The sequence below is a fragment of the Mesorhizobium sp. M7A.F.Ca.US.005.03.1.1 genome (assembly GCF_003997975.1).
In the GTDB taxonomy this organism is placed as follows: Bacteria; Pseudomonadota; Alphaproteobacteria; order Rhizobiales; family Rhizobiaceae; genus Mesorhizobium; species Mesorhizobium ciceri.
Window position 1 is genome coordinate 1 of record NZ_RZRO01000052.1, and the last position, 46739, is coordinate 46739.

Consider the following 46739-nt stretch of genomic DNA (forward strand, 5'->3'; position numbering starts at 1 on the left):
TCATAGCCGCGCGCGAAGTCGCCCTCGGGGCGCTCGAGCTTGATGACCCGCGCGCCCGCGTCGGCCAGACGGGACGTCGCCAAAGGCGCGGCCACGGCTTGCTCCAGCGAGATGACGATCGTTCCCTCCAGCGCGCCTGGCATGGCTCTTCCTTATGGTGCATTTCCGATACCATCGCACCGGAAGGGGTCCTTTCGTCAAATAGCGTTTTGTAATGGCAGGTATAGCGAAACGGTACAGGCGGCAGCCCGCCCGCAGCACCCTAGCCGAAGAGGTTGGGCCGCTGGGTTTCGTTGGATAGTTCGGCGCTCCAGACCTGGTCCTTGACCAACTGGCGAAGGATCTCCCACGATAGCTGCCCGACGGCGCGGGGCGCTGTCTGCAACGGCCGTTCGGTCGAGTAGGCCAGGTACACTTTCCGTGTAATTGCCGGGTTTTGGAAACTCCACGCCCGAAACAGGCCAGCCTGCGCCTCAGCGTTGATCGCCATCCGCGGGAGGATCCCGTAACCGATCCCACGTGTCACCAATCTCTTGATCTGGGTGTAGGAGTCGATTTCGATGGCAGGGTTGATGGCGACCTGGACTGAGGCTGCCACGACCTCGATCAGTTCTCGCAGACCGTGGCCCGGGCCCGGCACAACGAGGGGCAAACCGGCGACGTCGCGAAGCTCCACGGAAGAGCCCTGTAAGTCGGCCTGGCCCGGCATCGACGTGCTGGCAAAGAGACAGATTTCCTCGGACAAGCCGTGATGTACAGCGAGCCCCCGAGGATCCGAAGTTGCATAAATCATCGCGAGGTCAACCTCCCCCCGCTTCAACCATTCCAGAATGTAGCCGCTCATCGCCTCAATGATACGGATGCGCACCTCGGGGAACCGCTCGCGGGCGGCCTCGATCAGCGGCGCCGCGAGAAGCTCGCTCACTGTACCAGGCAGGCCGAAGCGCACTTCACCGCGAGGAGCTATGGCGGCGCCCCTCACGCTGTCGTTAATTTCGGCAAACTCGGCTAGGATGCGCTTGGCATGCACCATCAGCCGCGTGCCCGCTTCGGTCGCACTCACGCCATGTGGCCCGCGATGCAGGAGAGGAAGGCCAAGCTCCTCTTCCATGTGTCTGACATGCTGGCTCAAAGCGGGCTGCGCCACATGGAGCTGTGTCGCGGCCTTCGAGAACGAGCCGCTCTCGACGACCTTGGAAAAATATCTTAGCTGTCGAAGGTCCAAAACGGCTCCCTAGGCTCCGCGGAGGCCTAGCGTATAACATTCCGTTATTGAGGCAACGACAAAAAGCGGCCGTCCTTCTATCCCTGCCCTAACAAGACCGCGTCGGCGCTGTCCATGGATCTCTTGATCCGTCCGGCCCGCCGACGGACTTCATCAATCAAGGCGGTGAGCACCACGTTCCGGGGACTGCCTCCCTGAGGCCGCACGACGGCAATCGTGCGGACCATGGCGCTGTCAGCGATCGCATAAGCGCTCAGCACGTGCCCGGCCACTTCGCGCGTCACGCTCGAGTGGGGCAGAATGGTTGCGTACTGGGTGGTCTTGTCCGCGACGACAGCTTTTACGGCGCCGAGCGAATCGAGCTCGAGTTCCGGCTGCAGCGCGATGCCCCGGTCGCGGTAGACCCGATCGATGATCCGCCGCAATTCATGGATTTCGCTCGGCAATATCAACTTTAACCGGCTGATGTCTCCCAACTGGCGCGGCGCGTCGACCTGGGCGCGGGCATAAGCGGTTACCAGCACGAGGCGCTCGGCAAACAGATTGAGGATGTCGAGCTGATCCGGCGCGCTGGGCCGATAGGTGAGTGCAGCGTCGAGCCGGCCGGAGCGCATGAGACTGGCAAGGTCGCCACTGTAGGCCTCGACGACATTCAGCGTGACACCCTGATACTGGGCTTCAACAAAATTGCGGATGTCCTCCAGAAACAGCGGCACCATCGTCGGGCATATGCCGAGCGAGATTTCGCCCTTGAGCTTGTCCGAGCGCTGGCGCACCTCGCGGACCGCATCATCGAGCCCATCGATGTGCAGGCGCGACTGGCCGAGGAGGAACCATCCTTCGGCCGTGGGCTCGGCACCGCGCCCACTTCGGTTGATCAACGAGATACCGACTTCCTTTTCGAGCAGCTTAATTTGTCGCGTCAGGGACGGTTGGGCGACCCCTATGGATTGGGACGCACGGGAGAAGCCGCCGTGCTCGCAAACCGCGATGAAATAGCGTAGACGCCTGAGGTCGATGCCTTCCATGCCCAGTTACCGGCCCGTCACGCGGTCGAGGAGCCGTGCGATCCACGGGGTCGTAACGGACTCAAACAATGGGTTCACGTCCGGCACCAGGACGATCCTGTGGCGAGGACGTTGATCGATGACGGACAGGCGTCCCTGATAGGCCAGCCACCACACGATGAATACGCCGACAAACCAGAACAGGACCTGCCAGATCAGCAGCGAAGGCACCCCCGGCGCCACCACCACGCCAGCAAAAATCGGCTCGCTGAAAAATGTGTTGCCCAGGATTGCACCGGGGCCGAGCGCGAAAAACGCCCACAGAAGTGTCAGGGCCCATTTGGCCGTTGTGGCCGCCTGACTCCCCTTGCGTGCCGGCTGGCTCTCCTCGAAAGCGTCATGGAGGCGATCCCTGCGGTCCCGCTCGGCGCCGCTGCGCGTAAACAGGGACACAAGGAGGCACGCGGTGAAATTGGTCGCAAGTCCCCATCCCGCCGAATGGACCGACAACGGCCAGCGACCCCATGGCAGGTCGACGAAGAGCCGCTCGAACAACACCAGTCCAAAGCTCTCGGTGAACACCACGCAAAGGCTTCCGACAATCAGACCGGCCAGAACACCGCTGCGGCTGATCCAGCGCACCCAGCATAGGCCGAGCACCGCAGGCAGCAGCTGCATGGATAGGCTGAGCGTGAGGGAGGAGAAGATTGTCGCGCTGAGGGGCGCATAGCTCGCGACGGCAGCGACAGCTCCGTAGACGAGCGCCAAGGTCACCCGCGCGGCAAACCGCATCGAACGCTGGTCCATGCCCGGGATGATGTAGCGTGATGTCAGCTCGATAGTGCAGACCGATGCACCGGATCCGGCAAAGAATGCGACCGCGATCTGGCCCGATGCGACCAGAAGGACTGTAAAGCCCACTGCCACCATCGGATCGAGCGTTGCCAGCCGTGTCGTGAAGGCTGTCAGCGAGCCACTGGCCGCAATCTCCGCAGCCAGAACCGGCCCGATCAGGATCAGGGCGCCAGCCGCGAGTCCCGCGATCATCCAGACCTGGCCAAATGCAAGGCCGCGGCGCGGCGCACTTGTCACGCCCAGAAAGCTGAAGCCGGGACTGATCGCGATGCCGCCCAGAGACAGGGCGAACGTCAGTCCCGCGAAGGTGGTCCAGAGCCCCCCGGCCGGCAGCTCTTTGCCAATGCCGGCGCTAAACTGGATTACGCCCGGGATCTTGTCCGGCAGCACGCCGCTGGCTGTTCCAATCCCGTTGGCGGCGAATGCCAATTTGTGGAGCGCAAAGCCGGTGAATCCGCCGAAAAAGATTATGAGAGCCAGGACCAGCAGGGACTGGGCGGCGACAAGATAGGCAATCCCGCGCCAGCCTCCGATCACGCTGCAGAGGAACAGGACGAATGCGATTGACCAGATTGCGAGACTGGACGGAACGTCGTTGGCGGTCGCGCCGCTCACCAAGGCACCCGCCTGAGACAGGCACATCGCCGCAAAGGGGACGCTGAAAAGGAACAGCACGAACAGCAAATAGATGCGAAGCGTCGTGCTGCCGAAGTAATCGCCCAGCAGGTCACCAAGCGTGCGCAGCGAGGTCAGCCGGGCGGCAAGCCAAACCCGCTTCTGCGTGATGGCAGCGCAAAGGGCGATACAGATGAGACCGACTGCGACCTGGTTGTATTGAAGGCCGAAGGTGGCGAGCAAAAGCAGATGATCGGGAAGGCTGAGGCTGGCCAAGGTAATGCCGGCGCCGGCGAAGATGATCACCCATGGCGGCAATGCCAGGCCTGCGTCGACGAAATCACCGGGTTGCTGGGCGTGACGGCCGCTGATGGTCGCAAGGTAAAGGCCCAGGACCGCGACGATGCCGAGCACGGAAACCAAGAGCGGGGTCATATATGGTCTCCCGGCGCGCGTTTTGAATCTCGGTCATCCGAGCGGAAGTCCCGGATAACGTCGAACGCTTCGAAGGCCTGCCGTGCCCCGTACCGGGTGATCATGTAGAAAACGACCACGACCCCCGTTGTGATAAAACCGATGCTCAGCGGCAAGAAGTTGTGCGCGGCAAATGGCGCGCTGACCAGCGACAGAACAACGAACAACACAAGCGCGAGTCCGTAGATGACCAGGCCGAGCCCTAGTTCTCGGGGCGAGAAACCCGTCCCGTAGACCACATTGACGATCACGTGAGCGACAAAGCCCGCCAGAATGGCCGCGAACCCGGCAAGGATATAGGGTGTTCCGCCGCGGCCAAATCCATACTCAAACAGGATCGCGGCGGGCAAGGCCACTGCCAACCAGCAGGCCATGACCAAGGCGTGTCGGTCCAGCGCTTCGTGTTTGCCGAGCGGGGTCATCGGTTGCTCTCGCTAGTTTCGTACGCGCTCAGTCGTCCTTGTCCTTCGGCGCATCCGAACCCTGGAAGTTGCGGAACGACATGCCGCCGGCGCTTCCGAGGTTCTCGATCGGCAGTCCCAGGTCCTTCATGAGACCGTCGACGAAGGCGACCTGGGTGCGATATTTCATAGCGGAATTGACAACGCGATCCGTCATGTTGCCGCCGCCCGAGCCGCCATCGCCGCCACCCATTTCGGACGGGCTGTTGAGGCCCGGCAGGCCGTCGACCTGGAGTATCTTGATCGATTCGATGTTTTCCATCGGCTTGACTGTCTCGCGGATGATGCTTGGCAGATTGCTGACGAGGTTTTCGTAGATGGCACTGCGTCTGCTGGCATCCGAACGGGTGTTTTCGGACTCGTTGAGCATACGCTGCCCGGCGGCGTCCTTGGCATAGCGGACCTCGGCCGCATTGGACTCGGCGATTTCCGCCAGCGCCCTGAGTTCCGTGGCTTCTTTCTCGGCCTTTGCCGAAGAAACGACGCGTTGGGCGTCACGCTCGACCCTGGACGAAGACTGAATGAGCTCGATCCGCTTGATGCGTTCGGCCACTTCTTCTTCGCGTGCGCTGTTGACCTGCTCTTCCTGTTCAACCTGTTTTTTCAGAGCTTCCGCGGCCTGGGTCTTTGCGTAGGCTTCCTCGATCGACTTGTTGATCACCGCGATCAAGCGCTCCTTGTCGACGATTTCGACTTCCTTCTGCTGCTCGATCTCAAACTTATCGACAAACTTCCGCGCAGCGATGCGCAACTCGTCGATCTGGCGGTTGGCGGCGATCGACGCGTCCTGGATCTCCTGAAACGCCTTGGTTTCGGCGAGTTTGATCTTCTGGTTTTTCTCGATCTCGAGCTGCACGATTTCCTCGTCGACCCTCAAGCGTTCGACATCGACATCGTAACGTTTCTTCAGGCGTGCCTTTTCCTGGTCGGCCTCAGCAAGTTCGTTGCTGATGCGAACCTCTTTCGACTTCGCCACGGCCAGCAATTCAATGGTTTTGTCGGTCTCGATTCGATGCGTCTCGGTCACCCGCTGGTTCTGCAGTTTGGCCTTGTCGATCTCGGCCGATGACGTCGTTTCGATGATCGACAGCTCCTGACGCGAACGGATTTCAGACTCCTTCACATGCTGCTCGTTATCGATCCGCTCTGCCTCGATTTCCCGGCGGTTCTGGATCCTCTGCATCTCGAGCTCGCGGCGCGACATGATCTCGGTCATCTCAGTCTCTTGCTGCTTCTTAATCTCCAATGACCGCACCTCCGACTGAGTGTTGATCCGTTCGGAATCGATGAGTCGGTCCTTGGCGATACGAATCCGCTCGCCTTCTTGTTCGCTGCGGATCCTGGCGTTCTGAATACTGATTGTGGAACTAGATCTCTCGGCCTCAATCTCGGCCAGTTGGGCTGCTTTGCGGATTTCGATCGCTTGCGTTTGTTCGATGCGGGCGTATTCGAGGTCACGCTCGATCTCCAGAGACCGCTGCTCGGTTTCGAAATCCTTGAGCTTTATGCTGATCCGCGACTCGTTTTCGATGCGGTTGCGAAGCTGGCGGCGCTCTTCGATCTGCTCGGTCAGCTGCGTCAGGCCTTCGGCATCGAACGCATTGGAGGGATCAAACACGGAGATGTCGGTCTGGTTGAGGCTCGTCAGAGAGGCGTTTTCAAGCTCGAGGCCATTCGACCCCAGGGTCGTCGCCGCCAGGGCGGCCACCTCACTCATGTAGCGGCCGCGGCTGGTGTGGATTTCGTCCATGGTCATCGTGGAGGCGATGGCCGACATTGCATCGACGAACCGGCCCTGAACGATCTCCTTCAGCGCGGCAGGATTCTGGGTGCGGTCACCGAGGGTGCGGGCGGCAGTCGACACCCCGGCTTCCGTCGGCACCACACGCACGAAGAACTCGGCGATGATGTCGATGCGCATCTTATTCCTGGTGATCAGGGATTGCTCGCCGAGCCTCCGGATCTCCACCGGGATGGCGTTCATGTTGACACGCGTGATGTCGTGGACAATCGGGATGATCAGCGCACCGCCGCCCATGACCACCCGCTCGCCGCCGAGGCCGGTGCGGACGAAGGACTGGTCTTTGGATGAGTGTCTGTAGAGCCAGTGCAGCAGGTAGACACCGATCGCGATGATGATCGTTATGAGAATAACGATTGCGATCACATCTGAGCCATTCATGGGAAGATCCTCCACTTAACCGCGAGCGCCAAGCACGTTGGCGCGAAGATTGACAGCCTTCAGAAACGCTCCTCGCCGGCGACGGCGAGGACGATCATTGAGACGGCGATGAGATTGATAAGGTCGGCAATGGTGTAGAGCACGATGATGGGCGCCACGTGCCCCGTTCCGATAACGACGTCCACGAAATGCAGGATCGGGTAAATTGCCCAGCCGATCGTCATGATCAGCCTGATCCAGAAATAGCCGAGGCGGATAGGACGCGTCGACTTGCTGATGGCGTCCGCCATGGCGCCGAAATACAACTCGCCAAGGATATAAAGCCAGAAGGCGATCGACAGCAGCACGCCAAGGGTCGGATTGAAGATCCGTGCGTCACCGAGATAGCGGGCCAGCACCATCAGGATTGCCGCGGCCAGGGTCCGCCAGAACACGCCCACGGGCACCTTTCCTGCGATGCTCGCAAGGAAGAACACCGATGCGACCTCCATCGGCTGGACCACGAACCACGCGACGTAGCGTGAGGCGGCGCTGAGCTGCTGGCCCGCCAGCCAGATGTTGGAGGCGGCATAGTATTCAAGGCCCGACGCCAGGAGCGCAACAGCCGACAGCGCCAGCGGAACCCGCCAGCGCTCGGACGTCCATGTCAGGCCCAGCATTGCCAGAGCAGCCGTGGCAAACATGGCAAGGGTTGCAACACTGAGCGCGGTGCTGACCACCGCGCTGGATTGAAAGAGTGTTCCGAACATGGGCTTTCCCTAGACCTGGGCTCTGATGTGAGGGGCGCGGCCGTAGAGTGCGACCATCGGCAGGATCAGAAGACCGAAAATGAATTGTTGCCATTCGTATTTGAGCCCGATGCCAATCAGGAAGGCGCTCAGGACTTGCAGGACGAGAACCCCGATGACGGTGTAGCCATAGCCGCCATAGCCGCCCATGAGCGACGTCCCGCCGATCACGACTGCGGCCAGGGTTGTGAAGAGATACTGGTCGCCAACCCCTATGAACCCCCCTCCGCTCCAGCCCAGCAACAGGCATCCTGTCAAGGCGGCTGAGAAGCCGCTGATGGTGTAGGCGAGTGTCCAGTATTTGAACTCGGAGACACCGATCAGCTTGGCCGAGCGGCGATTGCCGCCCAGGGCGTAGATGTAGCGGCCGAAGGCGGAATAACGCAGGCCAACGATGACTATGACGGCAATGACAACCCACAACAGGATCGTTGGCGGGACAGCCAGACCGAAGGTACGACCATTCATCGCGGCGAGATTTTGCAGCCATTTCGGAACGGTCCCAAAGACGTTGCCGCCAAAGGACGATCCAATGCTGGTCAGAATCTGGACAAGCCCAGCGATCGCAAATCCCATTCCGAGGGTGAGGATCAACGCCTGACCTTGCAGCCGGTAGGACAGAACGCCATTCAAGAAACCCAGGGCACCGCCGATGATCAGCACGAACACCAGCGCGAGCCAGGGCGGTACGCCAAGGCCGATCAGGAACAAAAGCCCTATGTTGGACGCGCCGATAACAAACGGGATAGAGAGGTCCAAGCCGCCGAGCAACGCCACCAGCGTTTGCCCGACGCAGGCAATGCCCAGGAACGCTGCAAACAGCAGAATTGCTTTGATGTTGGCGGCAGAGAGGAACCCGTTGATCGTAAAGGAGCTGATCACGATTAGCGCCAGCAACACAATCAATCCAATAAAGGCGCTGCGGCCATGGGCGAAGCGGTTACCGACCTTGAACGCAAAGACCAGGATCGCTTCCAGCAGCAGGAAGGCAATCAGGTTGCCAAGGGATCTGAAGGACGGGACCGTGGCCGTGATCAGCAGATACACGATCAACATTACCGCCATGGTGATGATCAGGACCCGGTTGCCGACCCAGACGCCACCGGCGTCAGCCGGGGCTGCAGACTCGGTTTCAAGAGACGAAGACCGAGACTCGAAGATGACGGCGACGTAGTTGATCAGCCAGAACAGCACGGCGGCCAGAACGATGGTGTAGAGGATGACGATCTGGGCGCTGAGCCCCTGCCAAAACCCCAGGCCGAAGCTGATCGCCGCCACCACGAATGTCACGGCGAGGTTAAGCCATACCAAGGCGCGCGAACGCGGGATGAAGAGGCCGCCACTGCGGCTGCCGTTGGCGAAAGTCTGACTCATGGCCCGATCCCCAACGATTGTCCTGTCGCCACGATTCCGGCCGCGTGGCTTTGCTCGCCGACGACCAGGAACAGGAGCAGGATCAGTGCCGAGACGAAAACATAGATGAAGGCGCCAAGTCGCACGGAAACCGCTTCAGCTACGATGACGCGGACAGTGAACGTCAGCACGGCCAAGATGACGGCGACGCCGAAGACGATCCTTTGCAATGGCGTGAGATCGGGCAGAGTCGGCCCGCTCCCCGCCTGTACGGGCAGCAGCAGGTAGCGAGTCATCACGTCCGGATCGGACTTGAAGGCCTGGCCTGCGACGGCCGCCACGCCATAGGTATCGCGGGTGCTGACATACAGCATGATTCCGACGACCAGGCAGCCCAGAACAACGAAGGCCGCAAAGGGTGAAATGAAGTGGAGGTAGCGCCCGATGATGGGGACCAGCAGGGTCAGCAGGAGCGACAGAACGAGGATCAGCCCGTAGAAGAGCTGCGTCACAAAGGCTTGCGTGGACCCGAAATTGAACGTGGCAAGAACATAGCCGATAAGAAAGAGGTTGACCGCGCCCAGCAACCCCCCTGCCACGCCACCGCGTCCACCGGACAGGCTGACCCCGCCCAGCACCAGGGCGGTCACCGCCGTCAGCGTCATGGTGGTGCCCTGCGTCGGATCTCCGGACGAGATCAGCGCGGTATAGCAGATCGCGCCCAAGCCAACGAAGAGGCCGGCGATGACGTGGGCACCGATCCGCACCACATTGATCCGGACGCCGCTCGTATAGGCCGCACGCTCATCGTAGCCCATCAAACGCAAATTCGCGTAGAACGAGGTCATGGTGAACAGCAGCCAGGCCGCTATAGCCAGCAATACTATCAGCAAGATCGGTGAAAAGATCGTGTTGCCGAGGCCCCAGGACGACATCCAGTCCGGTGCGGTGCCGCCAGGTCTTGGGAGGATGACGAGATTGATGCCGGTCAGGGCCAGAAAGCCACTGAGCGCCACAATGATCGGCTGGACGCGCACGAAAATGATGATGAGGGCAAAGAAGAGCTGATAGAGAACGCCAATCCCCAGGGCGACCAGAAAGACGCCAAAGGGACCCGTGACGATGCCAAGGCCGTTGAGCTTGACGATCGTGACGTTGATGAAGGCGAGCAACGGTCCGACCGCAAGGTCGACTGTCCCACGTCCTGCCACAGCCAGAGCCATAAGCGAGAATGTCGCCAGAATCAGGGGCGCCGACACGATGATGGCGCTGCCGAACCCCGACAAGGAGACAAGGTTCGGCCCCCTGATGACCGCGGTGCTCAGGAGCAGCGCGATCAGCAGGATCGGGACCAACAGGTAGGTGTTCTGGGAACCCCTGGATTGGGACATCAACATTTGTCTTTCGTTGCTAGCGCAACCTAGAACTCGATGACCTTCCGGCCTTCACTGGGCCGCTCGCTGCGAGCGGTGGACCGGCTTTCGGAAATGCTCCGTCCGGAAAGGGCATTGCCTCCCTGACCGCGCCGCTCCGGATCGGCGCTGAGGATTTTCTTGAGGACGGGGGTGATGACCTCCTTGAACTTCGCCGGATCTTCCGATGTCGGGAAGTGGCCACCACCGAAGATGATGCATTCCGAATTCTTCACTTTTTCGGCCGTGCGCTGGGTCATTTCAGGCGTGCAGGCGAAATCGTACTCACCAGTCAGGAAGTAGATCGGCACCTTTCCCGAAATCTTCTGGCACTGGTCGCGGAAATCCGAATCGACGCTGTAGAAATACAGATCGCCCTTGAAGATGCCGGGGCCGCCCTGCGCATAGTACCACCAGGTCTCCCACCGGTAATCGTCAGGAGACTGCGGTGCCATCAGACCGAATACAGAGGTCGCGACCACCTCGCCACCATGGATGTGGGGGTGATGCAGCGCATCGATCCACCATCCGGGGGAATAGTCGCAGGCCTCAAGTGCAATAAAAGCCGAAAACTCGTTTTCATAGCGCAATGCGAGCGCCAGGCAGATGTTGCCGCCCATCGACTGGCCCATGAGGACCGGCTTGCGCAGATCCAGCGCCCGGCAGAACGCCACGATGAACTCACAATAGAATTTGGTTGTGAGTTTGTATTCGTCTTCCATCAGATGAAAATCTGCCGGCGGGATCGACTTGCCGTGCCAGGGCATATCGAAAGCGATAACGCGGAAATTCTGGCTGATGTCCGGGTCGCACAGCTGGTGCCGATACTGGCGTCCGTCCGTGCCGGCCGTGTGCAGGCACACCATCGGAATGCCTTCGCCGTGTTCCTCGTAATAGGTGCGGTACGTCTTGCCTTCGCACTGGACGTAGACGTAGCGCCCAACGATTGGATCGTGTGTATTCATGACAACTCTCCTGCGCTGCCGTTAAACTTGTCGCATCAGCGAGAGCATGCGCGTCAGCGCCCGCAGATTCTGCCAGAAGGGGAGCGAATTGCCCTCGATGATCAGCTGCTTGTGCAGCGGATGCGCCATCGCCCAGATGTCGTTGAACATCGGCGGTGGGATTTCCTGGGCAAACTTCGACCAGGCGCTGCTCGGCGCCTTGAGCCAAAATTCGACTCCCATGTCATTGGGTGTGAGGCCTTGCGCGATCTTCTGGATCTTGCCGCCACGGACGTCGACGAGATATTCCGTGTCGTCGAAGCCGAGCACGAACTTGCTGGTGAAAAACCGCCCTACTACCGGCAAAATGCGGTCGTCATTGACCTTCCTTGCCCATCGCTCGATCCACTCCAGATCAAAGCTGCTCCTGCTTCCATATCTACTCATGCGATCCTCCTGATTGGGGAATTACCATGCCCGGTTTTTACGCGGGCAGAGACTTCTTTGCCGGCCCGTAGACTGCCACGAACGACGCCGCATCGATGGCCACAGGCATGACCGCAGCCGCAAATGCGCCAAGATCGGCGTCAGCTGGCAACTCGACCATGTCCGTCTTGAGCGCATAGAGGGTGAAGAAGTACCTGTGGGCCCGGTCCGGCGGCCATGGGCCGCCATATCCCTTGCCGAACCCTGGGATCTTGAATGTCACGAAGTCGCTGTTGAACTCAGCGGCGCCGTGCGGCAGTCGCAAGCTGCCGCTGGCGCCCTCAGGGAGCTCACGGACCTCGGCCGGAATGTTGGTCACCAGCCAGTGCGCAAACGAGCGGGGGAAATTGAATGCTTCCGGCAGGTCAGGATCGGTAACAGCCAAGGCAAAGCTGCGCGTGCCTTCCGGCGGTCCGGACCAAACGAGTCTCGGTGAAAGCCGGTTGTCCTCGGCGAACCGGTCCGGGATGACGCTGCCTGGCGCAATATCGGGACAACTCAGCACAAAAGATGGTGTTGCCGCCATAGGGTTTACCTCCTGGTTCAGCAGTGTCACAGGCCTCGGCATCGGCCTGCCCTGCTCGAGTCTGGGCTTGTGACTCTCGGCGACAGTCGCCGGATTGCCTGGGTCATTCTCGTTGGCCGCCTCGCCGGGGAGGCGCGCCGTCGCGCGGCGGCCAAACATGGCGTTGAGGATGGCATGGCCATCGAAAGGCGGTTCGAAATCCGCCGAAATGGCGCCATTGCGAAACACGTGAACCCGCGTGCACAGGTTCAAAAATTCCTCCAGCTCGCTGGACAGGAAGACCACGGCATTGCCGCGCGCAGCGAATTCCTTGAGGTTGCGGTAGAGATCAAGCTTGGCCCCGACGTCGATGCCGCGCGCGGGATCGTTGAGCACCAGAGCCACCGGCTTTTCCGCGAAAGCCCTGGCAATCAGTACCTTTTGCTGGTTACCGCCGGACAGCGACGTGATGAGGTTCTCCGGGCTCCCCATCTTGACGGCCAGTTTGCTGGATTCCCACTCAAACACCGGCGTCAGCTTGGGGCGGTTTATGAAGTTGAGCACCCCGCCGGATCGAAATTCGCGATACACCGGAAGCAGCAGGTTCTCGTAAATACTCAGATTGGCAAAGATGCCCTCTTTCTTGCGATCGCCGCTGACGTAGCTAATTTTGTTTTGTCGGGCCGACGCAAGGTCGGTAACCTCGCTGGCCTTGCCGTCATTAACCACCACCAACCGGCCGGCGATCGGAGACTGGATGCCAGCGATGCATCTTACGAAATCCGCCTGCCCCTGCCCGTCCAACCCGGTAATCCCGACAATCTCACCGGGATACACGGTGAAATTGACGAAGGCAGCGTCCGGCCAGACCCGAAAATCGGTTGCACGCAGGACCGCCCGATCGCCGAGCCGCCTCGGCAACGGCTGATCACGGTCTGTGCCGCTGCGCTCGGCACCGGCAATCAGTTCGAGAATCCTGGCCTCGGTGATCTCTTCTTTGGCAAGCTTGCCGACATCCACACCGTCGCGCAAAACCGTCGCGCGGTCGGCGATACGCACCAGCTCGGCGATGCGGTGGGTGACGATCAGGATGCTTGCCCCCCGCTGCTTGAGCTGCCGCATCTTGCGGAACAGCCTTTCCGTGGAATCGAAGTCGAGCGCGGCCGAGGACTCGTCGAGGATCAGGACCTTGGGATCAGTCAGAAGAGCCCTGGCGATTGTCACCCATTGTTTGACGCTCAGGGGCAGTTCGCCCACCAACCCGGAGAGATCGATGTCAAAGCCGAGGAGTTCGCGCATCAATGCGGATGCCTTGGCTTCTTTCTCTTCCCGGTTCATGGACGAGCCCAAAAGGCCATCCGCGCCCAGGTAGAGGTTATCCAGCACCGAGCACTCGTCCGCGACGAGCACCTCCTGAAAGACATTCGAGATACCCAGCTGGCGCGCCTCGTGCGGAGACGTTGCCGACTTTCCAAGGATCGACACCTGGCCACTGTCGGGTATCAGCACGCCGGAGATCACCTTCGCCAACGTGCTCTTGCCCGAGCCGTTGCCGCCAATGATCGCGTGAACCTCCCCTGCGTAGGCCGTTAGGTTGCAACCGCCGAGCGCCACAGTCGGCCCGAAGGTCTTCCTGACCGATGAGAGTTCAACCGTTGGGTACGACATCATAGGTCCAGTTGGCCGACGTTGGTCGGCTAGACTTGCACGGAATGAAAGAAATGCCACCCCGTCAACGCTGACGGGGTGGCCAGACCTGCTTTGGTCAGTTCGCCTTGAAGGCCTCAGGATCGGCCGGACGCAGGAAAAACTGGTCCAGGTAATCCTTGCCTGCCCAGTTCTCGACACCGACGTTGTACCAGCCGTCCGAATCTTCGCTGCAATCGGCCGGGACGGCCTTCTCAAGCTGCTCGTAGGACATGGTCTGCGGCTTGGTCAGGATGGACTGGACCTTCGGGCCCTGACCCTCGAGCGTGCGCATCATGACATTCCAGCCGAACTCGAAGTCGTCGCCCGGTGGCCAGGCATGGATCGCCTGTGAGACGAAATCCTTGTTGTTGCGCCAATAGCAAAGGGCGCCGATTTCACCGCCAATCGAGAACGGGACCATATCGCGGCCGCTTTGCTGCAGCGCGCGCAAGGCGCCCAGTTCAGATGCCGACTGAATGATGATGCCGTTCAGATCGCCCGGATTGGTGGCCAGCCACTTCTGGATTTCGGACTGGGCAACCTGGTCCGTCCACATGCCGGCAACCTGGCCCACGACCTTAATGTCCGGGTATTTGGCCAGGGCCTTCAGAACGCCGACATTCTGCGAGTCCGACGCCGACGCGCCTGGAATGCCTTCGACTATCAGGACATTGCCCTTGCCGTTGATCTGCTTGGCCATCCATTCGCCGAGCATGCTGCCACCGACGACGAAGTTAGCCGAAGTGTTCACCGCATAAGGCGAGGTGAGATAGCCAACTGCAGAGAAGACCGGGACGTCACGCTGGTGGGCATATTCGACGGTCTGGTTCAGTGACGTCGGGTTTGAGCAGCAGACGATGATCGCGTCGACGCCCTGGTCCACCAACTGCCGCATCTGCTGGATCTGCGTGGAATCGTTCAGATTCGACTGGGTGATGATCACGTCCTTGACCAGTCCGAGCTTCTTCCATTTCGGAATGATCTCTTCCTGGAGCCGCTTCATGACGTCGGCGCGCCACGTGTTACCAGCATAGGAGCTGGCGTAGCCGATCGTCCACGGGGGACCCTTCTTCGGTTTCCAGTCGCGGTAAGCGCTTTCCGCGAGCGGCTGCATCGGGTCCATCATGTCTTTGTTGTAGAGCTCGTCCTGGATGTTCTTGGGCAGCTCATCCACGCCACCGGCAAATGCAGGGGTGACGCTAGCGATCGTTGCGACAACCGCAAGCGATCGCAACATGGTTGCGAATGTCGTCAATTTTTCCTCCCTTAGTGCCGGGCGTTGAGCCGTGGGCACGCTGAGTTCACCGGAACCCGGGGAGGACTATCGGGCAATCAGCACGTTGGCGGTAATACATTTTTCAAATGCGCTCTATACGCTTTCGCTATGGACCTGTGCCACGTCTTGGACCGTCGTTTCAGGGCAGCGGCCGGGCACGGTACACCGGCCCTGCATGAATGCCTGCCCACCCGTCTCCGCCGACGGATCTCAAGCCGGCTGTTCGGAAACCGAGCCACCCCACAGCAATATTGTGTTGGTATCTTATTGGCTGGTCATGCTGCCTCGTAAGTCAAAACCTTTGGGACCAAGTGAAATTTCCCTCCACTTGGGTTCCGCCTCAGCGTGCAGCCTGGTGAAACGCGCAGACGAGGAGAGAGGAACCGCCGTCCCTCCCCAAGTTGTTACGGACGAACGCGGATGACCGTCTTTCCCGCACGCCGCTCGGTCGAATTGAAGGTGGCGACGGCATCTTCAAGGCTGGAGACCTTGCCGATATTCGTCCGCAGTCGTCCGTCCCGGATCCGCTGAACGATCTCCCAAAGCTGGCCGCGATCAGCCTCGACGACGAAGTCAATCGCCAGGCCATCTGCAGGTCGAATATCCGTCGGTCCAACGACTGTCACAAGCGTTCCTCCGGCCCGGATCAGGGCCGCGGACCGCTTCTGGATATCGCCGCCGATGACGTCGAACACCAGGTCGACGCCGCCAACCTCCTCCAGTTTGTCGTTGTCGAGATCGACGAACTCATTCGCGCCGAAGTCGAGCGCCTTCTGGCGGTCGGCGGCGCGTCCGCTGCCGATGACATAGGCCCCGGCCTCCCTTGCAAGCTGCGTCACCATCGAACCGACGGCACCGGCCGCGCCGTGCGCGAGCACGTTTTGCCCCGCCTGAAGGCGGCCATGCTGGATCAGCCCCTGCCACGCGGTCAGGCCGGAGATCGGCAGGCTCGCACCCACCGTGAAGTCAACGTCGCCGGGCAGCGGCGCGAGATTGCGTGCCTCCATGGCGACATACTCAGCGAGGGTCCCGTCGCGATGCCAGTCAGCGAGGCCGAATACTCGCTGACCGATTGACAGTCCCGTGGTGCCGTAGCCGAGCGCAGTGACCACACCTGCGAGCTCATGGCCGAGGATCGATGGCGTCCGGTCACGGAAGGCTCGATCGGCCCAGGTCGAAGGCCACTCCAGTTCGGTGTTGACGAATCCCGCCGCATGAACCTCAACCACGACATCGTTTATTGCCGCCTGCGGCTCGGGCCGCTGCGCCAGCTTCATGCCGGCCGTTCCTTCAGCCTGATCCGTTGCTACGATCGCTTTCATGGGAATTATCTCCTCAGTGATTTGTTGGTTCGGGGTAAATTGCAGGCGTGGAAGGTTTTTCGACCTCTCACGCTTTTCCGTTATGCAAAGTCCAGGACATCAGCCACCGGCATGCGCGGCTTCTGCGGCCAGTTGCCGGCTCGCTCCGGTCCGACAGTCAACAGCATCACGGGCACTTCGTCTTCGGCCAGACCAAACTCGACGTGCACCGCCTCGGAGTCGAAACCGATCATCGGCGTCGAACCCAGGCCCAGCGAACGGGCCGCGTAGATGATCGCCGCGGTGCCAAAGGTCGCGGAGCGCACAGCTTCGTCGCGCTGGCGCTGGGGCTGATCGTCATACAGTCCGCGCGCGGGGATTTCCCACTCCGGCACCAGGCGTGCCGGCATGATGCCGGCTTCCACCACGGGCGCTAGACGGTCGGGGACGGTGCTGGCATCGGCCAGCCTACTGATGATGATGAATGTCACGGCCGCGTCGGTGATCGCGGGCTGGTTATTCCAGGCGATCGGACGCAGCCGCGCCTTGGCTTCGGGCGAGCGTACGGCGATGAAGCGCCAGTTCTGCAGGTGGAAGGAGGTTGGCGCGGACGTGCCGATACGCACCAGGTCGCGGATTTGATCGTCGGTCAGCGTTGCGGCGGTGTCGTAGTACTTTGCGGCACTGCGGCTCAGGATGGTTTCGATGACTGCGTTCGTCGCGAAAGCGTTTTTGCTCTTCCTGGTTTCCACGAAGATTTCGGCGGCTGCGCGGGTTGCGGGTCCGGTGGCTAGGCTGATGCAGTTCATTGGATGGCTCCCTTATCAAGTGATTACGGAGCTTAATTTACGAGGATGATTGATTATTTCGAGACTTAGTTAGCTCAATATGATGCTAGAAAGGATCAACTGACGCGTGAGACTCCAGTGCGGCTCGAGCCGATGCGGGATTGTGCGCCAGTCGGCGCCATTCCCCCGGCGTCATTCCCATCCTTTCGGCAAATACACGGCGGAACGCCGAAACCGATTGATATCCGACCGTCTCGGCGACGGTCTCGGTGCTGATCTCTGGCTTTTTTAGCTCGTTGGCTGCCAGACTCATGCGGAGATCAGTCAATAAATCGACGGCGGAGCAACCCAGCCTGTCTTGAAAGTGCCTCATGAATGTAGCCCGCGACATGCCGCACATGGCCGCCAAATCAGGCAGTTTCCAAGACCGCGCCGGATCCCCAAACATCGCCGCGATTGCTGGTGCCAGCCGCGGATGGCCGGCCAAGGCCAACAAGCCTTCGGGCGCTTCTTCGGTTTCGCTCGCCGCGCGCAGTACCAAGGTGAACAGGGCCGACGAAAGCGCGTTGAGAATGGCGCGTCCTCCCGCTCTGTCTCCGGCGGACTCCATTCGCATCAGCCTCACCAGGCTGGCCAATTGGTTGGAAGCAGAGCCGATACCGTTTTCTTCATGGCCGTCCATAGACCGCGCGACAAGGTTTGTGGGCAGGTAGTTACGGATCAACCGATCATGGGGTGGCGCGACGAAAAACCGTCCACACAGCAGGTCGAGCTGCTCGCCCTGGGCATCATTCTCGCTCAGCATCCATCCGGCAGACCCCCAGCGTTGCTGGGTAGGGATTGGTGTTTGCCCACTACCGTCGTGCAGCACATGCGCCGCACCGTGCGGCAGCAACACGATGTCTCCGCTCATCAGCTCCCTTGCTGTTCTCGTCTCCGGATCCTCTAAAATGGCCCGGCCCTTGACGATGACGTGGTAGGGAATTTCGTTCGCGGCAGCCCTGCTCCAGGGGACGCGCCACGGTGCACCGTAGGCGCAGCGGACCTCGAGCTGGCCAGTGACGGTGATCATTTGCAAGAGATGGCTGAGCCAGTCCACTTCAGACATTGGACCTCGAAAACCGGAAATGGTGAAACATCCTATCGCAATTATGGATTGGTTCTGCTTGTTGCCGGAGGCCACCGAGCGTCCACGATCAAGGTCCTTTATTAGACCTCGCCATAACATTCGGCTATCGACCCTTTTTGCGTCCCTACCCGCATCGAACGACAGGGAGTCGGCAGGACGCCGCTCAGCAGAGCGACTGTTTTCAGGAAGGCGCCGGGGTGACTTGAATGGAGGACATTGGGTGCAACGATTTTACCAAGAGCTGGAATGCCGCTGCCGACCGCGAACGCACGATAGTCGTCGGGATTCACAACCCAAGTGCTCGCCTCTTTCCAAAGGTCCAAGCGACTCCGCCTCCTGAGCAAGCCAGCCCGGAGACATGTCTTCCCAGCTGCCGCTCGACCGACGGCGACCAAGGAACGAGGTGGAAACCCAACCCGTTGTCGATCATTGCGAACCGGCCCGAGGCGAGCGAACACCTTTGTCGATAGATGCCAGCCACTTGGTCGCCTTCCGACGCTTTCGCATAGGGCAGACCAGTCTCTGCAGCCAGTCGGGCGCCGAGCGCGTTCACCTCGCGATCGCGTAGCGTGTCGATCAGGTTGCGAGCGAGGATCACGCGTTGGCCTTCGTGCCGTGCGAGGCCCTCCTTGACATGATGATCGGTGCGATCCTGAAGCGCCTGCTTCACTTGCCTGCCGAAGCCCCCCTCCCCGATTTCGGCGGGTCTGCTCGCGACAAGCTGACGGTCGAGCCAAGTCGCGCCGCCGGCACCGATCTGCTCCTCGACGGAGAAGTCTGAACGGATGGCGAGCGCGACACGACCACGGCCCTTCGCATCCTTGTAGTGGCGGAGCTCAACTATGGAGCCAGGTGCTGAATCTCCTGTTGCATCGAGATCTTGAAACCGGATGTGATGGACGCGTCCGTCGACACCATCGACCACGGCATATGCCGAGCCCCGCAGTTCGTCGTCGAGCCCCCGCTCCAAAAGCCGACCGATAATAGGTTCGGCTGTCTGTCCAGCTGCAAGGACATAGTCGGCCGCGCCTCTCTCGACGCTATGGTCGGATATGCTGCGATGCATCCGTTTGATGATGTCGCCACGCTCGCCGAGCGCATGCAACGTCGTCTCAGCCTCCTCGGCAATGGTCCACTGGCCAGGACGTATCTCGCTGGCGAGGCCAAGCCGTTCCAACTTGCGCAGCCGCCCGATCTTAAGCGTGAGGAACTCGTCGGGCTGGTGGCTGCCAGGCGGCGCGAGATTGATGATTCCAAGGCGATCGGCATCGCGAACAAGCTGGCGGTCGAGCTGTGTCCAGCGCTCGGTGTCGATCTGCCGTTCGACTGTCCGGCGGATGTCCTTATCGGTCCGAGGCCCCAGCGTCTGGGTGAGGATGTCGCTTGCTCGGTCGCGCATGCCCTGGCGGATGTAGTCGCGTGAGATGACGAGGTTCTCGCCATCATCCGCCACGCCGCGCACAAGAATGTGGACGTGGGGGTGTTCGGTGTTCCAGTGATCGATGCCGATCCAGTCGAGTTTGGTGCCGAGGTCGCGCTCCATATCGACCATGAGGCCGCGAGCAAAACTCTTGAGGTCGCCCAACTCCTGGGCGTCATCAGGAGAGACAATGAAACGGAAATGGTGCCGATCATCCCTGCAGCGGTCCGAGAATGCATCATGATCAGCCTCGTCCCCGTCCGGTCCGAACATTTTTGCTTTCTCGCCGTCGCGCGACACACCCTCGCGACCAAGATATTTGAGATGGGCGGCGAGCGGCGTCGATCCCCTGAACTCCCGGACAACGCGTGCCTTTACGACGGCGCCGCGCGAGCGGCCGGTGATGAGGCGATTGGCGCGGATGCTCGCCGACCTGCCACGACCGAACGTCGAGGCGCGTGAGGAGATGACGTTTCCCTTGCGCGAGATATGTCCCCCTGCCCTTTGTGCAGCGGCCAGTGCCTGGAAGATGAAGGGGCGTGCACGCTGAGCGGCCCGGGAACGAATGCGGCCAGGACGGACCCGGAAATCGTCGTCACTTTTCATGGCCGCCGAGTCTGCGAGGTGCAGCTTTTCTTGAGAAATTTGAGAAATTGGTAATCGCGCACATCGCGGATTTGCCACGCACATCGCGGATGTGATGCGTAAGTCTTTGAAATCGAACGCACCGACCGAGCCGCACATCGCGGCCCTTTATCCTGCCATCCCTTCTCGCAATCCCTGCAAGCCAACGGTCCGCCGCAATTCCCGCGGCGCAACAGGCCGGAATGCGATTGACCAGGAATGCGCCAATCAAGCAATAGTCGTCTGTTGTAAGGACACTGCGTGATGGTCCATGATCGCGATGCAACAGGGATAAACATGTGACGCGGTCTTCCCGAAACGGAGCAGAAGCCAGTCTACTTTCCGAAGCCATTGCCGCGCTTCGTGAGCTGGTCTCACGCGCTCGGGGAGTCGACGACCGGTCGTTCGACGATGGCCATTCGGTTGATACATGGCGGAGCGATGAACTCGGTGCTGCCATAGAACGTGCCGAAGCTGTGATCGCCAAGGCGGACGCTGAGGCTGCTATAACCGCGGCCCCTGTTAAGTAGGAGGCCGCCGGATTGGCGCATCGGCGCCGTGCACTTGGTCCGATACCGCCAGGCTCGTCGAGAATTCTGTCAAGGCCTGGTGTCATGTGCAGACCCCGGACGCATACCCGCTGGCGGTACGAGCGCGGTGAGATCGCTGACCGCATTAACCGCTGGTGATCGCACGCTCGGTGAGCGGATCGCCGTGAACACAGTCTCGACGGGAACATCGATCGCGCGATCGCCTCGCGAAGGTGAGCTATTCCGTGTGTTTGCGACGTGCGCGAAAATCACTGAATCGAGTGCACTCGCCCTGCCGACTTTTTGCCTTGCACGCGTCGAAATTGGAGCTGCGCCGTTGATTAGCGGTGCCAGTTTCCTGACATAATCTACTGTTTCGCACGGCAGCGGCCGACCGGTCGCAACATGCTCCTCGTACCGCCCAGGACCGGCATTGTAGGCAGCAAGGAAGCCGTTCCGGCCGAAGCGGTCGAGCATCTCGCGGAGATAAGCTGCACCGGCGAGAATGTTGTCGTGCGGTTGATATGGGTCGTCGCCAAGATGATGCTTGATCCGCAGTTCTTCCCACGTCGCCGGCATGATCTGCATCAGGCCCATCGCGCCCTTGCTCGACACCGCATGAACATCGCCAACGCTCTCGACCTGCATGACGGCGCGCAGCAGCCGCTCAGGAATAGCAAAGCGTTTCGCGGCTTCCCGGATATGAGCCGACCAGGGATCAGCTGACGAAGTCTTGGCATTGGAGAGGGCCGGCCCCTCGCCATGAGAAAGAGGTTCTGCGTAAACCGCCGATGCAGAAGGAAGGAGCATGACGCATGCACACAGGATCGTCACGCCTCGTCGGATGACAGCACATGCACCACGATCCCGACGCGCCTGCAGCCTGCCACTGTGCTCGCTCCCGTCAAGGGCAAGGCTTCGCCGGCCGGACTTGCTTGCCGCAAATTGCTGGGCGATGAGCGTCCGTAGCGATTGGCAAGCGTCCGGCCGCCCTTGACCTTCGCTGCGCGCGGCAGCCGCCTGACAGGCGATCGGGTCGAGGGGTTTGACCAGCGCTTGATCGATCAAAGGGTTTGACGCGAAAGGTTGGGTGCCGCGCAGTCGGCGCATCCGATCAACCTCGCTCGTCGCGCTTCGACGGGCGGCTCCAGTGCAAAGCCCAGACACTTTTCTCGGCATCGGACTGAAACAGGTTGGCGCGGATCGGCTGCGTGAAGGACGGATCATCGATGGAGACGGAGAGGTAGTTGCCAGCCTTCTCGCCGGTACGCTCCCACGCCGCACCGATCTCCATGCCTTCGCAGAAGACGCGGTGGTCCGGCGCGTTCTCGGCATCCGACTTCTCGGCGGGCAGGATGGCAAGCTTCGCGTCGAGCGTTAGCGTTGAGACGTTACCGAAGAAGCCGTCGTTATTGCGGGTGAAGGTGCCGATCTGGGCCATTGCAGTGCTCCTTTCATGAGCCTTTGGGGATGATTGGGACGGCCTTCACGGCTCGCCTAAAATGTGATCGCTTGAAACTTTCGGAGTCGGAGAGGTGCTGTCGGTTGCCCAGACAGGGGTCGCGCGGCCAATGACTGAAGTGAGCGGCACCGGTCCGAAATAGCGGCCATCAAAACTGTCGGCCGCATCCCGATTCATGAGAAAGACTTCACCGTCGGCGATCACGCGGCAGCCCTGCCATGCGGGCAACGGTCGGCCGCGACTATCGCGCTCGCGCGCAAGTCCAACGGTCACGCCATGGATGATGATAGCGGTGCCCTGTCGGCAGACGGCCGTGCCTTTGAGGGCCAACACGCGCTTCAGAAGCGGCACGCCCTTCGGGAGATATTGACGCTCAGCCAGGAAGCTGGCGAGCGGCTGGGGTGGCATGACGACGGCGATATCGGAAACAGCGATCCTCTCGACCGGCTCGACCCGATACAACCCGACGGGGACGCTCGCGGATGCGTTCCAGATGAAGTGCGGTCGATGGTCGATCCACGCCGGAGCGACCGCGAGAACCGCGCAACCCAGCATCGCGACGATGATCACTGCGCGCATGCTCATGGCTCGATCCTGCAACGCAGGAGCCATGCCTCATGGCGCTGGCGTGTGTAGGGCCTGGGCGTCTCGCGCGCGGCAAACCTACTGTGGGCATGCCGCCAGTAATGCGGTGACACATCGACTGGGTCGATGCCAATCGCCTCGATGGCGTCGATGATCTTCAGCACTTCTTCGACGTTCCGCCATCCGATCACTGTGAGCAGGATCTCGGCGCCGGGGCGCACATATGCGACGGTCGAGCAGCGCCGACCGGCGGGGACTGCACGCAGTATGTCGATGCGGGACGCGACGGTGCCGAAGTCATTGCCCATCCACCGGACGAAAGCGAAGACGCTGCCAGGCGTGAAGGTGACGGCACGACGAGTGCGATCGATGTTCCTGTTCGAAGCAACCTTGCCGAAGCGGATGTAGTTCTCGATCCGCTTCTTCAGCCACACCAGTTCGACGGTGGTGAGATCGCTCATGCCGACCTCCATGACAGGAGGCCACGAACAAGCATGGTGAAGCGAGGGGCGGAAAAAGTGGTCTTGTTCCGGTAAGAGCAGTGGACGTCGATCGCTCTCGGCATCGCCGAAAGATTAGGGCTCGGCCGTCGCCCACAGCCTCGCCGACCTGCGCTTTGCGTTAGTAAGAATCGGAAGGATTCTCGGTTAGAAACGTTAGAGGAGCCGGTTCGGCAATCGCCACAATGGCTTAGGATCGAATCCGGTTCCTGATAGCACGGGAATCCGGTTCCCGATGGCACGGGAGTTGCGGTTCCTGATAGCACGGGCCTGTCCACAGTCATTTCACAGCCTTGGTCGGTCGAGCGCGCGGCGCGCGCTGCGTCGCGTACGGTTCCGGCGGGTTGGGTTGGAAGCTCAGGCGCGATCGGCCATCAGGATCGATGGTGAGCGCGAGCCGATAGCCAGGCAGCGGTTGGCGACGGACGATCTCGCGCAGATCGAAGGTGAAGCGCTTGAAGTGGGAGAGGCCGCCTGACTTGAGATGGAGATGGCGGAGATCAAAGCTCCAGCCGTAGCTCTGACGACCACCGTGTTTTCGCACTAGACGGTAGAGCCATCGCTCCAGGCCCCCAGTCAGCCCAAAGTACTCACGATCAATCGTTAGGATCAGAGCATCGTCGAGTACGCCGGAATAGAACCAGTCGGCCAGAATGAGCTCGATCCCGAGCGGGCGCCTGCTGGCGTCCATTCGCTCCTTCCACTCGTTGATCCACGAGAAGCGATGCCGGCGCCGTTCGCCCGGCTGTCGGATCGACGTGGCAACCGTGGTTGACTGCAGCCGGTCAAGCGCGGCCTTCAGCCTGTGATAGCTGTGGGCGGAATCGCCCCGGCCGATGAAGGCAAGAATCTCGTAGGGCGTGGCCGCCATGAGACGCGACGTGCGAAGGCCGTTGTCTCGTGCGTCGACGATCTGGCTCGCCGCCCAGATCAGAATGTCAGCGTCCCAGATGGTCGCCATGCCGTGCTCGGCCGTTGCCTCGACGCGGATCGACACCTCGCCCATGCGAAAGTCGATCGGCGTTACGCGGCGGGATTTGGCGAGCGAGAAGAACGGCCACGACATGAGATCCTGCGCGTCGCGCGGCGTGACGACACTGGCGCGAGCGTGAAACAGGTCAAGCTGGCCTTCGGAGCGGTACTGCACTGACGCCACCCCAGCGGTCAGGAGGCGCGATCGCGTCTGCCGGCATAGGCAGGTGCGCGGGCGGCGTGCGGCTTGGCCGGCGGAACAAAGGTCGCGTCCGTATCACTGGTGGAGGTGCGCGCGCCGAGTTCGATCCAGGCGTGCAGGTCATCGATGTCGTAGAGCACGCGCCCACCGACTTTCCTGTACTTTGGGCCGGTGCCGTAGGTTCGGTGCTTTTCCAGCGTGCGAGCGCAAAGGCCGACGATTGGTGCCGCCTCCTTCGTTCGCAGGTATTTTTGGGGCGCGTCCGCGGGACCCTTCGACATCGCTCGATCTCCATTCGGTTTTGCTGTCATCCTGGCCTGCCGGGACGCGCGAAACGGACGATGGTCGAATTGAGAAAAGGCGAGGGAGGGCAAACATCGGGGATGTGTTTTTGCTACCCCTGCGAGGATGGACTTCACCGATCGGATTTTCGGCTGCGGCTGTGTGGATAGAAAAGTAGGTCGCGGTAGCCGCCGGCGACCATTCGATCCGCTCTTCGCAGGACGGCCCGTACCTTGTGCCTGAGGTGATGGTCGCGCCAATCTCGTGGCACGATTGGATCTCGTGACAGCAGCACCTCCGCGATCATGCGATAGGAGGCCGCTGCGCGGCGGGCGTCGTGAGCGCGCAGATTGAGGATATGCCTGGTCTTCGTCTGCTGGGGCAGCGCGCCGTAGACTGGGCTGCCGGGCGATCGACCGTTCAGCGCCCGCCAGAACTGGCGTGCGGCGTCCACTCTTGTTTCGAAGGCTTCGTCGAGCGGGAGAATGATGGCATTGATGCCAAGTGAACCGTCGCAACTCTCGGCAATCAGGCGATGCGTTGCGGTCGATGCCGACCAAAGAGCCTCAAGGTCTTCGCCCTGCTCCCAAACGCCAGCGTTGCGGAGCTCGCTAGGAAGCACGCTCCGAGGGGATGAGCCAGTCGAGGCAGGCATCCGCGTGACCCGGAGAACGCGCGGCGAGGCCTTTTCCGTCCAGACGATGTTCTCGGCAGATGAAAGTCCGTCACCGGTGACAGTGAAATCGCGCGCCCCACCGTGCGGCGAAGTCAGATTGTCCGAGCAGGTCTTCGGTATTTGCGCTTAGCGACGCAAGCTGACTGCACTCGACGATGAAGGCGTCGTTCCGGATCAGATATTCGGCAGCGAACTCCGACGCTTCGTAGTCGCGCATGTGCACATAGGCCGCTGGATTGGTCCAATCGCCTTGCAATTTGCCTGGTCCTCTCCCGATGCCAGCACTCGGCTGCGAGCTTCGGAATCAGCATCGGGGTCGATGCGCGGGCTGGGTAGTTGGAGAGTCAGCAAACCGCTGTGCTGATTCAGCAAAGCGTGGCGCATGGCAGGCTGCACCTAGTGGGGCGCACCGCCCGCCAGAAGATACCGATAACCACTCGTCGTCATCCACCGCGCGCGGGCAAGATGGGTCTCCCAGGACTTGAACGCTCGCTCCGGCTCATGCTCAGGATCGATGTGCAGGACGATCCTGGCCACCTCGCGCCAGTCCGCATCTTCGGCCGCCGCATCAAGAAGGCGGATGTAGGTGAGCAGTCGCTCCTCGTCATAGCCGGTCAGGATCGGGGCATCCGGTGCAACGTCGGCAACATCGGGATCAAGGAGTGGTTTAAGCACGGCCCACCAAAATTCGTGGAAGCACAAGTGGCTGCGTTCATAAGATAACCAGATTTTCTGGTTATCTGGATTTCCATTTAATTGATCTGCCGGTTTCGTCAAGGACCGGCAGCGAATGCAAAAGACACTTCGGTCGCCAAGACATTTGCGACTTATCCAATTGATCGTGGACAAGCGCAAAGCTGCAGGCTTGAGCCAAGCCGACTTGGCAAAGGCAATCGATCGATACCAATCGGTAGTCGCAGCGATCGAGTCGGGAGGACGGCGCTTGGACGTGATCGAGTTTCTCGACTTGGCTGAAACGATCGGATTCGATCCCCATGATATTCTGAATGAGGTGGCAACAGTTCCGAGTATGCCTGCCCGAAAGCGCTAGCCGTCGATCTGCTAGGGCGAAATCAGAGCTGAAATCCAAACGAATTTCTTGTGCTGTGCTCAAAATGGCAGCAGTCGCATCGCGAGCCGGGCGGAGCCCGGCGAGCGGCCGCCACGTCTCGGTACGGCCGGAAACTTTAATCCTGGCTACCCGTCGGGCGTCATACTTTGATATGACGGTCTCGTTGATACGGCGGACCTAATAGGCCGCGCGGCGAGACGTTCGCTGCGCGGCCTTTCGTTTGCTCATGCCGCCCGTTCCAACAAGGCCTTCGCCCTGCCTTCAAGCTCCAGTCGGCTATCCTGATGCGCCTTGCTGCGGGCGTGCGCAGTCATGCCCTGCACGAAATCGAAGATGCTTTCGGGCAGGCGGCCTTCCTCCTGCAAAACTGCCTCGATGATCTTGCTTGTTTCGCTCTTGGAGAAACCGCGCTTGCGCAGGAAGCCTTCGCGGTCTTCGTCGCTACGGGCGACGATCTTCTCACGTGCGGCCTTGATGCCGGCGATAAACGGCGCGGGGCTAGAGTTCGCAAAGCTCGTCAAAGCGGGCGCTGCCTCATGAGCAAAACGAAGTGCTGCAAACTTCGAATGCCGGATGCTGATCTCCTCGAAGCCTTCTACGCCCCAAAGATTGCGGTTCATGCAAACGGCGCGGAGATAGAAACTCGCAACGCCCAACGTCTTACTGCCAACCTCCGAATTCCAGCAATAGAAACCGCGAAAATACAAATCCGGTTCGCCATTCGGGAGCCTTCCGGCTTCGATCGGATGGGTATCGTCAACGAGAAACAGGAACACGTCGCGGTCGCTGGCGTAAAGCGTGGTGGTGTCCTTGGTGATGTCGACGAATGGATTGTGAGTCATCGTAGCCCAATCCAGAACGCCCGGCACCTTCCACATGGTGTCACCGGTACCATTGCCCGCGATCTTCATCACGGAGGCGACAAGCTCGTGATCCCAGATACGGCCATAGTCCGGGCCGGTTACGGCGCGAAGTTCAATGCGCCCGTCTGCCGTCTCGAGGGTCTTCATCAATTCCGCCCGATGGCTCAGAAGGCCGTGCTGTAAATTGATGCCTGCCAGCGGCGCGGGAAGCTGGCGCATGTAGGTCGCCGGTGCGCTGACAAGGCTGCAAAGTTGGCCAAAACTCCAATGCGTGGGCGCAATTGGTTGCTCCTGTCCGGGGACGATAAGCGAAAGCCGCTCTGCATTGTCGCGGGTAGCTTCCACGCGAACAGCGCGGCTCTCGACGGTGCGGGCGGTAGCGCGGTCCGCTCTCTGCTTCACGGCATCAAAAAGCTCGGTGAGGCTCAGATAGCGCTCGTCATCGGGACGCGAAAACCATTCCGAGGAAACCCGCCCGATCCTCTCGCCGCGCGTGACGTCAACGCGGAAGCCGCTGGAAACCGCCTGCTGCTGACTGTTGTTCTCGCCGTCGATGATGGTGGTCATGTTCATTGTGCTCACTCCTTTTCCGTCAATGCCGAAGGCATGTCCCCCGGCATGCCTTCCGGGGGCGCGAGAGCGCGCGGGAGTGATGGGGGCCAATGCCGGCGCGCTGAGCCGGGGTGCACGGTCGAGCGAAGCAGATGGAAATTGATGGTCGCTGTTGCTGCAATCGCCCGCTTTGCGAGCCTGCGGCCTTGCTCTGCACAGGCGGCACTGGCGGGGAAGCGAGGGGAAGTTCCTCGCTTCCCAACGGATCGACAAGGGTATCCGCAGTCGATCAGAACGATGAAAGCGAAGCTTACTCTTATAATGTTGTGCAAGAGATTTGGATTTTACAGAGAAACGTACTACTTGCCTCATTGGCGGGACGGGGAAATCAAACGTCGCTCAATTCGTCCGATACAAGATACAATAAGAGGAAATTATATGACCACTGCTCTCGAAAAAGACGGCCAACTGGATACCGTGTCGATCGCGGCCGACATCGTCGCCGCCTATGTGTCGAACAATCCATTGCCGGTCGGCGAGTTGCCGAAGCTTATCGGCGATATCCATGCCGCTCTGAAAGGCATCGGCACGCCGGCGATAGAGCCTGTGATCAAGCAGGAGCCGGCAGTATCGATCAAGAAGTCGGTGACGCCGGATTTCATCATCTGTCTGGAAGACGGAAAAAAATTCAAATCGCTGAAGCGGCATCTTCAGCATTTTAATCTGACCCCTGACCAATACCGGCAGAAGTGGAACCTGCCTGCCGATTACCCGATGGTGGCACCGAACTACGCGGCCACCCGCTCGGCTCTGGCGAAGGCATCAGGGCTCGGGCGCAAGGCGGCTGCGCCTCCTGCCGCGGCGGAAAAGCCAAAGCGGGATGCTCGCGCGGCAACAGCGAAGACGGCCGCAGCCGCAATCAAGTCGCCTGTGAAGAAGCCGCGCAAGGCGCTAGCCAAAGCGTAGTACACCGCGTCTGGCAGAGCTTAGAGATCGCGGACCTGAACATGACGAAGCCCCGCCTTGCCGCGAGGCTTCGTGTTTTGTGGATCACTCGGCGGCGCGGCGTGACCAGATAAGCGAGAAATCGCCCTCGTTCTCGGTCTCGACCAGGCTCGCATAGATCGGAGCGGGGAAGCTGGGATCGTCGAGCTTGACTGAGTGGTAGTCGCGGCCTTCTCGCGAGGTCTTCTTCCATGCCGCCCCGAACTCGGTGGCGCCGGCGAAGATGCGGAAGTCCGGACCCTTTTCATTTTCGCCATCGGTCGGAGAGAACGTTACCGTCTTGACGTTGAGGTTGAGAGTCTTGACCGAGCCGGAGAAGCCCTTCGCGGTGCGGGAGAAAGTGCCGATCGTAGCCATTGTGGTAGTTCCTTCTGTTTTTCTCGGGCCGCGCCCATCGCGGCCTCGATGGTGGTCGTGAGACCGGAGACGATCGGTCCGCACCCTGAAGGGGCTGGAACGAAGTGAAAGACGGCGGCGCGAGGCTTTCTTGGATCGCGAGGAATGGACGCGCAGCGACCAGGGGAAGAAAACGCAGCGACGTCGTTGCGGGAAGACGATCGAGACTGAGCGCAGCGAAGGCGGTCTTCGGTCAGACCCAATCCATTCGAGGACGCCGTGGGCGTGGCTTGGAAAGAATACGCGGAAGGAACGCCACAGTGGCTAGATCAGTCACGACCATTGTCGCTTGCGCCGCTGCGCTTCTCTATTTCGGTCAAAGACGCTTCCTCACTCGCCAAGGCGGTGTTGGTCCTACTCCACCGGTGAAGAAGAGACGTCCGATTTCCCTGATCTTTGGGCTGAATCGTCGTCGCGTTCGGGGCGTCTCCGAAGACGACCATTGATTGTTGAGGGCAGCGGCTTCCAAGCCGCCAAATGCCGTGACGATTTCCTCTCTCACGTCGATTCGATGCAAGTCTGATTTGAGATCGAAGGCGGACCATAGCCGCGTCACACCTGATCCTCCACCTCATCGCCGAATGTTCCCGCCGCGGTCACGCCTGACGCACGGTGAGGCATTGCTGGGAACGGGTCGCTTCCACGCCGGGCGTCTACCGAGATGCGCTGCGTGACTTTCGCGATAAGAGTGGTGGAAATTCCCGGCTCGAGCATTTGTTTGCACTGGATTCCGTTCTTTGACGCGATGACAGTGTGGAATTGCCTGTGCCATAAGGCCAGTCGTTGAACCAACTCAGAAGGGATGGAAACGATGGCTGTAAACACGATCGATATTGCCGAACGCCTTGCAGACGCGCACGGCCTGTCGAAAACCCAAGCGAAATCCGTGGTCGAGGATGTGTTGAAGGGCATTGCGGAAGCCGCTGCCAAGGGCGAGGAAATCAGCCTCAATGGCTTCGGCAAGTTCAAGGTACAGAACAAACCAGCGCGCGATGGCCGCAATCCCTCGACTGGCGCCACGATCAAGATCGCCGCATCTAAGAAGATCGTCTTCCAGCCGGCAAAGGCTCTCAAGGACTCGGTGAACGGCTGACCATTTATGACGACACATCTCGTCTGATGGTAACGCGCTGTCCTGTTGGGCGATGGTGTCTTATTCCAAGATCATCAGCTTCTCATTGCTGCCGTTCTTAGGTCGAGGTCCCCGGCCGCGCCAATGGCGCGGCCGGAAAATTCTCCAACAGAAAACTGGCCGGAACCGCGCGGCGGCTCCGGCCGTCGCGCTTACTCGGCGGCGATATCGAAGGGTTCGCCCCCCTCGGCCAACCGCAGTGCCGCGATGGGCAGAGGACGAATGGCGTCGACGGTTGCATTGACGGCGACCACGCTGACGGTTCGCTTGACGTATCGCGCCACCGCATGAGCAGCACCCCAGAGCACCCCAGCTATCCGCTATCGCTGCGCGCGCCGAGAAGCCGACCTGGCTGAGACGTTCGACCATATCGGCCAGCATTAACTGTTCGCCGCCATGAAGGTGGTCGGCGCCCGTGGTATCCATGACCAATCCGTCGGGAGGATCTGGGGCGACAATCGGCGCGTAGCGCCGCAAGGCCCACAGGGCCAAACGCTCCAATGCCTCCGCGTCGGCATCGGGTTCGGCCTCCATGACCGCCAGCCCCTGAATGAGCGCCTGTGCCTTCGTCGCCGGCATTCCCACCCGCAGGCCCGCTTCCACAGCCGCGCGATCTGTTGCTACCACCAAGCGACGGTTGCCTTGCTGCCCGACCAGCACCAAGGGTCTATCCGGTGGCGGCGAGACGTCGCCCAATTTCCTTCTGAGCCGGTCGGTCGACCAGCTTGGAAGGAAGAGCGAGTCGACCCTTTGCATCACAAGCCTCCACTTCGATATCGAGCGTTTCCCCTCCACGTGATCGGATCAATTCAAGTTGCCATCGTGCCCGGCCGACGCCTGGCACGGGAAGCGGTCGCGACGGCAAGACAGAAACCCGCCAGCGCGTAACAGACGCCGTCGGCTGCCCGAAATCGGCGGCTTCGGTCTGGCGGCGCCAGCGGCGGATCGCGATGCCCATCGCGCCGGAGCCTTCCGATGCTAGCTGTAAACGTCGCGACGCCGTCATCGAGAGCCGGGCAACTTCGGCAACCACAGCCCCAAGCCCGACATGCCGCAAACCTTCTTCGAAGCAGGCGAGCAAGGATTTGTCGTCACCGGCTTCGACATAGATCACCCGGTCGGGGTGAAGTCCGACCTGGGCGATTGCCGGCGCAAACAGATCCTGGCGCGTCACGCACCACAGCACCTTGCCTTGGGTTCTGGCCGCAATGCCCGCCGCAAAAAGCGACGCGGCGGCGCCATCGAGCGCTCCATTGCCACCACCGGCAACTTCATGGAGCGCGCCAAGTGCCACACCGCCCCCAGGCAGGTGGCTGTCGATAAAGGAAATGCCGAAGGGGAGCACCACTCTTTCGCGCGTATTGCCGCCTTCGAGACGCGCAATGCGATTTCGATGATCGGAAATAGCAGCGTTTGGCGCCGATGCACTCATCTGTCCCCTGAACGCGAAATGCTGATGGTATGTTCCTCATTTGTTCTCTTCCTAATGAAGAGTCAATGGCATGGTGAGGTGGCGCTGCGAAGAAATGTTTGGCGCGACCGCTGCCGGGTGACACCGATAGAGTCGTTTGCCGACAGGACGATGCGGTCGAAGGCCACAATGCCGCGCTGGACGTCGCGCCGGCGACTGCCGGCGCCTAAAGGAAAAACGGCGCATAAACCGCAGTCCTGCGCGCGTCCGCAAGTGCGGACATTGTCGCGCGCAGGACGGAGGAAATTCGCCCCCGCCGCGGGCGGTTAACAGGACAGCCGTAGGAGCGTCAGCATAGCGCCGGCCGCAGGACGGGACGCGGGACCGACTGTCCCCGTCCGCGGCGGTCCGCATCTTGATCGGCGATGGAAGCAGTTGCCTTGGAAACGGGATGATGCGCCGATCATTGTCCAGTGAGTTATCGCGTTGAAAAAACCGACCTTATTCTCCTGTCGGCAACAGCCTATTGACTCCAATGTTCTTATTTTGTTCACTGTCGACATGATTGGCACAGGAGGCGAACATGGAACTTCGCTTGAACATTGAAGGTGCAACGCCCGAAGAACTGGCACACGGTGTCGCGGCAGCCGAAGCAGTCTTCGCGCAAGCCGGCATAACGGCCTTGCAAGGTGCAGAAGGTTTGTTCGCGTTGGAAGGGTGGGATATCAAAGGCTTTCCGGAAGACGACCAGCCAACCGAGGACGAGGACCGAGCCGCTACAGTCTGGATGGAAGCCGACGAGGCCGCGACGAAAGCATGTTGTGCGGGCTGGCCGGAGGACACAATTCCGCGCCATCAGATCATGGAACTGATCAACATTCCCCGAACGAGATTGGAAGCCGAGGCGCTTCCGGACACGTGGCCGGCGCGCAAACAGCTCTATCCTGACGTCGTCAAACGACTGGAGGTCACAGCTGGCCCGGACCGCCAGATCGATTTCGATATTGCCTTCGTTCTTGGTTGGGTGCCCGAGCGGCCAACGCTGGATCGGATCGAGCCGCTTTCGGAAGATGGGGACCGCATCCCTTCTTCACCAGCGACCTTGCCCAGGTGGAAGAAATGGCCCGCAAGGCGCTCAAGGACTGGACGATTGAAATTGATCGGAATCCCTACGATGCCCACGTTTTCGACCCTGCAGCCGCCGATGACGGTGACGAATTGCGCATGGCGGCGTGGCGCGATTTCGACGGCTCCTTGCTTATGAAGAAGCCACCTGCAAATCCGGCAATCGCACTGACCCTGGTAATGATGCGCGGGCAGTCGATGCATTTCGAATAGTGGTGAACGACAAAACACGGCCGCGATCGCCTACCGATCATGCTTGGCCATTCCAGGTCGCACGGCCAGATGGCCGAACGGCCGACGAGGCCGCCCGCATCCGAGGAGAGAGACCATGTCAGAAAAGCCACCGTATATGCCGACCGGCATTGGAATGGGCATGATGAGCGACGACGAGACCAAGGTCGGCGTTCTGATATTCGAAACGGCGCGAGGTAACTTCGACTTCGCCGTCAATCTGCAGGCAGTCGGTGTCCTCATCAAGGCAATCAATAAGATCGAGATGCACCTCCGCTCCGGCAGGACGCACTGAGTGTCCGACGATGTGCCAGATCAGAAAAAGCCGAAGCTGATCGTGGTCGTGGCGTTCGACCGAGGCGAGGATGGCGACCTGTTCACTGCATGCGGTCCGACCGACCAGCAAAGCGAGGACCGCGCGATCCGCAGGGCAAAGGCGCTGGCTTCAAACCACGCTGGTGTCATAGCATGGAGTCGCGACGCCGACCCGGCGCTTGGCGACTATGGGCCACCGACAGTACTGTTCACCAACGGCGAAGTGCCGGACATGGAGTGAAGAATGATCGATCCGCCCAGGTACCTGGATGACCATGACTACGCAGACCGCGCGCTAGACTGCCAGGAGGCCATGGAGCCCGGCTTTCAGGCAATCATCGATTGCATGTTGGAAGTGGGGCTGGACCCGGGGTGAGACATTGCGGGCGCTGAAGCGGCTCATTGCCGCCGACAACATGACCCAGAAAGAGAATGCCAGGACGGAAGCCGAGCTCGCGATCGCGCGTGCCATGGTACGCGCCGGCAAGCCACTTTAGGCTGCCGGCAGTTTGCTGACTCCAGCTTCATCGACCTCCGCTTCCATCTGGTCGCCGACCGGCGCGGCCTTGCCTGCACCCTGGATGGACACACCATCGAAGCCCGGCAACCAAGCGTCGGCATATTCCCCCCAGAACTCAGGCACGACCCGATCGTCTTGCATCACGCCACCCTGAGTTACTCAAACGCGATTCAAGCATCGGCGCGCGATTCAGTTCCCGACTGTTATTCCGAAATGCCGCCAGGGGTACTGTCATTGGCGTTGTCCGGGATATCCATCTGGATTGTCCCGCACGCCTTGCAATCGAGCTTGTGGTCAAGCCTCTTGGGGTCCATGGGGTTTGGCCCTCCTGTCAGCTCGCTGAACGTCTGTAACAGCGACCGTCCAGCAACTTCACAGGAGCGGCGGACCCAGCGCGCGCGTCGCCTACCATCGGAACCAACTCCTGCTTCCTTCGTTCGCCATCCCATTGAATGGGGCTGTTCATGAACGATGCCTTTTTTGACGTTCCCCTGATCGTTGAGACGTCTGGGCCGGGCGAGTTCCGGAGGTTGGCCAGTGTGTCCCAGGCCGCCGTTTTCATGATGGAGCGCTGGCCCGAGGCGCATGGTCCGCGATATCGCGCTGCGCTCCGAGCCTGTACCGGGCGCCTGACCTCGAAGGACGAAGTTGAGAATGCCCGACGCGCCTTCCTGGCGGCAGCCAGGGAAGCTGGCTTGCTGGTGAAAGACGAGGATGAGGACGCCGACCTGGAGCTTCATCCCGACATCGAGACCACGCCCCCATCGCCCAGCGAGCAGAAGCGGCGAGAGCGCGCGCGGATAGAAGAGGAAGAGGAGTTTCTGGTCCGGTTCCTGGCGCGCGAAACCGGTATCACAGAGGAGCAGGCCCGCGAACTTTTCCACATGATTGGCGACGATCGGGCAGCATTGCTAAGAGAGGCCAGAATTTTGAAAGCCCGGCATTGAAGGGGACGCCGCCCCGCGCGCCCACAAGCGCGCCGAGCCTCGGCTCCGCCTGCGGCCTCACCAAACCCTCTGGCAGTTGCTACCCCCGGACCTCGCCGGTCAGGCAGGGGAGCCGGGGGCACCCTTTTCCACAACCAGAAGTCAGCGAAGGAGCCGGAACGAATTGCAAGCCTCACCGTTGCGCTTGCGCTTGAGGGATAAAATGCCAAAGTGAGAAGGGACAACTCACCATGGGCGACGATAAATGCGACGGCGCCCGCATGTCGGGGCGCGATAGGCTTGTAACTCAACTTGCCATGGAAACCGGTATCACTGCGGACCAGGCGCGCGGCCTCATCAGCATGCTAGGCACTGACCGGAATTCCCTGCTCCGCGAGGCGCGGATAATCTTCCGCCAGGGCCATCGGCAGGAGTGACGGGCGGATTGTTGCTGTCGGCAGTAATACGGTCGCCGTCAAGCCTGTGGCTGAAACGTTGTCTCAAGCGGCGGACGGGTGATGTTGAACGTGCAGTTGGTGGTCGTAGACGCCGCAGCAGCGGCAACCACCCCCAGCAACCGGCTCTCATCAAAGCCCGCCTCGATAAATTCGCGCTTTTCCGCCGCGATAAGACCACCACGCTTCTGCTCACCAATGACGATCTCGACCATATCGCCGGCAAACGCGATCAGCTCGAAGGCAAGATTCGGGAGCGCTACGGGATTGAGAAGGATCGTGTCCGGCGCGATATCGACGACTGGCACGGCCGGCAAGGCTGGTGAACCCGCGAGGCTGCCAAATGTGAAGGCGCTGTAGCTGCAGCGCCGTCATTTTATTCGACCACAACGCCGCGAAGCACGGCATACTGCCGCTTCACCTAGGCCGGATTAATCAATTTGGCTTGTTGATTGATGTGACCGCGAGGTTCGTCAGCTTGTTGTTGGTGGCTTTCTCCTCGTCAAGGATCTCGCTGAGCAGCTTGTGCGCCTCGTCATGTCCGAGTTCCTTGGCCCATTCCCGCAGAGAGCCGTATCGGGAAATTTCGTAGTGCTCAACTGCCTGGCAAGCCGCCAGCAGGCCGGAATCGAGTGCCGTCCCTGACGCTTCCTCCATCAGACCGTCGGCTTCCTTGATGAGCCCTTCGATGGCGTCGCACTTCTCGCCAGACGCCTTCTTGCCAATTGACTTGAACACCTGCTCCAGCTTCTTGATCTGCCCCTTCGTCTCCGCGAGGTGATCCTCGGCGGCTTTCTTTAGCTTGGCGTCTTTTGCGGCCGCAGCCACTTTAGGCAGTGCCTTGGTAATCGCGTTCTCCGCGTAATACATGTCTTGGAGGGTATGCTCGAAAATATCGGCCAAGGTCTTCATCATGATGCTCCATTTGCCCGGATTGGCACGGGAGAAAGTGCGAGCGAAGCCAATGGTTCCGTGTTTTTCACGCCGGCCTGACAGACAGATGGCCGTTGGGCCGGAAGCAAAGTGTCCGCCTATCAGGAGCTGACTGTCCTCCGGCTGGGGAATTATTTAGGCGACGTTCGATCATGCATCCATTCCTCAAGGTGCAGGAGGCGCGGCAACCAACTGCTGGGAAGGCGACAATATTGGCTGGTCTTGCTTGCGCTCGCGTAGCGCGAGGAAAGCTGCGGCGAGCATAACAGCCATGCCGGTGACGTCGATCAGGCCGACCTCCTCACCGTAAGCGACGATTCCGAGCAGGACGGCGATCACGGGTGAGACGAAGGCAAAAGGCTCCGGCCCGCGAGGCGCCGATGTCGCGCAGAAGACGCATGAAGAGCGTGTAGCCTATGAACGACCCAAACAGCACGAGGAACAGCCACCCGGCCCAGGCCTGCCAGCCCCAATCGCCTGTTAGTGCCGCGGCCGCGCCTGGCTCCGCAACGAGTGAGACGAGGATCAGGAACGTCTGAACGACGAAACCACGCTGAATGTTTAGGGCAAAGATTTTTCAAAGACGCAAATCGATTTGTTCAATCAAGATTTTCATCGATCCAGAGAGATTAGCCTAGGAGAATGGCAGGCGCGTCCCATGCGTGAAAAGATGACAGACTGGTTCGCGAGCTGGCTAAGGTCGCAACTTTAACCCGGAGCGTACTCGCATGTGTCCATCCGGTTAAGCCGCCGTGGGCAAAGCGCTAAGCGTGCATGCACGCCAGTGCCCCCGCCCCTTACGTTGGCTGCAGCAGCGTGCTACCGCACCCAAGGCTGTAGGTGACGGCGAAGCAGTCTGATGTTGCGGTTGTTGGCCTTGAAATAGACGTCGAAGATCGAGCCGAGGAGAGGAACGCTTCCTACTACCGTATCGAGCAGCACGTTCCCCAACATGCGGGCTACCAAACCATTTGCAGCACCGCAGTTTCGGGCTCGCCACACGATATAGGCCGAGACCAGGCCCGTCGCCGCATCTCCGAGGACGGGTACCAAGCCCACCAGCGCATCCAGCCCAAAACGTATTGACGTTCCCGGAATGCGCCAGCGGGAATCAAGCAAAGCGGCCAATAAGTCCAGCTCGGCAATTGCTCTTGCTGCCTCAGAGTCGGGGGGGCCCTGTCCGCTCATCCCAGCCGCCGGGCGTGTGCGATTCAGACCTTCCCAGTCTAGAACTGTCACTCTAGACATCGCTTTGACCGGGTGAATTCTTAGCTTGCGAACTACGTGACGGCACGTCATCGAGCAGGGTCGTCTCATCAGAGACCTGCGTCGGCTCGGCTGGCAATTCGCCATTTGGCGTCATCTTGTTGACTGCCTCTGGCAAATCTTTCGTGATCCTGGCAATCAACTCATCCCGCGAAAGACCGGTCTGCAACGAAAGGGAAGTGAGTGTGTCTTCGTCTATGGCCGTTTCCACGTCGCTTGGCCCGATCGGTTGGTTCGGTCCGGTGCCAACCCAAGAGTCGACCTTGGCTCCAGCCCCTACCCCTCTGAATCGGTCGAGGATGTCGCCAAGCGCCGTTCCCGACACGCCTTTCGATAGTTGATCCAGAACCCCGCCTTGCGGGTCGTTTGGGTTACGATCTCCAACTCTACGTATCATCTCACCGATCTTGTCGCGATTTTGATACGCCAGGACGCCAAGCATCGCGATCGCCAATCTTCCCAGATTTGCCATTTTGGTCTCCTCCACGGTCCAAATGGAGGAAGGGCTCAGCCTCACAAAAGTTCCGCGAGCGATAATGTAATGTTGGGTGTCGTCGCGGCCCTCTCCCGAGCGAGATCGACCAACTTGTTCGACTGGGATGTGAGGACCATTACCAGGCCACGCCTGTGCTAAATCCTTGAATAACAACTGTCTTGGGGCGAGGTAACGGAACCAAATAGGCTGTGTCGCGTCATATAGGCAGGTCCCCGTCCGGAGTGAAATCGATGATCAGGCTCCTTGTTGCCGCCACAGCGTTCCTCCTCGCATGTGGCGGAGCCGAAGCCGCGAAACTGAACCTGACCGCCGTCAACCAAGCGCAATTCGCGTCCGACACCCCAAAGGGTTTGAACCCGGCCGTTCTGAAAGCACAAATTCTCTTGGACCGCGCGCGCTTCTCGCCGGGCCTGATCGACGGCCACCTTGGAGAGAGCTTCACCAAGGCGCTCAGCGCCTTCCAGACGGCGAACGGATTGCCGTCCGATGGCAAGCTCACCAGGGAGATTTGGGACAAGCTGTTGGCAACTTCCTCGAGTCCAGTCCTGGTCACCTATGAGCTGACCCGCAAGGATGTGCGCGGACCTTTTACCAAGCGAATTCCAGCTCGCCTCGAGCGGATGGCCCGCCTGTCGAGGCTAGGCTATCACAATGCGGCCGAAAAGCTGGCGGAGCGCTTCCATATCAGCGAACCACTGTTGCGAAGGCTCAATCCTGGCATCGGCTTCAGGAAGGCCGGCACGAAGTTGCTGGTGCCTGATATTGGTCGGGGCGATCCTCCCGCCGCCATTGCCGAGGTTGAGGTCGACAAGAAGGCTCGCGTGCTACGCGCGCTTGATCCTTCCGGTAAAGCGCTTGCAGTCTACCCTGCCTCGATCGGCAGTGACGAAAAGCCGGCGCCGAGTGGCCAGGCAGAGGTCAAACGCGTGGTGCACAATCCGACCTATCACTATGATCCCCACTTCGCTTTCAAGGGCGTCAAAACCAAGCGACCCTTCACCATTGCTGCCGGCCCGAACAATCCGGTGGGGTCGATATGGATCGATCTGTCGATCGAAAGCTACGGCATTCACGGCACGCCCGAACCCGGCAAGATCGGGAAAACCTTCTCGCATGGCTGCATCAGGCTGACGAACTGGGATGCCGAAGACGTCGCCTCGATGGTGCAAAAGGGCACGAAAGTTACCTTCAAAGGCGAAATGGCTGACGCTGGCGACAAACCTAAATAAGCATACCGCTCACCAAGTTTCATTTCCTGTTATGAATGCTACCCCGAGGTCTACTCTGCCATATCAAGCTTGGTGCACGACGCGACCATCTCCGGGCTACTTGTAGAACCAGCGATCCCGACTAGACCCATCGGGGCTGAGGGTGAGACCCAGTAGCAGACCCATTGCAGCACCAAGAATAAAGGCGGTCGACACAGTGCCCGGATTGTCCTGGACGGCTCCCGAAACAGATTGGGCCCCGGTCCGCAGGGCCTGAGCCGTACGGCCGGCCCGCTCGGCAGCGCTGTCATACCAGCCCGTGGCTTCCTCGACGACCTCTTCTGCGCGCTCTGCCAGCGTCCGATTGATCTTGTTGATCTCGCGCTTCAGCTGGGCAACCTGCTTCTCCAAGGTTGCCTGAGCTTCGCGCTGCGTCGGCCTCGGTGTCGCGTTTGCATTTGGATCATCGGCCATCTTCAGACTCCTTGATTGTCAACGCTCAACGACTAACGGCTGCGTAAGGTTCCTATCAGAGAAAATACCGGCCACGCAGCGGACTTGGTGTCCGTTTTGGCCGGCCTTTCAGGCAGCGACCGGCGTGCTTTTTGCTCGCCTCGCCAAGTGTCCGGTGGACTTTGCCGCCACGGACGTCAACGACAATTTAAGTTAGCTTGCACATGGATGCGTTGGCTGCATGGCGCCACTACCCGCAGGCGGTCTGGGCACGGATCCGGCCAGAGCCCTGCCGCGTTGATACACTGCCCCTGGGAGATCAAACAAATGACTGGCCATGCGGACTAACCAACCAACAGAGCCGACTCTGCGATTGCTGCGCAGCGTTGGCCGAGTGACCACCCACAAGACAAAGTCGCTTTAGCGCGATGGCGCGGTGACCGAATGGGAGGCTGCTAGCGTGTCCTGAATAATGCCCACCAGCTGTAACGTGTAAAAATCCACCGCCAGGAATGAGTCGTGGGGTTCGATTCAGAACTTTCCGGCTCGAGTTTTGAGCTCGGCGCCCAACGGTGTGGCTGTACCTTGATAGAATGGAATGTACTGCCAAGGCGGACGATAACCGAACTGGTCGAACGCATGGAGTATCGGGGGGCTGGTAGCCTCAGCAAGAAAATCAGAAATCGGTCGCTGCGTTATCCCGGGCTTACGACTTCTCTGACTGGGGTGGGGTGTGGAGTGCGAACGCGCTTTGGAACATTAGTGATTGTGGACTGTTGAGGTGGTTCTTCGGATGCCGCTTCTTAGCGTGAGAGGCGGGGCCGCCGTGGCATCCGTCCCTCATTTGGCGGGCTCCTTTTAGCAGAAAGCAAGAGATGATGAATCGGATTATTTGGGTTGTTGGCGCGATCGTAATTGTCCTTTTTATCTTAGGCTTCCTAGGACTGCGATAACCCTGCACGATAAGCCGTCCCGGCAGCGCGGTCACGCTGCACTTTTTGCACCTCCTGCCAACGTTGCCTTTGGGGATGGCAATCAGCTTTGTGCTTTCAAAGTTGCTGGCGGCTTCGGATTATTCGACCCTCACCTTGGCGCAGCCCTGACGCTCTCGCGAGTCTCAATTGCCAATCCAGATTGCCAATCGGCTCATACGGCATATTTGCTTCGGACTCAGCCGCAACCGTTGGCTTATCCGGATCAGATCACCGTATCCGTCCAGCGCACAATATCCTTGGCCGCCTCGCCGAAGGCGCTGTCCAGCGCGCTGACATAGGCCGGATTGCCGCTGCCCGAGACGGGAGCGGATGCGGTGAAGCTCTTCGACGCCCGCACCTCGCCGTTGCGGTCGTTGAGGATGCGCACGAAGAGGTTGACCTCGGCGTGCTCGCCGCCATTGACGCGGACTTCGAAGGAGCGGATCTCGACGATCACCTGATAATCGATCGCCAGCCCCTCGCCCGGCTTGCCAACGCCGGCAAAGCTGCCGGAGCGCTGGAAGGTTTCGGCGAGCCTGGCCTGCACGATCAGCGGCAGCCGGTCGGCCCATTGCGCGCCCTTGAGGTACTGGATTGAACGGTCGGACGGCTTGATGACGATGTTCTGGCTGTCCAGCGCCTTGAGCGCGGAAGGCTGGGCAATAAGGATCTGGCGGCGGCTGTGGCCATGCGCGTCGATCGACGAAGCGGAAAGCTCGAACGTATCGAGCGGCGCCGGCTTGCCTCCCAATGCCGCGCAACCGGCAAGAGTCAAGCCAAGCAACGCCAAACTAGCATTCAGGGCATCCGTTTTGAGCCCAAGCGATTTCACACGCGATCACCTTATTCCCAGTATTTCTAAACCTGACAAACCGGAACAAAGCAACACAGCCCGCGTTTTTTCTACAGCGATCATTCCGACGGACAAGTCCCGCAGCGTTAGCGGAGTTAAGGAACGAGAGTGCTCTTTCGACGTCGAAACCCGGATGGTTTCTTCGAGCGCTTACGCACCTATATGTGGCCGCGTAGTTCCTTCTCGCGCTCGCCCCAGTACTTTTCAAAGCGCATCCTGCGGCTGAACGCCACTCCACACGCCGTGGCGGCAGGGGTCGCGGCGGGGGTCTTCGCCTCATTCTTCCCGGTGGGTTTCCACTTCGCCATTGCCGCGGTTCTGTGCTGGCTGATTGCGGGGAACCTGGCGGCGGCCGCACTTGGCGCAGTTGTTTTCGGCAACCCGTTGACGTTTCCCTGTTGTGGGGCGCCTCCTGGGAGACCGGTAAGATCATGTTGCACGACCGTCTGCCAAGTCACGGCCCGCCTGCGCACCTGAGCGAGATGTTGCATAACCTTTCGTTTTCGCAACTGTGGGGGACCAGTGCTCAAGCCGATGCTGATCGGCGCAGTGCCGCTTGGACTGATCTTTGGCCTGCTGTTCTATGGCATCATGGACGCAAGTTCACCACCACCATGCAGTGGGGGCGTCGTGCGAGGTTAGCGGGCAGTCTCCTATCGAGATTGTGACCAGGCTCGGCGTCAAAATCCGCGCGTCGCCGCCTTGGACCCTCGAATTAACCGGAGATCTCGTCGCACGCTGCACACTTGTCTAAATCGCGGGCGTTTTGTGGGAACAAGCATCACGAAGGAGCGTAGCTCGCCACCTACCATCATGGAAGCACCGTGCTATGCTGAAGGAGCTACCCCGCAGGCGAGACGGCGCCAGACCCGCATGTGGCGTCATGCCTATTTTTTCAGTGAGGCACTCGACCGTCTATCGTTACAGCCGACCTGTAAGGTTTGGCGAACACCGGTTGATATTCAGACCGCGCGACAGCTTCGACCAGAGACTTCTAGACCACGCCATGGTCGTTGACCCCGAGCCGAAAGAGCTCCGGTGGATCCACGACGTTTTCGGAAACTGCGTTGCGGTGCTTGATTTCAAGGCGGCGGCTAAAGCACTACACTTCGAAACAGCCATTCGGCTTGACCATACGCCGCAGCACTCGCCGGATTTCCGCATCGACGAAGCAGCACTCCGCTATCCCTTCTCCTACGAATTTTCTGGATGTATTAGCTCGCAGCGAAGCCGACTTTACGCTCGCCTTCCGGCGTCTGGGCGACGACCTCGCCGCCCCGGACGCTCAGGGCGGGGCGCGGCAGTTGTTTGAGGATCCAGGCGCATTCGATGTTTGGTCGGAGCGCTGGCGCGAGCGCATCGCAAGCGATGCTGCCGACACGGCCGCGCGCCGGGCGGTCATGCATGCCGTCAATCCCAAATTCATCCCTCGCAACCATCGCATCGAGGCTATGATCCAGGCGGCGCTGGGCGGGGACTTCACACCTTTCGAGGAGATTCTGAGGGTCATCAGCCGGCCCTTCGATGAGCAGCCGGAAATGGAACGCTATGCTGACCCGCCACGCCCGGATGAACGCGTCTTAAAGACATTCTGCGGCACATGAGACATTGAATGATGGCTGGTTAACATGTGCAAATGCGGAAGACCCTTCGCAAGCTACCGTCGTGAGTAGTCGGAAGCGTCTGATCTATGACGATTATGGACTCACGGAAGCTTGTCGATCACCCGTGCCGATGCTTCCACCGTTGCAGCCAGGACTACCTGAGCGTCGGGCGGCGGGTGCTGGGAGACAGGTCTTGAGCGTCATGGCTGTCCTGAATAAATTGGTCGCGTTCAATTTCACTGCAATCAGAGAACGCTCTCCGGAACCAGTTGCCCTGCATCGAGTTGCTATTCCGCCTCGCTTTTGAGCGCGAACGGGAGAACACAGGATGGCACCCACTAAGAAAGCATCACCGAAGGGCCTGAACGAACTTTTCCACGACACGTTGAAGGACATCTATTTCGCCGAAAAGAAGATCGTTGCGACGCTGCCGAAAATGGCAAAGGCCGCTCAAGGCCCAGATTTGAAGGCGGCGTTCGAAAAGCACCGCGAGGAAACGAAAGAACACGTTGCCCGGCTCGAACAGGTTTTCGAGGTGATCGGCAAGAAGCCGCAGGGAAAGACGTGTGCGGCTATTGTGGGCATCACCGATGAAGGTGCCGAGATCATGGAGGAATATAAGGGCACACCTGCCCTGGACGCCGGCCTGCTGGCTGCGGCCCAGGCTGTGGAGCACTACGAAATCTCACGCTATGGCACACTGAAGACCTGGGCCTCCGAACTCGGGCTCGATGAAGCGGTTTCTCTCCTCAATTTGACGCTTGGAGAGGAAAAAGCGACCGACGAGGCGCTGACACAACTCGCTGAATCGGCTGTCAACATGGCGGCCGAAAACGTGTAGTAGCCCCACCAGGCGAAGACTGGCCCGTCGCTACGCGAATCTCACGGGAGGTATCAATGGGATATCCAGGTACGCTCGTTTCAAGACTACTCGGCAAGAAGCCCGGCCTCGCTGGCAACGGCGATATGCGCAAGTCGACTGGCGCGGGTCCTGCAATAGCAGCGCATTCGAAAGACGCGAAGACAACGGCGCCGACCGGCCAGAACCGATCGGCGGCAGCAAAAGAAAAATGACCGACGCCGTAGGAGCGTAGTCACTGGACAGCCAACAATGCGCCCATTTCCGGTCAACCCTTTGAAGCAGGCGGTTCGGTCCTGTCCAGACTGACCCCGTCAGGTTGACTCGCAAGGCTTGCAACCATTAAAATAACAGTGTCATCAGTACAAACATCGACAAACGGTCTAAATTGTTAATGGAACGTATGTTATATTTCCTTCCTCGCTAATTCCACCGATGCGCAATATTATGCCCTGCAGAAGACCCACTGAATGAATTACGCAGGTCCAAAGGATCGTAATTAAACCTCTAATAGGCCATTCCAGATTTCGAATGCAGTTCAGCTCGGGAAGGAGGGTGGCAAAACCCAATCCCGGAGGCGTCTGGACCTTTAGACCAATGCCATCGGTAGGTAGCGGATGATGATCTCGTCCTGCCGGAAACGGCGCTCCAACTCCGCTCGGCGCCTTCGCCAATCGGGCAGATCGACTTCTTCCGTCATCACCTCGAAGATGACAATCTCGTCCATGTCGGACTCTTTTCCCTCCCTCCATACCCCTTCCGCGGGCGTCCGAAAATACGCGGTGACACCTTTGAACGTATTGGCGAGTTCGTCCTTCACACGATCGAAGTCTTCCTTGGCGAAGGGCTCACCCGCGTTGTCGGAACGAGGAAGCAGGATCTGGACAAGGTGCATGCGGCCGCCTCCAAGCTCTTCCAACGGCGGCGACCAGCATCATGTTCCATCGGCTGACGCTGCGGGCAAAGGCGCAAATGTGAACCAGGCTGACGGGAGTTCCTGCATTCCGTGACTCCAGATGGGAATCCTGGCCTTGCGTGAAAGTGTGCCACGCGCAGCCAATCCGTGACACCGCCGCAGTTGGCGGCGTGTGGTTGGATGTAGGCGAGCCTCGACCAAGCAAAGGGGCGTGCCTGACTCCTCGATGACAGGCAGGTTTTCTCCCATTGCCAAAGGCCGACAGGTTGCCTTGGCAATGCTGGCGCAACGTTCATAGGTGCCGGCACAATGGGCAGGGATCAGTCAGCCCGTCAACTGCCTGTTTTGGCTACGTTTATTCCTTCTCGCCGGGTGTCGTTTGCATCACAATACACGTATGACAGTAGGTACCACGATCTCGGCCGCGGATTTTGCGCCGGCGACACGGACAGACGGCAACCTTGCATCGGCGCACGCGGCTGCGCAATTTTTTGCAAAAGCAGGAACATAGCTGCATCGCCCAAGTTAAATAGCGACGGCATTGGACCACGGACTCATTTTCGCATTTTCCAGGCTGCCAGAATGCTCCGGGGTTCTTTGATGCTCGAACGAATGGGCAGGACAATGTATCGCTGTCGGCGTTTGCTATCAGCCTTTGGTCTGGTGTTGTTGACGAGTGGCCTGTTCCCACAGGGCCAAGCCATGGCACAGGCGCCCTGCCCGGCCGACCACGATAAGCTGCTCGCCGCACTCAAGGCCAATGTGAAAGCAAGCGGCGGACCTGCCAACGGAGGCTTTGAGACCAATGAATGGGCCGCTGTCGTTGCTCGCGACGGCGCGGTGTGCGCGATCGCTTTCAGCGGTCCCACCGCCGATTCGCAATGGCCAGGCAGTCGCCTCGTCGCGGCGGAGAAGGCCAATACAGCCAATGGGCTCAGCCTGGCGCAAATGGCCCTATCGACGGCCAATCTCTACGCGGGGACGCAGCCGGGCGGGCCGCTTTTCGGCTTGCAGGAGACCAACCCGGTCAACCAGGCCGCAGCCTATGCGGGCGATCCCAAAACGTTTGGAAGTGCCAGCGATCCTCTCGTCGGCAAGCCAATCGGAGGCGTCGTCGTGTTTGGCGGCGGGCTTGCCCTCTATGACGGCAAGAGCATCGTCGGAGGCCTCGGGGTCTCAGGAGATTCCTCATGCGCCGATCACAATGTCGCCTGGCGTGTTCGCGCGGCGCTTGGCCTCGACAAGGTTCCCGCCGGGGTCAATCCCAATCGCAAGGACGCCATCGTCTACGATGTCGATCCCGGCGGCAAAAGCGCCTCGGGCTGGGGCCATCCGCTTTGTGCCGGCACCGAGGCTGACATCGCGGCGGAGCTCGGCGCCGGCGTGGGAGGCTCGATCCACAAATGAAAGGCATGCTGCACCCGGCACCAG

48 protein-coding genes and 5 pseudogenes are annotated in these 46739 nt (G+C 60.2%); 15 read left to right on the top strand and 38 right to left on the bottom strand.

The genetic code is table 11. The features are described from left to right. The 26 genes from EN990_RS20835 to EN990_RS20960 form a co-directional block, all read right to left on the bottom strand. Positions 1-143: CoA transferase (locus tag EN990_RS20835; RefSeq protein ID WP_206519287.1), on the bottom strand; the 143-nt coding region annotated here is incomplete at its 3' end. 119 nt (positions 144-262) lie between these two features. Next, positions 263-1225 (bottom strand): LysR substrate-binding domain-containing protein, encoded by a 963-nt coding sequence (locus EN990_RS20840; RefSeq protein ID WP_127370209.1) that lies wholly within the window; start codon positions 1223-1225, stop codon positions 263-265. 77 nt (positions 1226-1302) lie between these two features. Continuing rightward, positions 1303-2253, bottom strand: a complete 951-nt coding sequence (locus EN990_RS20845; RefSeq protein WP_127370210.1) for a LysR substrate-binding domain-containing protein — start codon at positions 2251-2253, stop codon at positions 1303-1305. A gap of 6 nt (positions 2254-2259) precedes the next feature. Then, a complete protein-coding gene (locus tag EN990_RS20850) occupies positions 2260-4137 on the bottom strand; it encodes a hypothetical protein (RefSeq protein ID WP_127388364.1) in 1878 nt (625 codons plus the stop codon). Further along, positions 4134-4598, bottom strand: a complete 465-nt coding sequence (locus EN990_RS20855) for a hypothetical protein (protein WP_127370315.1) — start codon at positions 4596-4598, stop codon at positions 4134-4136. Before EN990_RS20855 ends, EN990_RS20850 begins: the two co-directional genes overlap by 4 nt. Before the next feature lie 28 nt (positions 4599-4626). Further along, entirely contained in the window at positions 4627-6834 is a 2208-nt protein-coding gene (locus EN990_RS20860; RefSeq protein ID WP_127388365.1) for a flotillin domain-containing protein, read from the bottom strand. 44 nt (positions 6835-6878) lie between these two features. Continuing rightward, positions 6879-7568 carry a bacteriorhodopsin gene (locus EN990_RS20865; protein ID WP_127388366.1) on the bottom strand — a complete coding sequence of 230 codons (690 nt, stop codon included), beginning with the start codon at positions 7566-7568 and terminating at the stop codon, positions 6879-6881. A 9-nt stretch (positions 7569-7577) separates the two neighbouring features. Then, positions 7578-8981 carry an ABC transporter permease gene (locus EN990_RS20870; protein ID WP_127388367.1) on the bottom strand — a complete coding sequence of 468 codons (1404 nt, stop codon included), beginning with the start codon at positions 8979-8981 and terminating at the stop codon, positions 7578-7580. Beyond that, complete coding sequence (locus EN990_RS20875) at positions 8978-10357, bottom strand: ABC transporter permease (protein ID WP_245460930.1); 1380 nt, start codon at positions 10355-10357, stop codon at positions 8978-8980. The genes EN990_RS20870 and EN990_RS20875 overlap by 4 nt, the downstream gene beginning before the upstream one ends. Positions 10358-10380: 23 nt before the next feature. Further along, a complete protein-coding gene (locus EN990_RS20880; RefSeq protein ID WP_127368623.1) occupies positions 10381-11337 on the bottom strand; it encodes an alpha/beta hydrolase in 957 nt (318 codons plus the stop codon). A 21-nt stretch (positions 11338-11358) separates the two neighbouring features. Beyond that, positions 11359-11763 (bottom strand): hypothetical protein, encoded by a 405-nt coding sequence (locus EN990_RS20885; protein WP_006326052.1) that lies wholly within the window; start codon positions 11761-11763, stop codon positions 11359-11361. 37 nt (positions 11764-11800) lie between these two features. Further along, positions 11801-13975, bottom strand: a complete 2175-nt coding sequence (locus EN990_RS20890; protein ID WP_206526347.1) for a YbhB/YbcL family Raf kinase inhibitor-like protein — start codon at positions 13973-13975, stop codon at positions 11801-11803. 97 nt (positions 13976-14072) lie between these two features. After that, positions 14073-15251 (bottom strand): ABC transporter substrate-binding protein, encoded by a 1179-nt coding sequence (locus tag EN990_RS20895; RefSeq protein WP_224673235.1) that lies wholly within the window; start codon positions 15249-15251, stop codon positions 14073-14075. A 425-nt stretch (positions 15252-15676) separates the two neighbouring features. Then, entirely contained in the window at positions 15677-16594 is a 918-nt protein-coding gene (locus tag EN990_RS20900) for an NADP-dependent oxidoreductase (protein ID WP_127388369.1), read from the bottom strand. An 80-nt stretch (positions 16595-16674) separates the two neighbouring features. Beyond that, a complete protein-coding gene (locus tag EN990_RS20905) occupies positions 16675-17382 on the bottom strand; it encodes a nitroreductase family protein (protein ID WP_245461049.1) in 708 nt (235 codons plus the stop codon). A gap of 85 nt (positions 17383-17467) precedes the next feature. Further along, positions 17468-18469 (bottom strand): AraC family transcriptional regulator, encoded by a 1002-nt coding sequence (locus EN990_RS20910; protein ID WP_127369612.1) that lies wholly within the window; start codon positions 18467-18469, stop codon positions 17468-17470. A gap of 307 nt (positions 18470-18776) precedes the next feature. Then, a complete protein-coding gene (locus tag EN990_RS20915) occupies positions 18777-20516 on the bottom strand; it encodes a VirD2 family relaxase/mobilization nuclease (protein WP_127388378.1) in 1740 nt (579 codons plus the stop codon). 617 nt (positions 20517-21133) lie between these two features. Then, positions 21134-22174 carry a lytic transglycosylase domain-containing protein gene (locus tag EN990_RS20925; RefSeq protein ID WP_245469197.1) on the bottom strand — a complete coding sequence of 347 codons (1041 nt, stop codon included), beginning with the start codon at positions 22172-22174 and terminating at the stop codon, positions 21134-21136. Positions 22175-22178: 4 nt separating this feature from the next. Further along, positions 22179-22505 (bottom strand): DUF736 domain-containing protein, encoded by a 327-nt coding sequence (locus EN990_RS20930; protein ID WP_127388370.1) that lies wholly within the window; start codon positions 22503-22505, stop codon positions 22179-22181. A 45-nt stretch (positions 22506-22550) separates the two neighbouring features. Continuing rightward, on the bottom strand, positions 22551-23111 hold the full coding sequence (locus EN990_RS20935; protein WP_127370599.1) for a S26 family signal peptidase: 561 nt from the start codon (positions 23109-23111) through the stop codon (positions 22551-22553). After that, entirely contained in the window at positions 23108-23572 is a 465-nt protein-coding gene (locus EN990_RS20940; RefSeq protein ID WP_127388371.1) for a DUF2840 domain-containing protein, read from the bottom strand. Before EN990_RS20940 ends, EN990_RS20935 begins: the two co-directional genes overlap by 4 nt. 319 nt (positions 23573-23891) lie before the next feature. After that, positions 23892-24758, bottom strand: coding sequence for a replication initiator protein A (locus EN990_RS20945; RefSeq protein ID WP_245469198.1), 867 nt, complete (start codon positions 24756-24758; stop codon positions 23892-23894). Between the two features lie 17 nt (positions 24759-24775). Further along, positions 24776-25066, bottom strand: coding sequence for a helix-turn-helix domain-containing protein (locus tag EN990_RS20950; RefSeq protein WP_127370466.1), 291 nt, complete (start codon positions 25064-25066; stop codon positions 24776-24778). A gap of 134 nt (positions 25067-25200) precedes the next feature. Then, positions 25201-25722 (bottom strand): DUF2285 domain-containing protein, encoded by a 522-nt coding sequence (locus EN990_RS36700; RefSeq protein ID WP_127388373.1) that lies wholly within the window; start codon positions 25720-25722, stop codon positions 25201-25203. A gap of 70 nt (positions 25723-25792) precedes the next feature. Further along, entirely contained in the window at positions 25793-25999 is a 207-nt protein-coding gene (locus EN990_RS35525; RefSeq protein ID WP_281056293.1) for a DUF6499 domain-containing protein, read from the bottom strand. Positions 26000-26139: 140 nt separating this feature from the next. After that, complete coding sequence (locus tag EN990_RS20960) at positions 26140-26418, bottom strand: DUF2285 domain-containing protein (protein ID WP_127370593.1); 279 nt, start codon at positions 26416-26418, stop codon at positions 26140-26142. 115 nt (positions 26419-26533) lie between these two features. Here EN990_RS20960 and EN990_RS20965 point away from each other — a divergent pair, with 115 nt between their 5' ends. Beyond that, entirely contained in the window at positions 26534-26794 is a 261-nt protein-coding gene (locus tag EN990_RS20965; protein ID WP_084652625.1) for a helix-turn-helix transcriptional regulator, read from the top strand. Positions 26795-27039: 245 nt separating this feature from the next. Here EN990_RS20965 and EN990_RS20970 read toward each other — a convergent pair whose 3' ends face one another. Then, positions 27040-28251, bottom strand: a complete 1212-nt coding sequence (locus EN990_RS20970; RefSeq protein WP_127370455.1) for a DUF932 domain-containing protein — start codon at positions 28249-28251, stop codon at positions 27040-27042. A gap of 417 nt (positions 28252-28668) precedes the next feature. Between EN990_RS20970 and EN990_RS20975 the strand changes: the two genes are divergently transcribed. Further along, positions 28669-29196: a MucR family transcriptional regulator gene (locus tag EN990_RS20975; protein ID WP_127370332.1), complete on the top strand. Its 528-nt coding sequence runs from the start codon at positions 28669-28671 to the stop codon at positions 29194-29196. Between the two features lie 84 nt (positions 29197-29280). Here the strand turns inward: EN990_RS20975 and EN990_RS20980 are convergent, their stop codons facing one another. Then, a complete protein-coding gene (locus EN990_RS20980) occupies positions 29281-29592 on the bottom strand; it encodes a DUF736 domain-containing protein (RefSeq protein ID WP_127370333.1) in 312 nt (103 codons plus the stop codon). A gap of 850 nt (positions 29593-30442) precedes the next feature. On the opposite strand from EN990_RS20980, the gene EN990_RS20985 reads away from it, so the two are divergent. After that, positions 30443-30724, top strand: coding sequence for an HU family DNA-binding protein (locus EN990_RS20985; protein WP_095089546.1), 282 nt, complete (start codon positions 30443-30445; stop codon positions 30722-30724). 311 nt (positions 30725-31035) lie between these two features. On the opposite strand, the pseudogene EN990_RS20990 reads toward EN990_RS20985, so the two are convergent. Together EN990_RS20990 and EN990_RS20995 are read right to left on the bottom strand one after the other, a co-directional pair. After that, positions 31036-31519 (bottom strand): annotated as a pseudogene (locus EN990_RS20990) (DNA polymerase Y family protein); the annotation flags it as partial. Then, the gene (locus tag EN990_RS20995) at positions 31431-32195 is read right to left on the bottom strand and encodes an ImuA family protein (RefSeq protein WP_127388374.1); all 765 of its coding nucleotides are present in this window, start codon (positions 32193-32195) and stop codon (positions 31431-31433) included. The pseudogene EN990_RS20990 and the gene EN990_RS20995, both read right to left, overlap by 89 nt. A gap of 562 nt (positions 32196-32757) precedes the next feature. On the opposite strand from EN990_RS20995, the gene EN990_RS21000 reads away from it, so the two are divergent. The 4 genes and pseudogenes from EN990_RS21000 (at position 32758) to EN990_RS36825 (ending at position 34342) form a co-directional block, all read left to right on the top strand. Then, the gene (locus tag EN990_RS21000; RefSeq protein ID WP_245460949.1) at positions 32758-33438 is read left to right on the top strand and encodes a hypothetical protein; all 681 of its coding nucleotides are present in this window, start codon (positions 32758-32760) and stop codon (positions 33436-33438) included. A gap of 189 nt (positions 33439-33627) precedes the next feature. Then, a complete protein-coding gene (locus tag EN990_RS21005; protein WP_127368823.1) occupies positions 33628-33825 on the top strand; it encodes a hypothetical protein in 198 nt (65 codons plus the stop codon). Then, complete coding sequence (locus EN990_RS21010; RefSeq protein WP_127368822.1) at positions 33826-34086, top strand: hypothetical protein; 261 nt, start codon at positions 33826-33828, stop codon at positions 34084-34086. A gap of 3 nt (positions 34087-34089) precedes the next feature. Next, positions 34090-34342, top strand: a pseudogene (locus EN990_RS36825) (hypothetical protein). On the opposite strand, the gene EN990_RS35530 reads toward EN990_RS36825, so the two are convergent. After that, positions 34339-34506: a hypothetical protein gene (locus tag EN990_RS35530; RefSeq protein ID WP_164766131.1), complete on the bottom strand. Its 168-nt coding sequence runs from the start codon at positions 34504-34506 to the stop codon at positions 34339-34341. The pseudogene EN990_RS36825 and the gene EN990_RS35530 overlap by 4 nt on opposite strands. Before the next feature lie 323 nt (positions 34507-34829). On the opposite strand from EN990_RS35530, the gene EN990_RS21020 reads away from it, so the two are divergent. Together EN990_RS21020 and EN990_RS36240 are read left to right on the top strand one after the other, a co-directional pair. Continuing rightward, positions 34830-35312, top strand: a complete 483-nt coding sequence (locus tag EN990_RS21020; RefSeq protein ID WP_127368821.1) for a DUF982 domain-containing protein — start codon at positions 34830-34832, stop codon at positions 35310-35312. Positions 35313-35937: 625 nt separating this feature from the next. Continuing rightward, a pseudogene (locus EN990_RS36240) lies at positions 35938-36072 on the top strand (CsbD family protein); the annotation flags it as partial. A 109-nt stretch (positions 36073-36181) separates the two neighbouring features. On the opposite strand, the gene EN990_RS21035 reads toward EN990_RS36240, so the two are convergent. The 4 genes from EN990_RS21035 to EN990_RS21045 all read right to left on the bottom strand — a co-directional run bounded on the left by EN990_RS21035 (position 36182) and on the right by EN990_RS21045 (position 38417). Further along, on the bottom strand, positions 36182-36658 hold the full coding sequence (locus tag EN990_RS21035; RefSeq protein ID WP_127368819.1) for a ferritin-like domain-containing protein: 477 nt from the start codon (positions 36656-36658) through the stop codon (positions 36182-36184). A gap of 186 nt (positions 36659-36844) precedes the next feature. Then, positions 36845-37018 carry a hypothetical protein gene (locus EN990_RS35535; protein WP_164766135.1) on the bottom strand — a complete coding sequence of 58 codons (174 nt, stop codon included), beginning with the start codon at positions 37016-37018 and terminating at the stop codon, positions 36845-36847. Positions 37019-37498: 480 nt separating this feature from the next. Further along, positions 37499-37867, bottom strand: coding sequence for a DUF4112 domain-containing protein (locus EN990_RS21040; RefSeq protein WP_245460948.1), 369 nt, complete (start codon positions 37865-37867; stop codon positions 37499-37501). Between the two features lie 52 nt (positions 37868-37919). Then, complete coding sequence (locus EN990_RS21045; protein WP_127368818.1) at positions 37920-38417, bottom strand: YidB family protein; 498 nt, start codon at positions 38415-38417, stop codon at positions 37920-37922. Positions 38418-38671: 254 nt separating this feature from the next. Between EN990_RS21045 and EN990_RS21050 the strand changes: the two genes are divergently transcribed. Continuing rightward, complete coding sequence (locus EN990_RS21050) at positions 38672-39670, top strand: L,D-transpeptidase (RefSeq protein ID WP_127368824.1); 999 nt, start codon at positions 38672-38674, stop codon at positions 39668-39670. Positions 39671-39766: 96 nt separating this feature from the next. On the opposite strand, the gene EN990_RS21055 is transcribed toward EN990_RS21050, so the two are convergent. Both EN990_RS21055 and EN990_RS21060 read right to left on the bottom strand, forming a co-directional pair. After that, entirely contained in the window at positions 39767-40123 is a 357-nt protein-coding gene (locus tag EN990_RS21055; protein ID WP_127368817.1) for a hypothetical protein, read from the bottom strand. A 1176-nt stretch (positions 40124-41299) separates the two neighbouring features. Further along, complete coding sequence (locus tag EN990_RS21060; protein WP_245469199.1) at positions 41300-41860, bottom strand: ABC-type transport auxiliary lipoprotein family protein; 561 nt, start codon at positions 41858-41860, stop codon at positions 41300-41302. A gap of 177 nt (positions 41861-42037) precedes the next feature. On the opposite strand from EN990_RS21060, the pseudogene EN990_RS21065 reads away from it, so the two are divergent. From EN990_RS21065 to EN990_RS21080, 4 genes and pseudogenes are all read left to right on the top strand, one after another. Next, positions 42038-42520: pseudogene (locus tag EN990_RS21065) on the top strand (DUF2062 domain-containing protein); the annotation flags it as partial. 292 nt (positions 42521-42812) lie between these two features. After that, positions 42813-43130 (top strand): annotated as a pseudogene (locus tag EN990_RS21070) (transglutaminase N-terminal domain-containing protein); the annotation flags it as partial. Beyond that, on the top strand, positions 43057-43533 hold the full coding sequence (locus tag EN990_RS21075; protein WP_245461134.1) for a protein adenylyltransferase SelO family protein: 477 nt from the start codon (positions 43057-43059) through the stop codon (positions 43531-43533). The pseudogene EN990_RS21070 and the gene EN990_RS21075, both read left to right, overlap by 74 nt. A gap of 328 nt (positions 43534-43861) precedes the next feature. Then, complete coding sequence (locus tag EN990_RS21080) at positions 43862-44374, top strand: ferritin-like domain-containing protein (protein WP_127388376.1); 513 nt, start codon at positions 43862-43864, stop codon at positions 44372-44374. A gap of 607 nt (positions 44375-44981) precedes the next feature. Here EN990_RS21080 and EN990_RS21085 read toward each other — a convergent pair. Further along, complete coding sequence (locus tag EN990_RS21085) at positions 44982-45287, bottom strand: hypothetical protein (RefSeq protein ID WP_024504611.1); 306 nt, start codon at positions 45285-45287, stop codon at positions 44982-44984. 723 nt (positions 45288-46010) lie between these two features. Here EN990_RS21085 and EN990_RS21095 point away from each other — a divergent pair. Next, positions 46011-46715 carry a heme-binding protein gene (locus EN990_RS21095; protein ID WP_013525145.1) on the top strand — a complete coding sequence of 235 codons (705 nt, stop codon included), beginning with the start codon at positions 46011-46013 and terminating at the stop codon, positions 46713-46715. The last annotated feature ends 24 nt before the right edge of the window (positions 46716-46739 follow it).

Coding starts and splice junctions, on each gene's coding strand:
- EN990_RS20880 (WP_127368623.1), bottom strand. CDS start 11,337: ATGAATACACACGATCCAATCGTTGGGCGCTACGTCTACGTCCAGTGC.
- EN990_RS20965 (WP_084652625.1), top strand. CDS start 26,534: ATGCAAAAGACACTTCGGTCGCCAAGACATTTGCGACTTATCCAATTG.
- EN990_RS20855 (WP_127370315.1), bottom strand. CDS start 4,598: ATGACCCCGCTCGGCAAACACGAAGCGCTGGACCGACACGCCTTGGTC.
- EN990_RS20915 (WP_127388378.1), bottom strand. CDS start 20,516: ATGAAAAGTGACGACGATTTCCGGGTCCGTCCTGGCCGCATTCGTTCC.
- EN990_RS21085 (WP_024504611.1), bottom strand. CDS start 45,287: ATGCACCTTGTCCAGATCCTGCTTCCTCGTTCCGACAACGCGGGTGAG.
- EN990_RS20890 (WP_206526347.1), bottom strand. CDS start 13,975: ATGTCGTACCCAACGGTTGAACTCTCATCGGTCAGGAAGACCTTCGGG.
- EN990_RS20905 (WP_245461049.1), bottom strand. CDS start 17,382: ATGAACTGCATCAGCCTAGCCACCGGACCCGCAACCCGCGCAGCCGCC.
- EN990_RS20850 (WP_127388364.1), bottom strand. CDS start 4,137: ATGACCCCGCTCTTGGTTTCCGTGCTCGGCATCGTCGCGGTCCTGGGC.
- EN990_RS20995 (WP_127388374.1), bottom strand. CDS start 32,195: ATGAGTGCATCGGCGCCAAACGCTGCTATTTCCGATCATCGAAATCGC.
- EN990_RS35530 (WP_164766131.1), bottom strand. CDS start 34,506: ATGCAAGACGATCGGGTCGTGCCTGAGTTCTGGGGGGAATATGCCGAC.
- EN990_RS20925 (WP_245469197.1), bottom strand. CDS start 22,174: ATGCGCCGACTGCGCGGCACCCAACCTTTCGCGTCAAACCCTTTGATC.
- EN990_RS20910 (WP_127369612.1), bottom strand. CDS start 18,469: ATGTCTGAAGTGGACTGGCTCAGCCATCTCTTGCAAATGATCACCGTC.
- EN990_RS21055 (WP_127368817.1), bottom strand. CDS start 40,123: ATGGCCGATGATCCAAATGCAAACGCGACACCGAGGCCGACGCAGCGC.
- EN990_RS20930 (WP_127388370.1), bottom strand. CDS start 22,505: ATGGCCCAGATCGGCACCTTCACCCGCAATAACGACGGCTTCTTCGGT.
- EN990_RS20970 (WP_127370455.1), bottom strand. CDS start 28,251: ATGAACATGACCACCATCATCGACGGCGAGAACAACAGTCAGCAGCAG.
- EN990_RS20980 (WP_127370333.1), bottom strand. CDS start 29,592: ATGGCTACGATCGGCACTTTCTCCCGCACCGCGAAGGGCTTCTCCGGC.
- EN990_RS20940 (WP_127388371.1), bottom strand. CDS start 23,572: ATGAGCGATCTCACCACCGTCGAACTGGTGTGGCTGAAGAAGCGGATC.
- EN990_RS21050 (WP_127368824.1), top strand. CDS start 38,672: ATGATCAGGCTCCTTGTTGCCGCCACAGCGTTCCTCCTCGCATGTGGC.
- EN990_RS21035 (WP_127368819.1), bottom strand. CDS start 36,658: ATGAAGACCTTGGCCGATATTTTCGAGCATACCCTCCAAGACATGTAT.
- EN990_RS21000 (WP_245460949.1), top strand. CDS start 32,758: ATGGAACTTCGCTTGAACATTGAAGGTGCAACGCCCGAAGAACTGGCA.
- EN990_RS21080 (WP_127388376.1), top strand. CDS start 43,862: ATGGCACCCACTAAGAAAGCATCACCGAAGGGCCTGAACGAACTTTTC.
- EN990_RS20885 (WP_006326052.1), bottom strand. CDS start 11,763: ATGAGTAGATATGGAAGCAGGAGCAGCTTTGATCTGGAGTGGATCGAG.
- EN990_RS20900 (WP_127388369.1), bottom strand. CDS start 16,594: ATGAAAGCGATCGTAGCAACGGATCAGGCTGAAGGAACGGCCGGCATG.
- EN990_RS21045 (WP_127368818.1), bottom strand. CDS start 38,417: ATGGCAAATCTGGGAAGATTGGCGATCGCGATGCTTGGCGTCCTGGCG.
- EN990_RS21095 (WP_013525145.1), top strand. CDS start 46,011: ATGGCACAGGCGCCCTGCCCGGCCGACCACGATAAGCTGCTCGCCGCA.
- EN990_RS20975 (WP_127370332.1), top strand. CDS start 28,669: ATGACCACTGCTCTCGAAAAAGACGGCCAACTGGATACCGTGTCGATC.
- EN990_RS20950 (WP_127370466.1), bottom strand. CDS start 25,066: ATGTCGAAGGGTCCCGCGGACGCGCCCCAAAAATACCTGCGAACGAAG.
- EN990_RS20845 (WP_127370210.1), bottom strand. CDS start 2,253: ATGGAAGGCATCGACCTCAGGCGTCTACGCTATTTCATCGCGGTTTGC.
- EN990_RS20875 (WP_245460930.1), bottom strand. CDS start 10,357: ATGTTGATGTCCCAATCCAGGGGTTCCCAGAACACCTACCTGTTGGTC.
- EN990_RS20865 (WP_127388366.1), bottom strand. CDS start 7,568: ATGTTCGGAACACTCTTTCAATCCAGCGCGGTGGTCAGCACCGCGCTC.
- EN990_RS36700 (WP_127388373.1), bottom strand. CDS start 25,722: ATGCCTGCCTCGACTGGCTCATCCCCTCGGAGCGTGCTTCCTAGCGAG.
- EN990_RS20985 (WP_095089546.1), top strand. CDS start 30,443: ATGGCTGTAAACACGATCGATATTGCCGAACGCCTTGCAGACGCGCAC.
- EN990_RS20935 (WP_127370599.1), bottom strand. CDS start 23,111: ATGAGCATGCGCGCAGTGATCATCGTCGCGATGCTGGGTTGCGCGGTT.
- EN990_RS21020 (WP_127368821.1), top strand. CDS start 34,830: ATGAACGATGCCTTTTTTGACGTTCCCCTGATCGTTGAGACGTCTGGG.
- EN990_RS21040 (WP_245460948.1), bottom strand. CDS start 37,867: ATGAGCGGACAGGGCCCCCCCGACTCTGAGGCAGCAAGAGCAATTGCC.
- EN990_RS20870 (WP_127388367.1), bottom strand. CDS start 8,981: ATGAGTCAGACTTTCGCCAACGGCAGCCGCAGTGGCGGCCTCTTCATC.
- EN990_RS21005 (WP_127368823.1), top strand. CDS start 33,628: ATGTCAGAAAAGCCACCGTATATGCCGACCGGCATTGGAATGGGCATG.